This is a genomic window from Stappia sediminis, assembly GCF_009826895.1.
In the GTDB taxonomy this organism is placed as follows: Bacteria; Pseudomonadota; Alphaproteobacteria; order Rhizobiales; family Stappiaceae; genus Hongsoonwoonella; species Hongsoonwoonella sediminis.
This window is the reverse complement of record NZ_WUMV01000010.1, coordinates 170489-228159: the sequence shown is the minus strand read 5'-3', so window position 1 is coordinate 228159 and position 57671 is coordinate 170489. Positions and strand designations below refer to the sequence as shown.

Below are 57671 nucleotides of genomic sequence, written 5' to 3'. Positions count from 1 at the left end.
CGCGCCGACGATCTGCTGTCCCAGATGATCGTGAAGATCCAGCGCAATGCGCTTTCGCTCTTCGGCGACGGCAGCGTCGACCACCGCGCGCGAGACGCCCTCTACCGGCCTGCCGCGCGAACCCGGCGCCGGCACGGATTGCAGGCGAGGCCTCGTCGGCAAAATGGATTTTGCAGGCTCAATCAAAGAGAGCCGGTTCGTTTCCGCAGTTGCCTCGCCCACGCGATCGCCGGATGAGGATTTTGGAAGAAACTCGACCGCCGGAAGCGGACCCGCGACGCCATCGGATTCGCGATTGCAGTCTAGATTCAAGTATCGCCCCGTGACGTCAACAGGCGTTAACTTCCTGATCCGGGATCTGAATGTAGATCCCTCTGGGGAATTACGCATTACCAGCCCCCACTTGTTTTATGTACGCCTCTTAGATCAGCGTTATTTCAAAGACATTTTAATAAGATTCTACAAAAAGCCACACAAGAAATGACTACACGATCAAATTCATTGCCGTTAGGGTTAAATAACTTGGCATTAACAAAAAATTATTAATTAATACAACATATTACGTTGAGTAATTGAAGGAGTCAAGCAGTCGGGCATCCATTGGAAAGGCGGGAATATCCTCAACTGAAAATTGAGAATAACTCCAAGGAAAACGCAGAGTAGTATAAGAGTTGTCAGCCATATCGAGATTTAATTTGCCGGGATGCGCCAGCAATAACGAAATGAAGCGAACTATGAATTGATTGGATGAAAGAGGTCGCTTCGCATTTGCCTGCGACCTTCGGCTGAATTTCAAATGAAGTCAGGTCTTGAATCCTCTGGCGACATTCATGGCATGATTTATCCTATTTTGTCTTTTCTTGGGGCTCGCAAATTGCGCAAGGACGCCGGGCGGCGCGAAGGATGCGAAAACGGCGACCCGGCTCGAACACATCGCTCAGGAAATCCAGGCTCCAGCGTTCATTGAGGCGGAGTGGTGCATCAATCGGCACCCGGATGCCAGTTGCCCTTTTTGCGGCCTCGCGTGCGCTTTACCGTCAATCCACTCCAAGGTTGCGCCGACTTCCAAACCATCGCGAACGAGATCATCTCGCCACCGGTGAAGAGCAACCTTTGCGGCCTCGGGGTCGCCAAGCATCTTCCCCTGCCACTGTATCTCGCCGGCCTCGCCAACGATGCAAATGGCTACCGCTTCGGGAGAAATATCGAGCCCTGTATAAACGCCCATGCCGGTCTCCTCTTGCCAGGTCGGCTCAGACCATCAGCCGAACGCAAGCATCCAGGAAGAGTGCGGGCCATCAAGGAGTTGAACCGAATACCCCATATCTTCTGAAAAACCGTGACTTCCTATATCCGCCTCCTGAGTGCGACGGACTCTCCTTAATAATGAGGGAGCTTTCGGGCTCAGACCGACCAGGGCCGCAATAAATCCTTGAAGCGTTTAAACTTCGGAAGATCCTTACGTTGATGATAATCAAAAAAATTGGAGTCTAATGGCGGGCCTGAGCCAGAGATTGAATTCGTTAGTACGAGTTTGAGGCTGTTTTGGCCCGAAAATCCGAACGCGAAGTCGTTTTTCCGATATCTTTGCTGTCTGTCGGGTCAAAGCGTGAGCCCTGTCAGGTTTTAAATCTCAAATCGGCGATCAACGCTCGAATCCTCTTGTGTTATCTTATTAAAATCATGTGGTTTGGGTTGGAATCCAAAGCACTGAAATAGGCTGAATTTGGGAGGTTAGTCGCAAAGAAAAACCTCGATGCTGTACGTCTGTGGAGCGATAAGCATCGCTTTCTCTGGATATAGTTTCGCGTAACGCAGAGAACGGGATCAGCCTTAGTTATGAGTACGAAGCAAATTGCCAAACTGGCCGAGCGAGTTGGCGCATTAAGCATCTTTGCGAAGCCGGCGCATGCGCGAATGGGGCATTTGGCAAATTTCCCATCCAAGGAAAAATCAATGACGGAATGTCTTAGCTGGCGCTCTGGCACTTCGATCCGCGATTCATATCTCAAAGAAGAGACATGCGTTCAGTTGCGGCTCAGGCATCGAAGCGGCATGATGAACTTCTTCGATAATCGTAGCTTGGGTATCCTGCAGTCCCTATCTGTTTTCGAGCGATACCTCATCTTTTGCACTCAACGACTTTTCGATCCGGGTTTTCGGGAGTTCCAGGCGGCGGAGAGCGACCGCCAGAGGGCTGAGTGTTATGAGCATCGGCACCACCAAGAACCGTCCGTAGATATGTGCGTTTGCATTGATCAGAAAAAGAAACATTGCAAGCGTTGCGGTAGCGGCCTGTGTCGAGGAGCGCAACGTGTTCAATTGCCACGCGTAAACGATCAGCACCACAGCCCCGAGGATCATCGCAATAAAACCCACAAGGGCTATCAGACCGCCTTCATTCCAGATCAGCAGATAGAAATTGTGAACCGGCAGGTCGTACTGGCTGATTACGCGATATTGATCCGCTCCAAGGCCGATCCACATCGTGTCCTTTGCGAACTGGATGGCTTCACTGTTGAGAAGCATTCGGTCGGAGAACGTTCCGGCCTCGCTTATATCCCCGGCTTCGAGTCCGGTCAGAACTCGTCGCTGAAAAGCCTCTGGAAGAATTGCGTGGAGGTCGGTGAAACTGAGAGCGGCGATTGCAAGCGCGACGAAACAGCCGACCAGGACGATGCGCTGAAAGTTGGCGGAAAGAATGAGGTAGAGGCCTACGCCAAAAACCAGCCCGGAAAGGGCTGTATTGGACGCGACCAGCATCACGCCGTATGTAATCAGGACAACTATTGCATAGCCGAATATAGGGCTGAAAATTTTTGTGCGGATCATCGAAAGTACCAAGGGGATCGTCAACGCCATTACGGCCCCCCCAGCATTAATGCGTTGAACCAAGCCAAGCAATCGACCATTTCCGCTAACGAAAATAGTATTAGTTTCTCCGGTTATGTGAATAACATAAATGCCGTGAAGCACTACGGTAACAATCGAGGCGACATAAACCTTCAAAAGTATTTCTGTTTCTCTTTGGTTGCGAGTCAGAAGAATGAGAGGGACGACCAGGTAAGCGAAGAAATACTGCGCGCCAAGGATGAGGCCTCTTGCGGGAACTCCGGCAACGAGGCTGCTGAAGAAAAGTGCGCCTATCATCGTCGAGAGTCCGATAACCCAGAGGAAGGTTCCTCCGACGAACGGCCGGACATTCAAGCTGTGATGAACGATCATCGTAAGGAAACAAATGCAGGCGAAGCCGTCGCTGGCAGTAAAATACACAAAGGGAAGCTGAAGCACGTTCATCGGAGCCAGATAGACGAATATGCAAGTCAGGTAGAATTCTATCCGGTGAGGCTTCATTCGACCGGCCGGTCTGTGCGGAGATTGCAGTTGGGTGGTCACGGGTCGCAAGACTTCGTTTTCAGAGGAGGTGAGGAAAACAAGTTACGATTAAAAAGTAAGTTTAACAATAAAAATTATCGGAAAAAATTTATTTTGGAAGAAGTAAATAAATATTTGTATAATGTAACTGGCGTCGCGTAGGGTTATGGCATGCTTGAAAAAATAACAGCATCTCAAAAGGGCTATCCATCGGGCTTTGATGCGGACGAAGTCGTCAAGCATCTGCCAGCATCTAGTAGCGTGATGGGTATTCGCGAGATCCTTTCAATCATTCGACGTCGGTTCGCGTTGTTTGTCTGCATCGGCTTGGTAAGCACTATTTCGCTTATCCTGATGGTGTCGCTGATGAAGGACATCTACACCGCCTCGGCAACTTTCGTCCTGGAGCGAGACGAAGCGGGAATGCTTGAGGCAGTTACGCAAATTCAGAGCGAGACTTTGGATCTGGTCGCGATCGAAACAGAAATGGATATCGTTTCTTCACGAATATTTGCGGGTAAGGTCGTGGATGAAATGAATCTTGTAAATGACCCATGGTTCAACACGTATCTTCCAAGCGATGAAAGTGAAGAGCCATCATTTTTCGCGAAGAATATTGAATCTTTACGGGCATGGCTAGAAAAGAACTTCGGGATTTTTCCCGAGGAGGCAGTGGCGCCGCTGCCCGATATTGCCGAACAGCGTGATCGCACGATTTCGAGGCTTTTGGCCAATCTGGGAGTATCCAGAAATGGCCAGACCCTTGCCGTTACGGTGAGAACAGATGCGCCTAATGCCGTGCTTGCGGCGAACTTGGCGAATACCATAGCCCGCATTTATGTCGATCTTTCGCGTGAAAACACCCGTAAGGCAATGAGCGACGCGGTCGGCTTTTTGCGCGAACGCGCAAACAAGATCGCAAAACGTCTTGCGGAAAACGAAAGAACGATTGCGACAATTATTCAAGAACATCAGTTATCCCCGGATTCACGAGACGACGTCGTGCGCCAGCGGATCGATGGTTTGAATGCTCAATTGACGACCGCGCGCGTTGAATTGGCCGGGGTCAAGGCCAGGAAAGAGCAAGCTCAACTGATAATGGAGGGTAACAAGGACCTCGAAACGTCAGCCGTTGAATCGTCTCTGCTCGGTACGTTGAGGGCAGAACAAGCCCGCTTGCTGCGCGAAAGAGCCCAGTATTCCACGAACTTCGGCAGCAATCATCCGGAAGTCATCAAGACGAATGCCGAGCTTGAAAGCGTCGGCGAGATGATCACGGATGAAATGCGCCGGATCAACGATGAACTATCCGTTGACGAGCGGATCGTAGAGGACCGCGTGCGCCGGCTTGAAGCGCAAATAACCGGATGGCAGGAAACGGTACACAATCGCAGCTTTGCGGAAATCCGCATGCGCGAACTCGAGCGTGAAGTGAAAGCGGACCAGAAGCTCCATGACCTGGTTTTAGCGAGAATTGGAAGCCTCGATCCTTTCGCCGAACTCGCGAGAGCCAGTGCTCGGGTCGTTTCATATGCCGAGGTGCCGCGCGCGCCCTCTTATCCGCAGAAAAAACAGATCATCGCCGGCGGAGTGATCGGCGTTATGACGCTATCCATGATCCTCGCAATTCTTATGGAAGCGAGCGATACCCGCATCCGCTCGGTGCGGCAGATCGTAAGCGCAACCCAATTGCCCGTTATGGCGGTGGTGCCGAAGGCAAGCCAATCGTTTCTGCCTAGAAAGCGCGCGTTGATCACGAAATATCTCACAAACCATCGAACGCTTTTTGCGGAGGCAATGAGGTCTATCTATTTCGCATTCCGAGCGCAGGCGCCTTTGAATAGCTCGAAGGTCATGTTCACGGCCCCACTGCCCGGGTGTGGTACGACTTCTACTGCCCTGGGTTTTTCTATCTGCGCCGCAAGAGATGGGATCAGCACGATTTACGTGAACCTTGATCCACGGGTATTCGATTTGAGTAAATTTGGTCCAGCCGTAAGCAAGGACGAGGCGCAATCTCAAGAAACCAAGACCGGGCAGGGAACCCTCAAAGACTGTGTCGGTGCTATTCAGATTATGAAGAATGTGCCTGGGCTCGACCTCTTGGCTGCTTCCGGCCTCCTGAGACGCGACGGGTTCAATGGGCCATTCCAGACGAGGGAAGTCAACGATCTGCTGAACCAGTTGGCGGCGAAATACGATCTGATCGTAGTCGACTGCGCTCCGGTATTGATTGTTGAGGACTCAAGCTTGCTCGCAACCTTTGTGGATGCGGTCATCCTCGTTACCCAATTCGGGCGGACCAAGGAGCAGGATCTCAATGGGGCCGTGGACCGGCTCAGGATCAATCACGCTCCGCTGATCGGCACGGTGCTGAACCAGGTCGACCCGCGCGCTCAAACTGTGAAGGAGCCATTGGGCGCAATAAGCTACCCCCACGAGGCGAAGGGCTATTTCACAATGTAACTGAATGGATGCCTTTGGATGGTGGTTCCAATCAGATTCCATGATGAGACAACGCTTTGTGAGGGCTATCGGACGTGAAGCTAACAAGCTTGGCTAGCGGATGTATCGAGCATCCTAAGTATTGGAGGCTATGCGATGTCGACGCAACGATATAGCGGGAAGCCGTTGCATTGCGCAGTAGCAACTATCTTGTTGTTATGGTCACTTTCCAGCGCTTTGGCAGCTTCCTCCTTGGATCGAGAAGCCGAGGATCTGGAAATTCTTCTCGCGCCGGGTGATACCGTCAAATTCGATATTCTGGATGACGAGAAAGACCCGATTGACCTGATGATTTCAGATAGCGGCGAAATACAGGCGCCTTTTGTGGGTGGCGTGAAGATTTCCGGGCTTACGCTGCGTGCTGCACTCCAAAAAGTAACTCAACGGTACATAGAAAGTGAAATCTTTCGTAAGCCGAGGATTGGCCTCTCCGTAGCGGAGTACCGTCCTGTCTTCGTAATCGGAGACGTCCAAAGTCCGGGCTCTTACTCTTATCAACCGAAACTCACGATCGAAAAGGCGATTGGCCTCGCGGGCGGTCAAATAACCTCAAAACCGGCCGAAGATCCTTTCCTGCAGCGTGCGCGAGTGCGCGGTCAGCTGTCATCGCTCAAGGCCAATATAATTGCTGAGGCAATCGCGTACGCGCGTGTAACAGCTCAGTTGGAAAACCGCGTTGAGATTCTTGATTCCGACATTCCGGCAATGGCCCGACCGTATATGGACGAATCCCTTGTCAATTTGTACCGCGAAATTGAACTCAAGATACTGCGGGCAGACGTAAAGGGTTTTGTCGAGCAACGAGAAAATCTCAAAGAAGGGTTGAAGGAAGCTGAACTTAGCCTCGATCTATTCAACAAACTCTACGGCAAGCTTGAAAAGGCAATCGAATTCACAAAAGCAGACCTCGACCGTGCCAAAGGGCTTCAGGAGCGGGGTATTCAGACTTTATCGAATGTTTCCAATATCGAACGTCAGTTAACAAATGAAGAAGCACGTATGCTTCAGGTTTTGACTATGATTTCGGATGAGAGAAGAGGGGTCGGTCAGCAAAAGCGAGAGCTTTCTAGCCTCGAACAGACGAGAAAAATGCGGCTTCTGGATGAATTGCAGAAAAGAAACACTTCCTTGGCAACTATAATTTTTGAACGGCGCACGGCGGAGGAGCAACTAGTACTCCTTTCCACCATGTCTGAAGAGGAGTTGAAAGATAACAAGCAAGTTACGCTCGAGTTTATGGTCCGTCGCGATAATGGCCGTGAGACCAATATATTCCGCGGTAATACAGACACGCTTCTCGAGCCCGGGGATGTCGTGATGGTGCGAATGCTTCGCGAGGGAGAAAGCAGTGGTTTCTCCAAGCTGGGCAATACGTTGTCCCAAAGCGACAATGCCAAGGATAAGACGACTGAAGTCAATTCCAAATTGGCAATTTCATCGAGCGCAAAGTGACATTTGCATTTGGAGACCTGGTAATCGGAAACAGGGGGCAGCGTGTTAGCGGAAACGGAAAAAGACTCGAGCGTACGATTGCGTCCTGCTTCGACAATTGCCGGATTTGGCGGCCGGGCAGCAGCGCTGATTATGCTGATTGCCTTTTCTATTCCGGCAGCCCTGACCGCGCTTTCCGTTTGGGCGACGCTTGGGCGCCCGATCATGTTTCGGCAGGTGCGGAGCGGACTCCATGGGCAAAACTTTACGGTCATCAAATTTCGAACAATGAACGACCGCCGCGATTCGGCTGGATGTCTGCTTCCTGATAGTGAGCGCGAGACTCGCGTGACGCGCCTTGTGCGAAGGCTACGGCTCGACGAAATCCCGCAATTACTTTTAATACTGATCGGCCATATGAGTTTCATAGGGCCTCGCCCGCTTCTGCCTGTTACGGTATCGACCTTTGGTCATTGGGGCGTAATGCGTGGACGTACGCGGCCTGGATTAACCGGTTGGGCGCAGGTGAACGGGGGAACCAAACTCACCAACATCCAGAAGCTCGCGCTCGACCTCTGGTATATCGAAAATAGAACGCCTCTTATAGACTTTTGGCTTTTGGTTCTTACTGTAAATATGCTTTTACGTGGCGAGCGAGTGCGCGAAAAACCATTGGCGTTGGCGCAGGCATTTTTGGTTGATCGATCGCGCGAAGTGACATCAAAAGGCGGGCGCCCGTCAAAGCGCCAGCAGATGCGAATTGCGTTGGCAGGACCACCACATCTTCTGGCGAGAGCGCGTGATGCCTTGATCGAAGACGGTTATGAGGCATCGCGCGTTCTTTCTATTCCGGTAGATTCACAGGACTGGCCTGACCCTGAAACGACCATTAGCACCGGACTTGAATACTCAACCACCCTCGGAGCAGGAGCTGCGGAAATTGGTGAGGCCGAATTTGCTTCATTAGTGGTTGAATTCGATCCGGACATTCTCTTGCTGCTGGATCGGCCGCAATTGTTTTCACCTTGTGTGGGATCTATCCCGAATTTGCGAACAATCGGCTTTCATCCTTCTTCCTTGCCACTGATGAGGGGACGGTGCGCCGTTTCCCATGCCGTGCTGGAAAATCTTCCCGCCACCGGCGCAACGTTGCATTGGATCGAACGCGCGGATGACACGGGGCCGTTGCTTATGCAAACGCAGATAAGTCTGGATCGCGGGGAAACGATTGAAAGTCTCTGGCGCAAGCAGTCAGATACGCTTGCTTCGATGTTGCCGAGTGCCCTCGAATTGATCCACTCCGGCAATCCACCTCGGATCGAGCAGGACAATCAATTGGCGACCTATTGCGGTGATTTGCAGATCAAGGATCGTCGCATCGACTGGACTGCCTCTGCGGATGAAATCTTGCGCAATGTCAGTATGTATGCCGACACGCCTTCCGGTATTTATGGAGAGATCGGCGGGAACTCTCATCGAATTGCAAAAGCCCGCTTTTCGCCTGTCGAAGGCGAGGCCAGCAGCGAACCCGGGATGGTAATAAGAGAAACGCCTGACGGTTATATCGTCACTTGTGGTGATGGCAAATGTATTAGGGTTATGCCCTGGTGCCGACATGGCGAGCGGTCCTGGCGCGAGACGTCTTCATACCATTCGGCCTTGGAGGGTGGGGCATGATCGTCGCTTGCGCCGGAACCGTCAGGGCGGGGTCTCTTGCGGCTTCAAATTACGCCAAGACCGTATGGCATCAGCCGAACATCGCTCGATCGTTCTGGGAGGTTCGCCGTGCGTCGCTGGCCTGAATTCGACGATGAGCAGATCGAGGATGTCGTCAATGTACTGCGTTCAGGCAGGGTTAATGCCTGGACCGGCGAAAAGGTGGGCGAATTCGAAGCGGCCTATGCGGAGCTTCTCGGCAGGCGGCATGCGGTGGCGGTCTCCAACGGCACGGTCGCTCTCGACCTCGCGCTTTATGCGCTCGACTTGAAAGCGGGCGATGAAGTCGTCGTCACGCCCAGGAGCTTCGTCGCCTCGGCCTCCTGCGTCGCCATGGCGGGCGGCGTTCCGGTTTTCGCCGATGTCGATCAGGACAATCAGGCGATCACGGCGGATACGATCCAAAAGGTGCTCACCTCGAAAACGCGTGCCGTCATCGTCGTTCATCTTGGCGGTTGGCCGGCCGATATGGATCCGATCATGCAGCTTGCACGTGAGCATGATCTGGTCGTCATAGAAGATTGCGCCCAGGCACACGGCGGCGAATACAAGGGCCGTCCCGTCGGCAGCCTTGGCAATATCTCAACATTCTCGTTCTGCCAGGACAAGATCATCACGACCGGGGGCGAAGGGGGGCTCCTGGCGCTGGACGATGACGACTGGTGGAACAAGATCTGGAGCCGCAAGGACCACGGCAAATCGTACGACGCCGTGCATCGGCGGGACCACCCTCCCGGTTTCCGGTGGCTGCACGAGACATTCGGCTCCAATTACCGGATGATGGAAATTCAGGCTACACTCGGCCTCAGGCAGCTTGAAAGGCTGCCCGAGTGGCATGAAAGGCGACGTGAAAACGCCGCCATCCTGATGCGTGCATTCCGCCAGGTGCCAGGACTTCGAACGCCGGAGCCTCCCGCTGAAATCCGCCATGCATGGTATCGGTTCTACACCTTCGTGCGGCCCGACGTGCTGAAGCCGGGTTGGACACGGGACGCGATCATGCAAGCCGTTCTGGACCTCGGCGTCCCGTGCTTCAGCGGAAGCTGCTCCGAAATCTACCGGGAAAAGGCGTTCATCGATGCGGGTTTCGTGCCGCCTGAACCGCTTCGCATTGCAGCGGAGCTTGGCGAAACGAGCCTTGCTTTCCTCGTGGACCCCTGCCAGGGCGAAGATGACATGCAGCACGTTGCGGATTGCGTGGCGCGCGTGATGGGCGAAGCGGTCGATCATGCCGCGGTCCGTGGCGCACGGCAGCCGGAAACGCCTGCCCAAGCGCGCACTTCCGTGTAGGGGCCGGCTGATGGCTGTCACCTTGTTGCTATCATCGGCGGGACGGCGGGTGGGGCTGCTGGAGTGCTTCAGGGCAAGCGCACGCACCGCGAATATCGATATCAGGATTTTGGCGTGCGATATGGAGCCGGGCCTGAGCCCGGCCTGCCGGCTGGCGGACAAGGCTTTTGCCGTGCCCCGATGCGGCGACCCGGCGTTCGTCGAGTGCATGCTTGAAATCTGCGCTCGCCACGATGTCGATCTCATCGTCCCGACGATCGATCCCGAATTGAGTGTCTATTCGCGAAATATCGGCCGTTTTGCCGAATGCGGTACGCGCATTCATGTTTCCCCGCAATCCGTGGTCGACGTGGTGCGGGACAAGCTCCTTACCGCCGAAACGCTGGATGCGGCCGGAGTGCCGGTACCGGAGACCCATACGCTGGCGTATGGCCGGGAAAACGCCGAAAAACTCGCGTGGCCGTTGTTTCTCAAGCCATCGGGCGGCAGCGCCAGTCGCGGAATTCGCATCGTCCGCGGGCCCGGCGACCTGCCTGACGAACCCGACGAGCCCATGATCCTTCAGCAATTGCTCGAAGGGCCGGAATACACGGTCAATATCTTTATCGATGACGGCGGCAAGCTTCGCTGCGCGGTCCCGCATCGGCGCCTCAGCGTGCGCGCGGGAGAGGTTGAAAAAGGCATCACGGAGCGCGCGCCCGTTTTTCGCGATCTTGCCCTGGGCGTCTCGCGCGCTTTGCCGAATGCCCGCGGCGTGCTGTGCTTCCAGGTCATTCTGGACAAGGTGGCCGGGCCGCGCGTTTTCGAAATAAACGCCCGTTTCGGCGGGGGCTATCCGCTCGCTCATCATGCGGGGGCGCATTTCACGACCTGGTTGCTTGAGGAACTCACCGGCCGCCGATCTTCGGCCAATGACGACTGGCGGTCCGGCGCGCTCATGCTGCGCTATGACGCTGCCGTATTCGAAGGATGAAAGGGGTCTCGATGGCGGCACGCGCTCTTGTGGTATTCGATCTCGACGACACGCTCTACCTTGAACGCGATTTTGCCGTCAGCGGGTTCAAGGCGGTCGGGAAATGGCTGCTTCAAGAACGGTCGATAAACGGTTTTGCGGATGTCTGCATCGGTCTTTTCGATGAGGGCGGGCGAGGCAACATTTTCGATCGGGCTCTGGAACGTTCAGGCGTGGCGGCAGACGCCAGGCTGGTGAAAAGCCTCGTGGAGATCTACCGGGGCCATGAGCCGTCGATTTCCCTGGCGCAGGACAGCGAGCGCTACCTGGCGAACCGCTCACGGAGCGAGCCTCTTGCCTTGATTACCGACGGGCTGGCCGAAACCCAGAGCGCAAAGGTGCGTGCGCTGGGCCTTGAAGGCGTGATCGAGCGTATCGTCTACACCGGAGCCCTCGGGCCCGGATTCGGGAAACCTCATCCACGTGCCTACGAACTGGTGGAGGCCTGGGCCGCCCCCTTCGGTTTGCCCCTCGTCTATGTCGCGGACAATCCAATGAAGGATTTCGTGACGCCGCGCGCGCGCGGTTGGCTTACGGTCCAGATCAAGCGCCCGGAAAGGGTGCACAAGGTGGACGCGCCGAGCGAAGATCATTGTCCGCACGGCGTGATTTGCAATCTGGATGAGCTTGATGTCCGGCTCGAAGAACTGATGGAGATATGCTGAGCGCCCGCCCGGTGATTTGCCGGTGAACGACGAGGCGGGACGAGACCCTTTTTCCGGCGAACGAAGAGTGATGATGACAATTGCGTAACGCGGTCCGAAAAGTCACTGACAGGTTCGCGCTCCTTTCCTACGGAGGGGATGCGCTGCGCTTGCGCTTGATAAACATCGGTCATCTTCTGACTGGTGACTTTCTCGGCACGTTGATTGGCTTGCTTGTATTCATCATCTCGGGCCGAGCTCTCGGGACAGAAAATTTCGGAATCCTCGCACTGACGATAAGTTATGGCCGCGCAGTGCAGCGCCTCGTCGCATTCCAATCCTGGCAACCGCTCATCAAATACGGTGCGGAACTGAGCAAGCCGGAGCATATAGAAGACTATAAATCGCTCATGAAATTTGGCTTTCTGGTCGATGTCGCTGCGGCGGCGGTAGCCTATTTGGTGGCGATCGGTGGGGCGCTGATATTCGGTCCGCTGATCGGTGTGAGCGAAGCAGCCTTGCACCTAGTTCTCATTTATTCGACTATATTACTATTCAATATCAATGGATTTCCTACAGCGGTGATGCGTCTTGCGGGCCGTTTTCGTATTATGGCCTATTCATCATTACTAAATTTGATGCTGAGATTGGTTTTGTGCGTTTTTGGTCTTATTTTCGAGCAGGGAATTTTATATTTTATTATTATATTTGCCATGACCCAAATTCTTGGCTCATTATTTCTTTTCGTTCTGGCGATGTTTGAGTTGCGCCGGAAGGGTGCTTCGGGTTTGCTTTGGGCGCCAATAAGAGGTGTTTCCAAGAGATTTACCGGATTGTGGGCCTTCACGATCGGCTCTAACGTCGAACTGACGTTGCGGGCCACGGCGAACGAACTCGATACTTTATTTGTCGGCGCACTGGCTGGACCGTCGGCTGCGGGTCTTTATCACATCGCGAAGCGCTTTGGACGATTGATGCTGCAATTCGGAGTGCGGGTTCAGGCCGTATTGTATCCCGATGTGGCGCGGCTTTGGGCTGACAGAGCAATCGACGAATTTCGCAAGACGGTCATGCAAATGGAATTGCTTCTGGCCGGCTTGGGCGGGCTTATATTCATCGGCATTTCGTTGACGATCCATCCGATAATTCACTGGACCCTTGGAGATGAATTCATCGACGCGGCGCCATTGGTGACCGTGCAGATGATCGCCGTCGCGATGGTGCTGAGCGGCAGCGTTGCACGCTCCGCCCTCCTTGCCATGGGGCGGCAATTGGTGGTCTTGAAGATCGTTGTAATAGCCACTTTGGCCTTTCACGCGACAGCGATTGTCGCGATATACTACATCGGCGCGATGGGGGCTAATATCGCGCATGCCGTGATGGCTACGATTTTGCTGGTTGGTCTTCTGACAGCCTATACGTCTGCCTTGAAAGCTTCCTCGTCCACGATGCCGAATGTCGAGGGTATGAAGCCCGATATATCCATGAAGGCCGATTGAGCAACGGATGCGAGGGTAGGCAGGAAGGTTTCGTTGCGGAATTTCCTGACGAGGCAGGCGTGGAAAATAACGAAGCATGCTGTAGTAGAAACAAGCATTGAAATATCGCAGAGGAATGTGGATTGTAAAGGTGCGCTTAGCGTGAGCGTAGCTAAGTGGTAAAGAATTCCAGAGTGAGTCCGGTGGTAGTAATGAGTAATGGACGCATCACAATTTGCTTTCCATTTGTTGGAAACAGCTTCGGAGGGAGCCATGTTTCCGCGACCAAGCTGATATTAGCGCTTGATCGGAATATCTATCGGTCACTTGTGGTGCTGCACGTGGAAGATGGCCCGGTCGCATCTTACCTCAAAGAAAAAGGTATTCCTTTCCTTGTCGCTCCCGTCGGGGCGCCGCCGCTGGTTCGTGAGCAAGGCCGCTCGACGGTGGCACACATGATTTCGATGGCGCGTTTCGTATCCGGCGCAATTCCGTCGCTCGTAACATTCCTGAAGCGGCACAATGTCGACATTCTTCATACGAACGACGGTCAGATCCACGCTGCATGGAGCATACCGGCGCAGATCGCCGGCGCGAGGCACGTCTGGCATCATCGGGCGGATCCGGAAGCGTTTGGCGTGAATTATCTCGCCCCGGTTCTATCTCATCATATCGTTGCCGTCTCGCGCTTCGCCAAGCCGTGCAAGCCGATATGCAACGTCGACGGCAAATTCGCGGTGGTGCACAGCCCCTTCGACGTCCCGCTGAAAACGTCGGATCGCACGTCCGCCCGCTCCGGGCTTATTCAGGAACTCGGCTGCCGTGAGGATACGCTTCTTCTGGGCTACTTCGGCAGCATCGTTTCGCGAAAACGACCGGTTGCCTTCGTTGAAGCTGTTGCGGCTTTTAAGGAGCAACATCCCGATGTCCCGGTCATGGGCCTGTTGTTCGGGGCGCCTAATCTGCGGGAGCCAAAATATGATGGAAAGGTCAAGCAACGCGTGGAGGAACTGGGCATTGGCGATGCCATTCGCCTGATGGGCTTCAGACAACCCATTGAGCCTTACATTCATGCCGTGGACGCGCTTCTCGTGCCGGCCGTTCGCGAGCCATTCGGAAGGACGCTTATTGAAGCCATGTACCTCGGGACACCGGTGGTGGCGACGCGCGATGGCGGCAATCCGGAAGCGATCGAGGACGGAGTGAACGGCATCCTGGTTCCGCCGGATAGGCCGGAAAGTTTCGTGGAACCCATTTACAAGCTGCGAAACGACCCGAAGTTCCGGGAGAACATCGTCAAGGCGGCGGAAGAACGTGCTTACGCGAGTTATGGCGTCGATGTGCATGTGAACAAGATAACCGACATCTACGACAGGCTGCTTGGGGGGCGCAAAAGCGATGATCTCAACAGCCATGCGCGGCTCAGCAGAACAAGCCTGGGTCGCTGAAATGAAAATGACGGATATCGACTTTCTCATCATCGGAGCGACCAAAAGCGCAACCACGTGGCTGCAGAAGTCGCTGCAGGCGGATCCGAACGTCTTTATGCCCGGCCCCGAGCTTCATTTCTTCAGTCGCGAATACCATCGCGGCGAAGACTGGTATCTGTCCCGATTCTCGGAAGCGACGGACGGCCAGCTGATCGGCGAGAAGTCCAATTCATACCTGGAGGATGCGCAGGCAGCGGCCCGTATCTCCAGAAGTCTCCCCCATGCAAAGCTTGTCGTTCAGTTGCGCAACCCCATCGACCGGGCTTATTCCGACTACTGCATGCTTTACCGCCGAGGCGAAGTCGGCCGTGATATCGACAGGTATCTCGATCCGGAGAAACCTCAGACCGCGCGCTTCATTGGGGCGGGCGAGTATTATCATCATCTGCAGATCTATTTCGAGCTGTTTCCCGCCGAGCAGATCCTCGTTACCTTGTACGAGACCATCAAGACAGAGCCTGAACGACAGCTGGAAACTGTGCGAACCTTTATTGGCCTTGAGCCTGATAAATCTGCAAGCTTCATGCGCCCTAAGGTCAAGGACAAGACGACGCCCATGCTAAATCCCCGCATGCGGCGGGTGTTGCGCCCGGTCAAGCCGCTCGTGGCTCCAATGCGCGGTAACAACCTATTCCAAAAGGTGCACGGCGCTCTTGCGTCAGAAATGCGTTATGAACCCTTGCCCGCGCACCTTAGGGATGCGCTCATAGAATATTATAAAAGTGACGTAGAGGCGCTTAGCCGGATGCTGGGCCGCGATCTATCCGGCTGGCTGCGTAGCCCAACAATGGGATTCTCCGCCTGAGCAAAGAGGCTCCCCTTAAATCGAATTGTGCCGAAATTTAAAGATACATCATACGCATAGATGGGCGCACTCGTTGCCTGGCCGCTTCGCATAATCGGCAATCCCGACAGGGTTTAACTGACAGGCAGTGCGCTTATCGCACCTATGATTGCCCTGCCGGTTAACGCAATATTAATCTAATGCTTTGGCTTTGAAGCTTTATTTGCTGCGTAAATAGCTTCCAAGCAGGCTGTATAGTTCAACTAAAGCGCTGTTTACAGTGGCTTTAACATGAACGGTCCGGCTCAAAGCTAAATACACTCCTAACTGTGTAAAGTATTGCGTTGACGGAGTTGTAGATATGGGGCGCGAATATAACCGCAAGGGGCAAGCATCTAGGCGAGTGTCAGTTGTCGAGCACATTTCCGCTGAATTAAAAGCGTCCTTAACGGCAATTTTCTCCGGGGAAGCACTCAAGGACTGGCTGAATGCTCAGAGGAAGCGAAACGAAGGGCTTTTGCGCAGGGTGCGCGCGAAATCCTTGGGTATTGCAAAATCGGTTGTCCGAAACTACCGCCTCTACATTCTAGATCTTACCCTCTCTGCCTTTGCACTGGTGTTCGCGGCGGCATTGCGCGTCGGGCCTCAGGCATTCGCGGCGGACGGGGAGTTTGCGCGATCGATCGTCTTTGTCACGGTTGTCTTTGTCGCCATCTGTTCCGTGACTTTTCCCGTCGCCGGTCTTTACAAGCGCAACTGGCGGTACGCCTCTATCCTGGACTACATCATCCTTGTCAGGGCGGTGCTTATCGCATCGATTATTCTTACCACCTGCGTCTTCCTCTACTCGCGCCTCGCTTTCGTGCCGCGGTCCGTCATCCTGATCGAAATCATGGCGCTCGTTCCTTTGCTGGCTTCGGTGCGTCTGACCTTCAAGCATGAGGACCTGAAGAGCATTGGTCACTTCACGCGTACCGCGGAGCCGGACCTGCGCTCGGTTGTTCCGGTCCTTCTGGTCGGTGCGGGCGATGAAGCGGACCACTATTTACGGGCATTGCAGCGCGACAACTCGTCGTCCTACTGCCCCGTGGGCCTGATAGACGGATCCGAGGCCGAGATCGGAACCATTTTGCGCGGTGTCCAGATTCTTGGCACTCCGCCGGACTTCGACGGCGTCGTGGCGGATTTGGACAGCAAGGGAAAGCGGCCCCGGCATGTGATATTCACGGCGCCGGTTTCCTCGATCGACGGTGCCGATCACGTCGTCAAACGCGCGGAAGAACTCGGCATGGCAGTCTCGCGCCTCAATCCCGCGACCGCGCTTCGCAAGACGCGCAATTCCGAGGAATTCGAGCTGCGCCCCATCGAACTGACAGACCTGCTGGAGCGGCCGCAGGCTTCGCTCGACGTTGCCGCCCTGCATCGCTTTATCGGCGGTCGGCGCGTGCTCGTTACCGGTGCGGGCGGTTCGATCGGCAGCGAATTGACGAAGCAGATCGCCGCGCTTGGCCCCTCGCATCTGGTGGTCATCGACAACTGCGAATTCAATCTCTATTCGATCGACCTGGAGTTGTCTGAAAACTTCCCCGATGTCCCGAGGTCGGCTCATCTTTGCGATGTGCGCAGCGTCGACCGATTGAACGACGTGTTTTCGAAGCATCACCCGGAGTTTGTGTTCCACACGGCCGCACTCAAGCATGTGCCGATGGTGGAGCTCAATTCTTGCGAGGGTGTCTACACGAATGTCTTGGGCACGAAGAATGTCGCCGAAGCCGTGATGTGCTGGGGTGCGCTGGGCATGGTGCAGGTTTCGACCGACAAGGTCGTGAATTCGACCAGCATCATGGGTGCGACCAAGCGGCTGGCCGAGCTTTATTGCCAGGCGCTTGACCTGGAAGGCGTCAGCCGGGAGGGGTCGCCCAGGTTCATGACCGTGCGTTTCGGAAACGTGCTTGGTTCCAGCGGTTCGCTTATTCCGCTTTTCAAGCGCCAGCTTGCCCGTGGCGGGCCGCTTACCGTGACGCATCCGGACATGAAACGGTTCTTCATGACGATCCGCGAAGCCGTGGAACTGACCCTTCAGGCTTCGGCTTATGGCCTGGAAAAGGAAATCGGGCAGGGCGAGATATTCGTGCTGGATATGGGCGAACCGATAAAGATCGTCGATATCGCGCGCCGCATGATCCGCCTGGCCGGCTTGACGCCCGACGAGGATGTGAAGATCGACTTCGTCGGATGCAGGCCGGGTGAAAAGTTGTTCGAAGAACTGTTCGATTCTTCCGAAGAGCGCGTTTCTCCGCCGGTTCCCGGCGTGCTTGGCGCGGTGCCCAAGCCGGTGTCGTTGCCGGAGCTTTACGACACGTTTGCCAAGCTGGAAGCGGCGGTGGCGAATGGCGATGCGGCCGCCATCATCGATGCCATCCGTTTGGTGCTGCCGAATTTCCGCGCCGAAGGGCCGGCGCAAAAGCACAAGAAGGCGCTTGCCCACCGGAGCAATCGCAACAAACTCGCTGTCCTCGAGAAGCGACCCACGCGAAAGATCCGGCCTGTTTTCGAACCGCGCGGCACTGGTGAAGATTCCATTCGGCACACGCGCTGAAAGTTTACGTCCCGTTCTTGGCATGTGCCCGGCGGCATCTCTTATTTGGAGCTGTTTTTGAAATCGCCGGCCAAATAGCTCAGGTACTCCTCAATATTCGACCAACCATCGCCATCTCGATCTGACCAGGCATCGCCGGGGTCTTCGGGGTCAAGCCCCGGTATTGTACGCTCCCAGTCGTCGGGCATTCCGTCTTTATCTCCATCGGCAGAAGCTTCGATGGTAGGAAGTTCTGGCCATCCTCCCGCTTCCGCAGGCGAATCGACGCGAGATCCGTGGCAGTTGCGCACTTCGTCAATCAGTTTTTGGTCAAGGGCATCAAGCTTTCGCGCCGGGCCGGTGCGGGCACCGACATTGCTGAGTACATTTTCCAATGTTTCCGAAGCAGGTTCGGGTTTTACCGTAAGTGGGAAAACCGGGGCGTCGATCAGAAAAGGTTGTGTCCGATCGCCTACGACCGGCAATCTTTGATCATAGTTGCATCCTCCGCCACGCTGGCGATCAAGATTGATATTGTCTTCGGCAAAAATGCTTATTCGGTAATCGGGGTTCTTCGGATAGGCGTCAAACGCATTTGGCCTCCTTGAGGAACGCGTACTCGGCCCTGGCAATGCTATGTTGCCGACGTAGTTAACCACCGTTTCACCGTAATGGTTGTAGAACTCCCCAAATTGACTGGTGGGGTTGTAAAAGACGTTATTGACTATTTCTATCGGTCCGGACGGGGTCGAGGCGATATCCGGGTTTCGATCTCTATTGTGCGCGAACAGGTTTCCGACGAGCGAAAGACGGCCGCATTTGGCATTCTTTCCGTCCTTCGTGCACAAAAGCGCACCCTTGGAGTGCTTTCCCTTCTTGTGGTTCGCCCGGTCGAGCCCCCAGCCGACAATACTGTTAGCAATGGTAATGTCGACGGTCGGCCGATACTTGGTCGTAACGCTGACATTCTCATCGGTCGCAAATTCGACAGAGAGATGGTCGAGATAGATGTCGTTGCTGCTACCGATCATAACGCCGTCCACGCTTGTGGATGGGAGAGGGCTGGGGCCCGGCCGCAATTTAATGTACCGGACCAGAACGTCTTGCGACTTTAAGATCAATAAGGGAGTGCCTTGAGCTTTACCGATACGGATCTGAACGCCCTGTCCGGGAGCGGTTTGGCCGGCGATGTAAGTATTCGAGGCGACCAAAATCGATTTGTCGACGTTGATAGTGCCGCCGATGGTGAAGACGCAGACGCGTGGCTTGCCCTCATGCTGCGCGCATGCTCTCAGTGAGCCGGGGCCGGAGTCTCTCAAGTTGGTTACCTGAACGATCTCGCCTCCGCGCCATCCTACGGCATGACGTCCGAACCCAACTGCGCCGGGAAAGGCTGCATTCGAAGTTCCTGAGTTTGCGTTCCCCGAGGGAAATCCCAGAGCTCCTAATGCAAGAAGGGTTGTCGCAAACAATTTCAGGTTCGAGGCCATGGATACACCTCACCGGCTCGCTCTGATCTAAATTAATAGTATAATAATTGCAAACTTATTAGAATCAAAAATATAGGCCTTTTTGTGACAAATAAAATCCCCATTTTTCATGAGTCCTTGGAATTAATTAAAATAGATGTTTTCACGAAAAAAGAATTTTGAGTTATATTGAAAAGCGTGAAAATCCAATTTTTAAATATATATATAAAAAAGTTGTTTGTTGTATTTTGTAATACTATAATTTTTTATATAGCATAACCTTCGTGATGAACGTGCTACAGATGCGACAAGAAACTCGAACGAAGAACGAGGTAAGTTTGGCTCGACTATGCAACAGAAGCCAAGCTGGACCGGTCGGCACGTTGTTAAACCTGCTGGCTGGTAATCTCGGTTCGCGCCTTTAGATTAACCTCGAGCATATGTCGCGAAATCCGGATCGGATTTCGCGACATATGCTCAAGATATTGATTCTGGAGCGAATTCTTGTCGCGAAAGCGATCCTGCTTTCGTGGAAAGCGCTCCAGACATCCTATCGGATCCGCAAGGATGCACGGCGAATCCGAGCCGAGAGAGCGTGGGGGAATTAACGGTGGAGCCTGAAACAGACACTTTGCCGGGGCGGAGCGAACAAGAGGCGGAACTCCCGCCCTACGGGAAAGTAGTGTTTGTGCTGCCTGGTCTCATTGCCGGCGGAAGCGAACGTATTGTCTCAGGCCTTGCAAATCATTGGGCGTCAATCGGCGGCGATGTTTCAATCGTGACATTCGAGCCGCCCGGTACCGAGCCATACTATCCGATCGATAAAAGGGTCAAGTTGGTGCAGCTTGACGTCCGCGCTGCCCCGAAACCGCGGGTCATTTCAGCATGGCAGGTAGCTAGACGCATAAGGGCGCTAAGGAGCGCGCTCAAGCAGATCCGTCCGGATGTTGTCGTAAGCTTTCTGACCAAGATAAACGTCGTATCCATTACGGCTGCCGCGGGGCTCGGCATCCCAGTGATAGTTTCGGAACGCAACAATCCGGAGGCGCAACGTTTCAATGCGGTTTGGGACTGGGCTCGCACGAAGGCCTACCCTCATGCCTTCGGCCTCGTGACGATGACGGAAGGTGCCAGGCGTTTCTTCCCGCTCTACATGCGCAAGCGATCTTGGGTGATCCCCAATCCGGTTCGATTGCCGGGAGAGTGGTCGCCGCAGCGCGGCAACAATAATCTGATTGCTGTAGGCCGGCTGGTGGATCAGAAGGGATTTGACCTGCTGCTGGAGGCGTTTTCGAAGGTTGCGCGTTCATTTCCTGATTGGACGCTTACGATCTGGGGGGAGGGGCCTTTACGATCGGAATTGGAGGCGCGGCGCGACGAACTCGGCCTTGGAGAGCGGGTTCGGATGCCAGGCGTTACCGAGCGCCCGACCATCTGGATAGAAACCGCCGATATCTTCGTTCTTTCATCGCGCTATGAAGGCTGGGGAATCGTGTTGCTCGAGGCGATGGCCGCCGGGTTGCCGGTTGTCTCCTTCAACTGCGAATGGGGGCCGAGCGACATGGTAACGGACGGTGTCGACGGATTGCTGGTTCCGCCACTGGATGTCGATGCGCTGGCCGATGCGCTGGCGAAACTGATGGGAGACAAAACGCTTCGTGTTCGGCTTGCTCAATCGGCTGCACGGTCCGCCGCGAAATTCGCGCCCGATCGCATAAATGAGCTTTGGCGCGAGGCGGTGCAGACCGCGATTGACGGAAACTGACGGCAAAATCGAGGAGGTCCCGTCGGTCGGTTTGCGCAGACGCCGAGGGAATTTAAGCCTTTTCCCTCTTGTCAGCCCAGCATGTTCTCAACGGCCTTAAGCCCGGCTTCGTCGTCTTTGTGAATGCAAATCACGTCACGATTGGCATTGCCTTCGATCTCAACGGTTTGTGTTAGCGAAGAGCCTTGCAGGCCTCGATGCTCATGAAACTGGAAATGCTCGTATCCGGTCGCTTTCGTTATTGAAATCACGTCGTGAACATCTTCACCCAGTTCTCTTATTTGCGGGGGATGGACTTCGATGAGAAGCACCGGTTTGTTTTCAGCAAGAAGCCTGGACGCCCCGCGCAGAGCGGGCACCTCGAAACCTTCCACATCAATCTTCACGACATCGGGCGGGCGTGACATCCTGCTGACGAAGTCATCGATTGTCGTCAGCTCTACCGCCATCAATTCCGTCTCTCCTTTAAAGGCGGAATTGATGTGATGCGATGCATTATGCGGCCTATTTTGGGGTAGATTTAACGTGCCTTGAACGTCCGAAATGCCCAAGTTGACAGCGTGAAGTTGGCCCCTGACCGGTTCCGCCTGCCAATTGAAGCACCGCTCCAACTCACGAAAATTGGAAGGGTCCAGTTCGATGGCGGTTGCTTCATGATCGGGAACAGAAGCGAAGAGCACAGAAAAATAGCCGAGATGAGAGCCAATATCGAGCAATGAATGCTTGCTCTCGGAAAGCCGTTCCAGGAGGAACGTCATGGCCGGCTCATGATATCCGTGGATTGCTCTTCGAAGGCGATTTCGGAAATACCATGTTTTCGGGTATGGACGGTCAGCCAGAAAGGCGGCGACATTCCCCGCGAAGGGGACTTCATAGTGATCCGGCCGGCTATTGATATAGGCTGCCGCCACAAACTTCTTCAGGCGCTGCAGCATGTCAATTACCGTTGCCGATCACGAAGGGGGTCAGTAATTTCGTTGACTTTGAAGAATCGCCCTGATTCAGACGACCTACAATGTACGACGCTATGATCTCGTTACCGTTAGGCGAGAGATGGCACCAGTCGATATAAAATGCCTCGTCCACATCGTCGAGTGCGGTTCTCAAGTCGAGGAAATTTTCCTGAAGGTCTGGAAATTCCTCCTTCATCAGGTTGACCACCTGCGGATAGACCGCGGCATATTCCTCTCCAAGGCGGGGGTCGAGCGACAAATGGTCGATCCGCGATTTGCTTATGTAGGCATGCGGCTGGAGGATGGCGATAAATCGGCCGCCATATCCCTCGACGAGATCTTTCATAAGCCTCCAGTCGTAGAGAAGGTTGCGCGCGACCCGTTCGGCCTTTTCGGGACTTTCCTTACAGTCGTAAGGACCTTCCGCAACCCGCTTTCGAGACGCAAGTGTGCGTTTGACCCGTCCGGCGAGATCGTTCATCGGCCCTACGACGTCCAGGAGCGAAGCTTCCTTGCGGTTTGCAAGAAATGTGCGGATTTCTTGTTCGCGGGCGTGAGAATATGAACCATGCTCCCGCCTGCAGCGGTTCCATACGTCGTTGACCCCGTCGTAAAACACGACAATATCGGGGCGGAAGCCCGTAGAGTAACTTTCGAAAAAGCGGTTGAAGCTCTGGTGGGAGATGTAGCCGGTCTCGCCAAAGTTATAGGCTTTGAGGTTCGGGCTTTTCTGCGCCACGTATGAAGGGATCGTTGTTTCATCGTTCGCGCCGGTTCCCCACATTGTGGAACCGCCGTAAAGGGCAATTGTCTGGTTTGGCTCGGCATCGTCGAGGCCCACGGTGCGCCTTAAACCATTCTCGTCGATATTTATCGTTTCGCCAGAATATTCGGGCCGGCGCCAGCCGACGAAAGAGGCGAAGTAACCCTTTGTCAGATTGTCGTATTCCTCAAAATGCTTGCGCGCCCAGTCGATCCCCTCATAGTTGGGAAACAAGTGAGAATTGGCATATTGTTTTGTTTTGCTTGCATTATATTGATTTATGAAAATAACAGCGAAAATGTTTCCAAGTGTAATAAGCGCCAGAAGAATGAAAATATTGGCAAAAGTGACTTTGAAGGCCTGTGCGATTTTGTTGCTCATCTGCCCGCCCTTTATACAAACCGGCGCGCTATGACACGTGCCGTACTCAAGATGCCTGGCATTCCGAATTCGATTCAGCCGTCTGATTTTGCGTATTTATTCGCTTCGGCTTACTCGTATCCGCGAGGCAGCGACTGCCGCCTGCCGCGTCGTCGGCAGAATGCATCCGGAGATCAAGCTTTACCTTGAATGTCACTCTCCTTTTGCATTTACCTGTATATTCTAATGTATCTTAGCGTAAGGCAAGTGAGTTCAGGATTTTTCATTAATTCGCATAAAATACAGGGAAAATGGTCCTCGCTACAATTATCGCCTGCCGGCGATTTATTCGAGGACCAGCCAAATCGGCCATATCCCAAGATCAACCGAACCGAAATCGTCCCGATTTCGGTTCGACATGTCGATCGCCGATTTCTTGCGGAACAACTCGCCTGCGCCCGACCGGGCGCAGGTTGCACCGTGGACACCGAAACGGCTTCGACCTGCTTCGTCGAAAGGCTTGACCGGGCGCCCAACCCGCCCCGCGCCCCTCCCCGTGCAATTTTTTGCCGTTTCATGTGCCATTTTCATTAATCTTATGAGTCCGTTACCTAGAGCGCATTTCCACGAATGCGGAATCGCTCTCGTGACTAGAGTTCGCTTCAGAATCAATATCTTGAGCATATCCTGACCGTGAAATCCGATCCGGATTTCGCGGGATATGCTCTGGAAATTCAAGATTGAAAGCTTAGCCTAAATCGCGCGGCAGGACCCGAGGCGAATCCTTACCGATAAACCTTACGTAGAGAGTATTTTGTCAGGATTAAGTATAAGAGGAAATCCCATAGTTATTACCTAACATTATGAAAATACAAATGGTAGAGTTTTCGCAGAGCTTGTCATGCAAACGAAACGTCGCTATCATTTTTTTTGTGAAAATACAGGAGCTGGCAGGAACTGCGATTTAGGGTTCACAACCCGAGTTTGCATCTTTCGTAAGTATACATGTCACGGAGTTGGAAGAACTTTTCGGTGATATGTAACTAGTATCAAGCGGAGATGGGTATGTACTGTAGGCGTATGCGTAGTGGCCGAAATGTCGGCTGCGGATCGGTACCTGTCAGCGTTCCGGGCGCAATGTATTCTGCGCGACAAACCAAAGTGGAACATGCTCCGTATTGCAAGCGCGAAGCGGCGCTCGAATTCGCGTTCCAACTCCCTGAAAACTTAGAGATAGAGCTTCTATCAGCGAACACCTTGCCGGCGCGAATGTCGCTGGAGGTTCCTTGCAGTCATGAGCAGGGGCTGGGTGTTCATGCTCGCTTTCCCGAAGGGACGGGGCAAACAGGCAGGCTGATCGAGAGAAAGTTTCCCTCCCGGATTTTGTCTCGCAGCCGACGCTATCAACAACCAGGACCGCGATCGTGGTGTGTGCCGCCTCCAGGTCTGGAGTTCAGGCAATCTGTCCGCGCGGCATTCGAGCCTGTCGTGAGGGGGCGAATATGACACATGAAGTCATTATTGACGAAAAACCCAAAGGCCCGAACAATCGAGCCTTTGGATACACGGTTGGTGGAATTCTCGTCGCCTTGGCGCTTGTAAGATGGGCGTGGGTCGGCGAACCGGGCGCCGTGTTGACCGTGCTTGGCGCGATCGGGCTTGTACTTGTTATCGCAGCTTTTGTTTATCCAGATATTTTGGAAATACCAAACAAGCTTTGGTATAAATTGGGTCTTTTGCTTTTTATGATCGTAAATCCAATTATAATGTTCCTGATTTACATCACGACATTCCTTCCTATCGGTCTCATCATGCGTGCCAAAGGGCATGACCCGTTGGCATCGTCTATCGACAAAAAGAGCCACAGCTACTGGATTTCCCGTTCGGAAGAGCCAGAGGAATCATCTTCGATGCAAAATCAGTTCTAGAAAACATGCATCGAACGTAACACCAGGTTTGCGGCAAACCGCAACGCATTTGGCCTTGGGAGGCGGAAATGGAATTGGTGCGTGAGCTTTGGGTTTACATGAGTTCCCGGAAGAAATTCTGGCTACTGCCCATCCTGATCATGCTCGGGATCTTCGGTACCCTAATCGTTCTGACGCAAGGTACTGCTGTTGCCCCGTTCATCTACACCCTGTTTTGACGGAGGCTCTATGCTGATCCTTGGCATTTCAGCTTTCTATCACGACAGTGCCGCCGCGCTTGTGCGCGACGGCCAGATCGTCGCCGCCGCGCAAGAAGAGCGTTTTACACGCAAGAAGCACGATCCGTCGTTTCCGTCGAATGCCGTCGCTTACTGCCTCGAGGAAGCAGGGTGTCGGATGGCGGATATCGACCACGTTGTTTTTTACGACAAGCCGATTTTGAAATTCGAGCGTCTTCTGGAAACCTATCTGGCGACCGTTCCGCGAGGATTCCGTTCCTTTCGGACAGCAATCCCTGTATGGGTGAAGGAGAAGCTCTTTCAAAAAGGAATGCTCAGGAAGAAGCTTGGCGAAATTGATGGCGTGAAGTCGTGGGAAGGCTCGTTGCTTTTCACGGAACATCATCAGTCGCACGCGGCGAGCGCCTTTTTCGCCTCACCCTTCAAAAGCGCGGCTGTTCTGACCATGGATGGCGTGGGCGAATGGTGCACCACGTCGCTCGGCCACGGCCGCGAAAACCAGCTGGATATTCTTAAGGAAATACGCTTCCCGCATTCGCTTGGTCTTCTGTATTCGGCCTTCACCTACTACACCGGATTTAAGGTAAATTCCGGGGAATATAAGGTAATGGGTCTGGCGCCTTACGGAAAACCCGTCTATGCGCAGAAGATTCTCGACAATATCATGGATTTGAAGGACGACGGTTCGTTCCGTCTGGATCAGAAGTATTTTAATTACTGTACCGGATTGACGATGACATCTTCGGCCTTTCATGAGCTGTTCGATGGCGAACCGCGCAAGCCCGAAACGCCGTTGACACAGCGCGAGATGGATCTTGCGGCTTCGGTACAGCTTGTCACGGAAGAGGCCGTATCCAGGCTCGCGAGGTTCGCTCGCGAGGTGACCGGCGAACGCCAACTTTGCCTCGCCGGGGGTGTTGCGCTCAACTGCGTTGCGAACGGCAAGCTTCTGAAGGAAGGCGTCTTCGATGACATCTGGATCCAACCGGCCGCAGGCGACGCGGGCGGGGCGCTGGGTGCAGCGCTCGCCGTCTGGCATCAGTATCTGGGTGAAGAGCGCAAGACCAACGGCAAGGACTTCATGGAAGGCTCCTACCTCGGTCCCGCCTTCGAGCAGAGTGAGATCGAGAAGCGCCTATCCAATGCGGGTGCCGTATTCGATGTCCTGTCAGACGATGACATGATCTCCACCACGGCCGATGCGCTGGCGGAAGAAAAGGCCGTCGGCTGGATGCAGGGGCGGATGGAATTCGGCCCCCGCGCCCTTGGCGGGCGGTCCATCCTGGGCGATCCGCGATCGCCGACAATGCAAAAAACGCTGAACCTCAAGGTGAAATATCGCGAGAGCTTTCGCCCGTTCGCGCCGTCGGTGCGTCGCGAGGATGTCTCCGACTGGTTCGATCTCGATACTGACAGTCCGTATATGCTCCTGGTCGCGGAGGTGCTGGAGCGCCGGCGATATACCCCGAACCAGGATGAGAAGGAACTCTTCGGCATCGATCTTCTGAACGTCCCGCGTTCGGAAGTTCCGGCGATCACGCATGTCGATTATTCGGCGCGCGTTCAGACGGTCCATAAGGAAACCAATCCGCGCTACTGGAAGCTTTTGACGGAATTCAAGTCGCGCACGGACTGTCCGGTCCTGGTGAATACCAGTTTCAACGTTCGCGGCGAACCGATCGTGTGTACGCCGGAGGATGCCTTTCACTGCTTCATGGGCACGGAAATCGAACGCCTTGTGGTCGGCAATTGCGTGATGCGCAAGGAGGATCAGCCCGCGCACTTGAAGAAGGACTACAAAGAGGAGTTCGAACTCGACTGAAGCCGGGCACCGCACCGTCTTCTTGATCGGGCCGGATGCTGTTGGAATGGCTGTGATCTTACTGGGCTACTAGATTTGTCAGGGGGTGGAAGCGAGCAGGAGGTCAGGCATTGAAACGCCTAGCTGAGACATAGAGACGCTCTCCAAGATGGAGGGGGGTATGAAGATAAATGATGTCATCGAGATTGCGTCAAATGGCCAGGGCGCTCCGACCGGCTTGATAAGGGCCATTTACCAGGCCAGTCAATTCGGCCAGATTGCATTGGTCCTGCACGATATTGAACCCGAATCGGTCGATCAGATACTTGATCCCGTCGTGGAGACGCTACCGAGAACGATTCCCGGAGTTGTCTATATTGACTTCAACGATAAGGATCGGATCAGGGAAGTCGTCAGTTCGGCAAATTGCGTTTTCTTTGCAACTCGGGCCTTTCGGAGGATCGTGTCAAGCTGCGGTGTAGACAGCGACAGGCTCTATTCAGTCAAGAGTTCGGCGCTGGGAGTTACGCCGCTCGTCATGAATGGTCACCTGCCGATTTTCTGATGAAGCACTATGCTTGATCCCACAATCTAAGGCGGATTCGAGCGTAAAGGTTTTGGGGAATTGGGATTCATTCGATCCGCAAATCACTTCTTGCCCGCTTGATGATGATCTCTGACCTGCTCCCCAGATTGTCCGCGATTGCGAGTTAGCTCTTTCGAGGTGTGATCTTCATTGGAACGGGTTGCAAATTCGTTCGGGATCATCTCGTCGAGGCTGCTATGCGGCCGGTTGAGATTGTAGTCGGTCCTCCGGTTCTCGATGATTTCTCGGGCGTGGCGGTAGCTGCGGAACAGATGCTAGTCGAGGCATTCGTCCCTCGGCCGTCCATTGAAGCTTTCCACGAAGCCGTTCTGCATGGGTTTGCCGGGGCGATATAGTGCCATTTGACACCCCGTTCCTGCTGCCATCCCGAACATCTCGCGGAGCGTCGACACGTCCATCATCGACTCCGCCAGCAGCTACTTCAGCTGCGCGTTTTCGTCCTCAAGCGCGTTCAGCCGCTTGGCATCCGACAGTTCCATGCCGCTATACTTCTTGCGCCAGGTACAGAACGTGGCATCCGCGATGCCGTACTTGCGACACAGAATGGCAGACGACATCCCCGCCCGATGCTCGTTCAAAATGCCGATATCTGTACTTGCGGGAAACGTGATCGCTTCATCGCCCATCTCCTCAATTAAAGAACAGGCTAACCCAAAAACGAGGATCGTTCAGGGGAGCAGGTCAGTGAGTTGCAACAAATTCTTATTCACCAAATAATCGAATAGCAAAGATGGATTTCTATCTTCAATTTTCCGTCGTCAAAGAGCAGTGCTTGAGAAAACGGAGCCGGCTTCAGGAAAGCGCATTAGCGCTGCGATACAATCGAATGACCAGCGACACTTTTGTCGAAAAAGGCTGAAAATGCCCTGTGCCCCTTCGCGTTCCAGTGGCTATCGCTCTTCAAGAAATATTGCGGGTCTTTTTGAGGGTTGATATCGTAGAAAATACAGTCATTATTCGCGCAAATTTCTGAAAGTTCTAGGATTTTTTTCAATTTCTCAGGATAGCCTTGAAATATGAACGTAGTCTCCGCGCCGTGAGAGTGTTTAGATATAAAATCGAATTCCTTGATAACCTTCTTCGTGTCCTGATCATCGCCGTGGATGCTATCAGAGAGAGAAATAGATCTTGCAAAAAGATAGTATAGATAAGAATTATCTCTTAAATGTCCATGTAATACTTCAAGATTGTTGAGATAAATTATTTTGTCGTCATAAAGGTAAGGTTTGTAACGGTAGTGGTTCAGGTGTTTCTGACTATCGATCACGTCATTGGGCGAACTCAGTACGATCTGATGCCGTAATCCAGTGCACTTCTTATTGTTTCTAAAAGCGTCGAACTTCAAGAAAGACTGCAACGGAGAATATCCCATAACCCCAAAATTAAGCGAGTGATTCTTAAGGTTGGCGCTGATGTAGTCGAAACGCTCTTCAATATTTACGCCTTCTCCGAATGCAAATGAGTCACCCAATAAAACGATCTCCTTACCCTCACAACGAATTTGCCGATTGCTGTTCGAATCGATGCGATAACCAACTTCATTTGTGAACACGTCCCAATTGCGAGTTGGTTTTTTTCTGGAAACTGCGAGATTATTTTGTAAGTCCCAGCCAAGTTGTCTGGAGACTTCGAAAATTCTTGGTTCGCCAACGATGATATATCTGATAAATATTTCAGCGGCAGCAATGGATAGGCATAAGGATAAAACAACAAGGAGTGCATTCGCAATCGAAGGCGAGCGGACAAAGATACGCATTACTAATCCTCTCACGACTTTCTGTTATCAGTCGCTAACTGCTAGTTTATAATCAAAAATCAAATAAACAACAATTTATAGCTCTTTTGAAGTTTTCCGGAGCCTTAGTTTAACCGGAAGCGGGTTTCTGCCCTAGGGGTATGCGGCGGCCTTTGAAAGTCGTTCGAAATCCGTGTATGGCTCCCTCAAAATCGTGGAAGGTGTGCGCTCCTGTCCGAACGGATTGCCGAGCGGATGAATCAATCTGGAAGCCATGTATCGTAAGGCCCTGGAGAATAACGAGAAGATCTTCGCCGTCGCACCCATGATGGAGTGGACGGACAGGCATTGCCGTGTTTTTCATCGGCAGTTGAGCCGCCATGCGCTTCTCTACACGGAAATGGTCGCCGCGGCCGCCGTCATTCACGGCGATCGCGAGAAGCTGCTTGGGTATTCGACGGCGGAGCATCCGATCGCCTGCCAGCTCGGCGGATCGGATCCGGCGGAACTGGGGGAGGCTTCGAAGATCGTTCGTGACTTCGGCTATGACGAGGTCAATCTGAATGTCGGCTGTCCGTCGGACAGGGTTCAGTCCGGTCGCTTCGGCGCCTGCCTGATGCGCGAGCCGGAGCTGGTCGGGGAACTTATTTCGTCGATGAAAGCCGCCTCGGATATTTCGATAACCTTGAAATGCCGCATCGGCGTCGACGATCAGGATCCTGAAGAAGCGCTGGACAAGGTCGCCGACGCGGCCGTTTCCGCAGGGGCCGATGCCATCTGGGTGCACGCCCGCAAGGCCTGGCTGAAGGGGCTGTCACCCAAGGAAAACCGCGATATTCCGCCGCTCGACTATGATCGGGTCTACCGGTTGAAAGCACGGCTGCCGGGTGTTTTCATCGGCATCAACGGCGGCATTGCCGATCTTGCGTCGGCAAAGACCCACCTTGAGCATATGGACGGCGTTATGCTCGGCCGGGCCGCCTATCACGACCCGTGGGTGCTTGCCGGCGTCGACCCTCTGGTAAAGGAGCTTCCGGCCCCGGTCTTGCGCCGTCGCGAGGCGATCGAAGCTTTCCTCCCCTACATGGCCGACAAGCTTGAGGCCGGCGTCAGGCTTACCAACATGACCAAGCATATCCTCGGGCTTTTCCATGGGGTGCCGGGTGCGCGGGCATGGCGCCGCCGCCTTACCGTCGACGCGGTGAGACCCGGTGCGGGGCTCGAAGTCGTCCACGCTGCGCTGGCGGAAATCGGCGCGGACGCGCTGGACAAGTCCGCGCCACCGCTTCAGGAAGAAGAAAACGCGGCAGCCTGATGCGGTTTTTCCTGCCTAAGGTGGCTCGCTCGGGGAGCTTTCATGGATCTTTCAACCTTTAACGGCGAGGTTGCGGGCCTCGTCGCCGCCCTGATCGCGTCGGGCGCGATCGCGGGCCTGCTCGCCGGCATGTTCGGCATCGGCGGTGGTGCCGTGCTCGTGCCGGTTCTCTACCAGTTTCTCACCGTCCTCGGCATCGACGAGAGCGTGCGCATGCATATCTCGGTCGCGACTTCGCTCGGCATCATCGTGCCGACGTCGATCCGATCGTTTCTGGCCCACAGGAAACGCGGTGCGGTCGACATGGCGCTCTGGCGAAGCTGGATCGTGCCGGTGCCCCTTGGCGTGGTTCTGGCAAGTCTTGTCGCGGCTTATGTATCGGGCGATCAGCTCAAGGGCATATTCGCCGTCATCGCGATGGTCGTTGGCCTGAAAATGATATTCAACAGAAGCAGTTGGAAGATCGGCGACGATATTCCGGGCAACCCGGTCCGCGCCGTCTGCGGCATGCTTATCGGTTTCTTCTCGACCCTTATGGGGATCGGCGGCGGTGTCATGAACAATACGTTCATGACACTCTATGGCAGGCCTATTCATCAGGCGGTCGCGACCTCTTCGGGTACGGGGGTGTTGATCTCCGTTCCCGGCGTCATCGGCCTGGCCTGGGCAGGGTGGGGCGATCCGCTGCTGCCGCCGTTTTCCGCTGGCTACGTCAATCTTCTTGGCGTCGCCCTCATCATCCCGATCACGACATTCGCCGCGCCCTTCGGCGTAAAGATCGCGCACGCGCTTTCGCGGCGCACGATGGAAATCGCCTTCGGCCTGTTTCTTCTTTCCGTCGCGGCGCGGTTTGCGTGGAGCCTTTGGGGCTGATCCGAAAGCGCGCGCGGCCCTCAAGGGGTCAGGATCAGCCTGTTGCCCTCAACTCGCCAGCTCGAAAGCCGGTCGAGCGCGGAAAGGCCCAGGAGGCTTACCTCAAGCGCGCCGTCGCGGCTGACGTAAGCGCGCGTATCGTTGAGATGGATTGTGCCGATGTCGAGTTCGTCGATTTTGACGGGTGCCACGAACGTCCTGCCGTTCGCGGTTGAAACTGGAATCGTGTAGCTCAGGCGGTCGAGGTCAAAGCCTGCGGCGCGCGCATCCTCGGCCGTGAGCGTGACGGCGGAAGCGCCCGTATCGACCAGGAAAACCGCTTCGGCTCCGTTCACCCTGGCTCGAATGCGGTAATGCCTGCCTCCGTCGCGCAGCACGACGACGGAGCCGTCCGTCTGCTCGATCGCGGTGCCGGGTACAAGGGCCGCCATCAGCCGCCTGCCCAGGATCTCGAACTCGTGGCGGAAGGTATAGCCCGTCACGAGAATAAGGCCGAGGCCGCCCCAGATGATCAGCGCGCGCAAGACTTCGCGTATGCGAGGGCCGGAGTGGAACAGCGACACCAGAAGGACGGCGAGAAGCGCGCTCAGCGCCACCATGCGCGGCCCGCTGCGGTCGAAACTGAGTGTCTCCGGATCGCTCGTATCGCCAAGCAGGTAATAGGCTACGGCGCCCAGCATCACCACCAGCAGGATCGCCAGGACAAAGGATCTGAAGGCTCTCGGGTTCATTTCAGCCGGCCTCCGGCAATGAAGAACGCCGGGCGTCAAGCTCGTCCATGATCGCCCGCCTATCCTCCTTCGAAAGCGTGCTCCACACCGCAATCTCGTCGAGCGTGCGATAGCAGCCGAGGCAAAGGCCGGATTTCCGGTCGATCTGGCAAATGTTTATGCAGGGGCTTTCGGGCACGGTCATATGGTCTGCAAGGGTGATATTACCGTTGAAGTGGTGGCTATTGCGAACCAGACAAGACCTTCACCGGCGCCGTCAATATCGTCACGGGTAACGTTATGGCGATCCCCGCCGTCGTTCCCACGATCTCCCCGATGCCACGGCCAAGTCCATTGGCTTGGGTGGACAGGTCCTCGGACCTTCGGTCGAAGCCGGTGGTGACGAGGGCATCTCGCATTTGCGGAGCGATGGCGGCTACCTGCGCGAACTTGGCGTGATTGGCGGCATCCTGGCCTTCGAGCTTGGTAAGGTCGATGATGATCGCGCCGAGTTCCGCCAATTCTTCCTCGTCTTCGTAACGGCCGACCCGCTCCTTGCCGCCTGCGATTATGCTGGAGGCCTTGAGCGCCCGATCGTCTTTCGACAACAGAATTATGAACGGCCGTTCGGGCCGCCCGACGCGCTTCAACTGAGATTTGAATACGTCGATATCGAGATCGGGCGCGGCAAGTACGATCAACCCGATCTTTTCCTGCGGCACGGGCTTTCCCGATATCTTTATCTGCCGGATCGTTTCCATCAGCACCCAGTTGCCCATGGAGTGCGCCATGATGTGGACCCTCTTGGCGCCACTTGCCAGGATATCGCGAATGGTGCGTTCAAGCCCGTCGCGAGCGGCAGTCGCACTGTTCGTATCGTAAACGTAGTCACTCAGTTCGCCGCGCGAAGCCCAGGTAAAGAGTACCGGAACGCGGTCGGTCGACGAGTCGTGATAAAATTGCGCAAAGCGAAAGAGCGCCTCCGGAAACCGCGTGTTGTATCCATGTATGAAGAGGACGACTTCGCGAGCCTGAGGCTCTCGCTTGGCCAGTTCAGCGTTGAGCACCCGGCGAAAAGCCTCTTCACCGTCAAGGTAGGAGGCCGATTTGAGCACCATGTCCTTTGCGGGATCGCCAGGAGCTTGCGCGGGCCACTCGATCTGGCCCGACTGATGCGTCGGCGGCACGGAGACGACGGCTTCCGCGTAGTTCAACTGTTGGGAACGCTCGCCATTGAAGTAGGTGCCGGGGCGTTCGTCCTTTTCGCGGGTCGTGGCAACGAGAAGCAGATGCTCGCTCGCGCCTGGTGCGTTCGTCGTGGCGATCGCGAGCGAGCCCGGGCCTGGCCGGCCGCCACACGCCGCAAGCATGAGCATCGCAAGGCATATCGCCAATGCCCGGAAAAACGGGCCGCAAGGCGGCACGATGTCAGTGAAGTAACTTGCCGAGAAACGCAAACGCAGACCCAACCTGAATGACGTTACCGGCCGGGCGGTTATTTATCGTACTCACCGGCTATCCACGGATGACGTTAACACGCTTGCGGGCGGCTGAATTATCCCGCGTAGCAGGATCGGGTCGGCATGAACCGATTCTCTCTGCGCTGTTGTTCTCACGCAACGGCCGAAAGGCCGGCCAGCGCCAGCGCCATGGCGACTTGCTGCGTCGCGCCCAAGACGTCGCCCGTATGGCCGCCGATCTTGCTCAATGCCAGCCGCTCCATGCCAAGGGTCGCGACGACCAGCCCAAGGAGGGCAAGAAGAAATCCGGTAAAGGGAACCAGGAACAGAAGCGGCAGCGAGATTGCCGCCGCCATGGCCGTTGCCCATCCCGCTGAATATCTCGAAGGTGCGCCGCAAATGCGAGCGAGTCCATCCGGGCGGGCGGGCGGCAGCTTGTGCCAGACATGGACCATCGCCGTGCGGGACGCTGCGTGGGCGGCAAGAAAGGCGAATGACGCGGTAAAAGGGCCGAACCGGTCGACAAGCGTAGCGAGAAGAATGGCCGATAGCAGAAGGCTTGAAGAAAGGGCCAGCGCGCCGAAGGCACCTGTTCGGCTGTCCTTCATGATTTCAAGCCGCCGCTCCTTCGTGGCCCCGCCGAAGAACCCGTCGGCCACGTCGGCCAGTCCGTCTTCATGCAGGGCTCCGGTTATGGCGCAAGTGACGAGGATCGCAAAAAGCGCCGTGGCCATCGTCGGCAAGGCACTGAAACTCAATACGAGCAGCAATAGGGCGCCAGGCAGCGCGATCAGCGCTCCCGCTACAGGCACGACGCGCGCGGCAATGGTGAAATCCGGCAGGCGCAGCGGATCGTCCAACCGATTGATTTTCGGCACAGGAAGGCGGGAAAAAAAGCGGACTGCCGCGGCAATTTCGGCAAGAAGGTCGGACGCTGACCAACCCATGTCGCTTGCTCTCTTGTCATCGTTGTGGAGCATTTTACCGTTCGGCCGGGTTTCGGAAGGTCTCCGACCCGGTTATAGATCGGCGCCCGCCCGCTTATCAATGCTTTGGGAGCAGGGGCTGAAATCTCGCCAAGAGGAAAGAATGTCCGTTTCGTCAAGCGCTCTACCGTTCGAAGATATCCGCAATCTCGTGCGTACCATGCCGACAGCGGACACTGGCGCCGTTGAAGCGGCACGCCTGCGCGATGCGCAACTTACGAAACCGGCGGGATCGCTCGGAAAACTTGAAGAGATCGCCGAATGGCTGGCGGCGTGGAGCGGACCCGAGTGGCCGAAAGTCAAGCGGCCCCTGGTCGCGATCTTCGCGGCCAACCATGGGGTGACTGCCAAGGGCGTTTCCGCATTCCCGGCGGACGTTACCCGCCAGATGGTCGAGAATTTTTCCGCGGGCGGCGCGGCTATCAATCAGATCTGCATCGCACACGACCTTGGCCTCAAGGTTTTCGAGCTCGCACTTGACTACCCGACGCCTGATATCACGGAAATGGATGCCTTCGACGAGGCTGGATGCGCGGCAACCATGGCGTTCGGCATGGAGGCGCTGGCCGGGGGAACGGACCTTGTTTGCATCGGCGAGATGGGAATCGGCAACACCACGGTCGCCTCCGCCCTACTCAATGCCCTTTACGGAGGTACGGCCGCGGACTGGGTCGGGCCCGGTACGGGTGTCGACGATACGGGCCTCAAGCGCAAGTGTGCGGCCGTGGAAGCGGCAGTAGCGAGGCTGGGTGGCGAGAAGGACCCGCTTGAGATCCTGCGGCGCATCGGCGGGCGAGAATTTGCCGCCATGGCGGGACTTGTCCTTGCCGCGCGCCATCAGCGCATTCCGGTCATTGTCGATGGATTCGTGACCACCGCCGCGGTCGCCGTGTTGCAGGCGATGGATCCGGGTGCGCTGGACCATTGCCTTTTTGCGCATGTTTCGGCAGAGCCGGCCCATGAGCGCGCGTTGCAGGCGATGGGAAAGCAAGCGCTTTTCGATTTCGGTATGCGATTGGGGGAGGGCACGGGTGCCGCCCTTGCGGCAGGCCTCGTCAAGGCTGCGGCGCAGGTTCACACCGGCATGGCGACGTTCGAAGCGGCAGGCGTTTCCGGCAAGTCGGAAGCCTGATTTCGGGAGATGTTCGGCGTCAGGAAGCCTGGGCTCGCACGACTTTGCGTTGCGCGGGCCGGGAAGGGCGTTGAACGAGAGGGTCTGCGCCCTCCACCGCCGGCATTGCCTGCAGGACGCGGCTTGCCGGGAACGTGACAATCGCTTCGGTGCCTTCGCGAAGCTTGGAATTCAGCTCGAACTTGCCGCCGTGCATGTTCACCAGCGCCTGGACGATCGAAAGGCCGAGGCCGGTGCCTTCCTCCGCGCTCTTGATCGAAATCGATCCCTGTCCGAAGGCTTGCATGACGATCGGGATTTCATTCTCGGGTATGCCCGGCCCGTTGTCCTTCACGGAGACATACTGGCCGCCGCCGGCCGTCCAGCCGCATTTCAGCACAACCTCGCCATTCGTCGGCGTGAATTTGACGGCATTGGAAATAAGGTTGAGCACCACCTGGCGCACCGCGCGTTCGTCCACCCAGAGTTTCGGGAGGGACGATTCGAACTTGTCGATGACCGCGATGTTCTTGTTGCGGGCGCGGATCGCCATCATGCTCTGGCATTCGTCCACGACGTCCGCTAGCGCGATCGCCTCTTCGTTGAGTTCGTATTTGCCTGCCTCGATGCGCGAAAGGTCGAGGATTTCGTTGATCAGGTTGAGCAGGTGCCCGCCTGAATTGTGAATGTCGGTCGCGTATTCCTTGTAGGTGTCGTTGCCGATCGGCCCGAGCAATTCGTTCTTCATCACCTCCGAAAAGCCGAGGATGGCGTTGAGCGGTGTCCGCAGTTCGTGGCTCATGGTGGCCAGGAAACGGGATTTGGCAAGGTTCGCTTCTTCCGCGCGCCGGCGCGATTCGTCCGAAATCGCCTTGGCCTGTTCCAGTTCGGCGATCAGGTGATCCTTTTGCGCCCGATATTCCAGCATCGTCAGCGTCGAGGTGTGAAGCTGGTTGCCGAGCATCAGGAAGAAGCCTTGCGCGCCCACCGCCATTGCCATCATGGCATAGTATAGCGGAGTCTGATGACCGAGAAACGTCAGGAGGATCGCCAGTGTGATCGGCAATGTGCCGGCAAGCAGTGCCCGCGGGATGGTCGATGACAGCATCGTCCCCATCGCGACGACGATAAGCATCGTGGCGAATTGCAGGATTTCGAAGCCGTTTTGCGCCTTTTCCGCCGGCGGCAGGAGGAAGAAACCCGCCCAGCAAAGACCATAGAGCATATCGCCGATGATCATCTGGCGCCTGATCGGTTTCAATTCCGGATCGGAGGCGTCGCTGCGCTCGAACCGGCGGCACGTGGTCAGGATCAGCGCATGCGCGATGAGGATCGAAACGAGCCATGCGCCGATGGCTACGGCATCCATCCAGAGAAATGTGATCGCCCCGACGATGATTGCAAAAAGGGGCAGGGCGACCGCCGCGCTCAGGCGGTTCTTGGCATAGATCAGCATGAGTTCGTGATCGAATGCGGGAGACGTCCCGTCGATCGAACTCAGCCGCTCGCGCGCATCGCGAACGGTACGCGCCATTTCGCGGCGCTTGATGGCGCGCTCGCGGTTTAGCGAGATTTTCTCCTCGTTGGTCCTCGTTTTCTTGAGGGACATTCGCGCTGACCGTGCTGTGGTTATCGGTTGGTTTCCGATGAAAACGACTTTGTGCCCAGCATGCTCACCAACCCTTAATAAGCGCCTCAAAGACGTGGTTAACGCGAGGTTGATTGCCGGCCGTCCGATACGGCCGATGCGCGGTCCCGTCGCATCACAAGCCGTGATATGAGGAGGGAAGGTTTCCACTTCGACGAGGAAGATATGAAGCTTTACGACACCGCCGGTGCGCCCAACCCCAGGCGCGTTCGCATATTTCTTGCGGAGAAGGGCATTCAGGTCCCCACCGAACAGGTCGACATCATGTCGAAAATGGCGAAGACCGATGCTTTCACCACCCTCAACCCCTTGCAGCGCGTGCCGGTGCTGGAACTTGACGATGGCACCGCGATCTCGGAAAGCGTGGCGATCTGCCGCTATTTCGAAGAAATGCACCCCGAACCTCCGCTTATGGGACGAAATGCGGTCGAAAAGGCGCAAGTGGAGATGTGGAACCGGCGCGCGGAATTTGGCGTGTTCGCCCCGGTCGCCTTTGCCTTCCGCCATTCGCATCCGGCGATGAGCGAGCTTGAGGTGCCCCAGGTCAGGGAATGGGCGGAGGCCAATCGCCCCAAGGTGCTTGAAGCCTTTCGGTTCTTCGATCAAGTCTTGAGTGACCGTCAGTTCCTGGCGGGCGAAATGTTCTCCATCGCGGATATCACGCTTTTGTGTGCGGTGGACTTCGCCCGCGTTCCCAAGCTCGGCATTCCCGAAGATCATGCGAACCTGAAGCGCTGGCATGCGGAGGTTTCCGCCCGGCAGAGCGCGAAAGCCTGAGCCATGGGTGGTGGGGGCGTTCGGTCGGTTGGCGAGCGGCTTTCGGGCCTTGCCGGGGAAATCGCCGGCTGCAGGCTGTGCCGGGATGCGCCGGCGGGAAAACATCCGCTTCCCCATCAGCCGCGCCCGGTCTGCGTCTTGTCCGAAACCGCACGCATCGCCGTTTGCGGGCAGGCGCCGGGCACGCGGGTGCATCAAAGCGGTCAACCCTATACGGACCCTTCCGGAGACCGGCTGCGGGGCTGGATGGGAGTAGGGCCCGAGGTCTTCTACGATCCGGCGCTTATCGCCATTGTGCCCATGGGGTTCTGCTTTCCGGGGCTCGATGCCAAGGGCGGGGATATGCCGCCGCGCCGTGAATGCCGGACAAAGTGGCACGACCGGATTTTCGAGGCGATGCCGCAAATCGAACTGAAACTCGTGATCGGCCAATATGCGATCGACTATCACCTCGCCGGCCTCAAGCGCAAAAACGTAAGGCAGACAGTCGAGGCGTGGTCCGAAATGATGGATCTTTCAAGGGCGCGGGATGGGGCTGCGGTCCTGCCGCTGCCGCATCCATCCTGGCGCAACAACAGATGGCTGACGGAAAACCCCTGGTTCGAGGGGGAAGTCGTGCCTCGCTTGCAGGCTACGGTTCGCGAAATGCTTTCGCGCCTTAAATCTGCGTAGAAAAAATTTAAGGGAAAAATTTTCTCAATCGCGCACCCAATTGACAGAGTATTGGAAAACAGCGACAACTCTATCAATAATCTTGGAAGATGAATCCCTTTTGGGGTTCGGTTCCAGTCGTGGTGGCATCCGTTGAAGCCGCCATGCAAACACCATGGACGGCTTACATGATCGACCGTATCGACCGGCGTATCCTATCCATCCTCCAGGAAGACAGCACTGTTCCCGTCGCAGAAATCGGCCGCCGGGTCGGCCTGTCGACGACGCCCTGCTGGCGGCGCATACAGAAGCTTGAGGAGGAGGGCGTCATTAAACGCCGCGTGGCCATTCTCGATGCCCGCAGCGTGAATGTGAAAGTGGCAGCCTTTATCTCGATCACCACAAGCCAGCATAATGCGGATTGGCTTGCGAAGTTCGCCGATGTGATCAGGGAATTTCCGGAAGTGGTCGAGTTCTATCGCATGGCCGGCAAGGTGGACTATCTGCTGAAGGTCGTCGTGCCGGACATCGAGGCCTATGACGCCTTCTACAAGCGGCTGATTTCCAAGATCGATATTTCCGACGTGTCGACGACCTTCGCCATGGAGGAGATCAAGAATACCAGCCAGCTTCCGCTCAACTACGTCGTGACGGAAAAAACGCGAGAGCCGGCAAAGGAATGACCCTTCGCCCCATGCGGCGGATGCCCGCCGCATGGGCTTGAAAAAATCGAGCTTATTTCTCTGCGTTCTCGATCCGGGCGATCAGGCTTGAGGTGTCCCAGCGGTTGCCGCCCATTGCCTGCACTTCGGCATAAAACTGATCGACCAGCGCGGTCACCGGCAGGCGCGCGCCCGTATCGTTCGCCGTCTTCAGGCAGATGCCAAGGTCCTTACGCATCCAGTCGACGGCGAAACCGAACTCGAACTTGCCGTCGCGCATGGTCTCCCATCGGTTTTCCATCTGCCAGGATTGGGCGGCCCCTTTGGAGATCACCTCGATCACTTTCGCGACGTCCAGATCCGCCTTCTTGGCAAAATGGATCGCCTCGGAAAGCCCCTGGACAAGCCCGGCAATGCAGATCTGGTTGACCATCTTGGTCATCTGGCCCGCACCGGACGGCCCCATCAGCCCAACCATCTTCGAATAACAGTCGATCGCGGGCTTCGCCTTGTCGAAGTCGTCCTGATCGCCGCCGACCATAACGGTAAGCTGGCCGTTTTCGGCACCTGCCTGACCGCCGGAAACCGGCGCGTCGAGGAATCCGCAGCCCTTGGCCTTGGCGGCGTCATAAAGCTCGCGGGCCACTTCCGCGCTTGCGGTCGTATTGTCGATGAAGATTGCGCCTTCCTTCATTCCGTTGAAGGCGCCGTCCGGCCCGGTCGTGACGGAGCGCAGGTCCTCGTCATTGCCGACACAGGCGAAAACGAGATCGCAGCCTTCAGCCGCCTCGCGCGGGGTGGGAGCATGCGCACCGCCGAATTCGGCGACCCATTTTTCCGCCTTGGCGCTGGTGCGGTTATAGACGGTAACGTCATGACTGCCGCGCGTTTTCAGGTGTCCGGCCATGGGATACCCCATGACGCCCAGGCCGATGAAGGCTACCTTGGCCATTGTGCTCGATCTCCCCGTGAAAGCGAATATTGGTACGTGCGATTGCGCTAGCCGTTTCTAAGCGATCAGGTTTGACCTGTCACGGGTATCGGGAGTTTCAGCCGGATCGTTTGAGCGTCAGGGCGCGATCGAGGTCGGCTATCAGGTCTTCCGCGCGCTCGATGCCTATGGAGAAGCGCAGCAGGTTTTTCGGAACGCCCGTGGCGTCGCCCTCGATGGTGTATCTGTGTTCGACCAGGCTTTCGACACCGCCAAGCGATGTGGCGCGTTTTATCAGTTCAAGGTTCCCGGCGACCTTCAGCGCTTCCTCCGCGCCTCCCTTCACGAGAACGGAAACGAGATAGCCGAAGCCTCCCGTCATCTGTTTCTTCGCAAGTTCGTGGCCGGGGTGGGAGGGAAGGCCGGGGTAAAGCACTTTCTCGACGGCGGGATGCCCATCCAGGTGTTCGGCGATTGCTTCGGCATTCGCGCACATGCGCTCAAGCCGCAAGGCGAGCGTCCTCATTCCCCGCAGCAGGAGATAGGCCTCGAACGGGCCCATCACCGCGCCCGCGTCGTGACGTTCTTCGCGGATGAACGTCCATATTTCGGAATTCGCATCCCGCGTGGAGACCAATCCGCCAAGCGCGTCGGAATGGCCGTTCAGCGCCTTCGTGGCGGAATGGACGACGAGATCGGCGCCAAGGTTCAGCGGTTTCATAAGGAGCGGTGTGGCTGCCGTGGCATCCACGGCAAGGGCGGCGCCGGTTTCCTGGCAGATTTCTGCCGTTTTCGCGATGTCGGCGATCTGCAGTGCCGGATTGGCCGGGACCTCGATAAATACGAGATCCGGTCCGGCTTCGCGCACGACGTCGCAAAAACCCTCCGCCTCGCTCGCGTCGGCTTCGATAAGGGCAATGCCTGCATGCGCGCAGTGCTTTCTGAGCCAGGCGGTCGTGCCCCAGTAGATGTGCGACTGGACGACGATGGAGCGTCCCGGTTTCACCGCGCGCATGATTGCGGCAATTGCGGCCATCCCGCTTGAAAAAAGCCGCGCATCGGCAGCGTTCTCGAGTTTCGCGACGAGGCTTTCGATCTGCCGGTAGAGGTCGTTATCGTCGCGGCTGTAGAGGTGTTTTTCGCTCGTGAGCGAATAGTCCTTGTCGCGAACGAACGTGGTCGCGGGAGATATCGGCGGCACCACGGCGCCCGTTGCGGGATCGACGCCGCCTCCGGCATGAGCAAGTATCGTGTCGGCGTGAAAAGGCTTCTCGGCCATTGGAAACTCCGCGAATGCTATCGCTTGAGATGGCGCGTCAGACGGGCTTCGATCCGGTCCCAGACGCGGCGCAGCGCTTCGACCATCACGAGATAGAGGATCGCGGCCCAGATATACGCCTGGAAATCGTAAGAACGGGAGAAAGCGCGCCGTGTTTCGCCCATCAAATCGTAAATTGTGATGATGGACGCAATGGCCGAGCCCTTGATCATCAGCACGACTTCGTTGCCATAAGGCCTGAGGGCGACGATGAGCGCCTGAGGCAGAATGATCTTCCAGAAGGTGACGGGCTTGGAAAGGCCGAGCGCTGAAGCTGCCTCCCATTGGCCGCGTGCGACGTTCTGAATGGAGCCGCGCAGGATTTCTGCCTGGTAGGCGGAGGTGTTAAGGGAAAAGGCGAAAACTGCGCAATACCAGGGATCCCGGAAGAACCACCAGATCCCGATATCGGAGAAGAAATCGCGGAAAGAGCCTGCGCCGTAGTACACCAGAAAGGCTTGCGCGATCAGGGGAGTGCCGCGAAAGAAATAGACGAAACCATAGGCGATGCCACCGAGGATGCGCGAACTGGACAGGCGCATTGCGGCTATCGGGAGCGAAAGGATCGCGCCGATCGCTAGCGACAAGCCAACCAGTTCGATGGTGACAATGAAGCCCGAGACGAACTTCATGCCGTATCTGTCCATGAACTCCGGATTGAAGTCCCGGATCATGTAGGACAGAAGCCCGGCGCCCGCCAAGGCCCAGAGAACCATGAGTACGTGGCCCAATATCCTCTCGTTCGACCAGCGCCGTGGAGGAGGTGCGGGCGCAGTGAGCTGCGGTCTTGCCGTTTCGACTTGCTCTGTCATCGGCGCACCTCGCCGCGGCTGCTCCAGGCTTCGATCCGCGTGATGCCGATGGATGAGATCATGGCAAGGACGAGATAGATCAGGCAGGCGACACCGAAGAACAGGAAGGGTTCCTTCTCCACGCGCGCGGCAATGCCTGCTTGTCGGACGAGGTCGGACAGGCCGATGACGGAAACCAGTGCTGTGTCCTTCAGAAGAATGAGCCAGAGGTTGCCGAGGGCCGGCAGGGCGAGCCGTATGAGCTGCGGCAAAATTATGAGCCGCAGCGTCTGAACGCGGCGCAGGCCCAAGGCATAGCCGCCTTCATATTGTCCAAGGCTGATGCCGCGAAAAGCGGAAAGGAAAGCCTCGGAAGCATAGGAGGAAAAAACGAAAGACAGCGCGACCATTCCCGCGACGAAGGAATTCACTTCAACCTGGGCATCGGGAAAGAGAAAGCTGATCAACTGTTGCAGGACGATCTGCCCGCCGTAATAGACGAGAAAGAGCGTCAGAAGTTCGGGTAGTCCTCGAAAGATCGTCGTATAGATGTTCGCCGCCGCGCGAAGGCTGGGCTCTTCGGATTTTTTTGCGAGTGCCAGCAGGAAGCCGAGTGTCAATCCGAAGGGAAGCGTTGCGATCGCCAAAGTGATCGTGACCAGGACGCCACTGGCGATTTCATCGCCCCAGCCATTGGGGCCGAAAGATACGAGGGTGAGGATTTCATCCATCAGCAAAGCGCCCCGGCGACGGCACGGCGGGAAACCCGCCGTGCTGCATTTGTGTCAAGGATTGCAGCGAAAAATCAGCCGCCGTAGACGTCGAACTCGAAGTACTTGTCGTTGATCTGCTTGTAGGTGCCGTTCTCGCGGATCGCCTTGATCGCCGCGTTGAACATTTCCTGGAGATCGGTTTCACCCTTGCGGATCGCGATGCCGGCACCTTCGCCGTTGATGACGGGGTCCGGCGTCAGCGTGCCGAGGATGCGGCAGCAGGCACCGTCGGAGGAATCGATCCATTCCGACAGAACGACGACGTCGTCGATCGCCGCGTCGATACGGCCGGATTCAAGGTCGAGCTTGTACTCGTCCGGCGTGGGATAGAGGCGAAGGTCCGCGTCAGGGAATTTCGCTTCGGCGTAGTTCGAGTGCGTCGTGGACGACTGGGCGCCGAGCGCGATGCCGGCAAGGTCTTCCGCGGTCACGCCCTTGAGATCGGAATCCTTCGGCACGGCGATTGCCGGCGGCGTGTTGTAGTACTTGTTGGTGAAGTCCACCTTCTCCTTGCGCTCGTCGGTGATCGACATGGACGCGATGATCGCGTCGAACTTGCCGGCCTGAAGGGCTGGAATGATGCCGTCCCAATCCTGCGTGATGAACTCGCACTCGACGCCCATCTCGTCGCAAAGCGCCTTGGCGATATCGATGTCGAAACCGACGAGCTGACCATCCGACGTCAGGTTGTTGAACGGAGGATAGGCGCCTTCGGTGCCGATGCGGACTTTCGACCAGTCCTTTGCTTCGGCTCCACCGACGGCAGCGAGAATGACCGCGGCAGCCGCCGCCCAACGCATGAATTTCATGAGGATGTCCCCTGCTTATGTTGTTATCGAAAGGCCGTTGTCGTGGCCTTTTCAAGCAGTCGGCATACTCCCATCAAAAAACCGCATGTTTCAACTGCTTTGCGGCGATTTTCCCATAAAGTCGGCAAGTTCACGTTACGTAATAATCTTCAGGCTCGAAATGATTGGCGATATTTTCGGCATTAATAATACAAAAAAGCGTGTTTCAGCGCGCAAAAAGCCCCATCTCGGTGAAGGGCATGAAATTCACGAATTCGCCGTGATCGATGCTCGTCGTCTCTTCGGGAATCTCGATCAGCCCGTCCGCCTCTCGCAGGCCGGTGATAAGCCCGGAGCCGTCGCGCTCGAACTTGCGCGCAACGGTCACGCCTTTCGTGTCGGTCGCGAGAATGCCTCTGTAAAATTCACGCCGGTCCGGCTTTTTCTTCGCGATCTCGAAATCCGCCGGCATCTGATACCGGCGCGGCTCGGTGAATTCTCCGCCGCCCAGAACCGTGAGTACGGGGCGGGCATAAAGCAGGAAGCAGACCATGGCGGCGACCGGGTTTCCCGGCAGGCCGAGCATCACGCAATCGCCGATCTGGCCGAAATTCATGGGCCGGCCCGGCTTGATGGCGAGTTGCCAGACGTGGCGTTTGCCGAGCGTATCGAGCGCCGTAACGAGATGATCCTCTTCGCCGCGCGAAGCGCCGCCGGTCGTGATGATCGCGTCATGCGATTTCGCCGCGTCGGCAAGCGTTTCATGTACGATTTCGGCCTTGTCCGGCAGAACGCCGCAATCGGTGACGGTCGCACCGACCGTTTCAAGTAGCGAGCGAAGCAGGAAGTGGTTGCTGTCGTAAACGCCGCCTTCTGGCAGGGGATCTCCGGGCCTGCGGATTTCGTCGCCGGTGGAGACGAGGGCGACCTTCACCGGGCTCCAGACCTTGACCTCCGCCTTGCCGGTGGAGGCGATGGCGGCGATATCCTGCGGGCGCAACTTCGCGCCCGATGCGAGGATGAGTGCGCCTTCCTCGACATCCTCTCCGGTCTTGCGCCGGTTCGCCCCGGGCTTCAGCCCCGGCGGGATGACGATGAAGCGCAACCCGTCCTGTTCGTGCGTCTCGCAATCTTCCTGCATGGCGATCGTATCGAGACCTTCGGGCATAACCGCGCCTGTGAAGATGCGAACCGCGCCACCTGCCGGAACGGGATCGGGTGCCGGGTGACCGGCGGCGACACGCGCGACGACAGGGAAGAAGCCGCCGGTCGCCTCGAAATCGCGGCTTGCAAAGGCGTATCCGTCAACCGCGGCGTTGTCATGGGCCGGCACGTTGCGTGGCGCGTGGATATCTTCCGCCAGAAGGCGCCCGTGCGCGGCCTCCAGCGGAACGGCTTCCCCGGACACGACGCGCGAGACGCGTTCTTTCAGGATCGCCAGCGCATCGGCGTGTTTCAGCCGGTCCTTGTCGTGCAAAAAGCAATCGTCGATGAGCCGCCTATTCCGCTGCATGGCGTCGGCCCAGTCCGCATTGGTCGAGGATAAAATCGGCGATCGTCGAGACGTCGTTAAGATCGAAGGTCGGCAAGTCCGTGTCCGGAATGGGGAAATCGGCGGCAATCGCCTTTATCTGCGGATCGTCGTCGGCGAGCGCCTGGCCTTTTCGTCCGTCTTTCCGGCGCGTCTCGATCTTGGGATGGCTTTCACGCTTGTAGCCTTCGATGAGGATCAGGTCGCAAGGAGCGAGCCGGGCGAGGATATCTTCGAAGGGAGGTTCCTCCTCGTCGCGAAGTTCGTGCATGAGCGCCCACCTTCGACCGGAAACAAGGGCGACTTCCGTAGCGCCCGCCTCACGATGGCGGTAACTGTCGGTGCCTTCATGGTCGATGTCGAAGGCGTGATGCGCATGCTTGACCGTGGATACCCTGAACCCGCGCCCGGTTATTTCGCGCACCAGACGCTGGACCAGCGTCGTCTTGCCGGAGTTCTTCCATCCCGTCACGCCGAAAACCGGCGGCAGCTTCGTCATGCGGCTTTCCCTCGATAAAGTGCCTCTGCGGTTTCAAGCTCTTCCGGCGTGTTGATATTGAAGAACGGGTCGAATGTCGCGGCATCGGACCTTGCCGCTTCGAAATGGGCGCTGCGATTCGGATGACGGTCGACGAAGGCGAGAACCTTGCGGGTGTCGCCGTTTTCAAGGAAATCCCTGAGGTCACTCGCAACGGAAACCGGCCAGAGGCCGAAAACGGGGTGCGTTCCCTCATCCGAGCGTGCGAGCACGATTTCGCCCGGGGACAGGCCCGAGGATAAAAGCCTGGCGACCAGATCCTCGGGGAAAAACGGGGTGTCGCCTGCTACCGAGACGACGAACTCTGCGTCAGGTTCGTTCGCTTTCGCCCATTCGAGGCCGGCCAGAACGCCGGCGAGGGGGCCTGCGAACCCTTCGATCGGGTCTGCCGCGACCGGCAAACCGAAATCGGAAAAGCGCGCCGGATCGCCGTTGGCGTTCAGCATGACGCAGCGGACCTGAGGGCTCAGGCGCTCGATCACATGCGCAAGCATCGGCCTGCCGGAAAGCTTCTTCAGCGTTTTGTCGCCGCCCCCCATGCGGCGCGCAAGACCGCCGGCAAGCACGCAGCCGGCGACGTTTTGGGCAAGAGCGGTCATGCGTCCTGATCCTCCCGCGCGCCCTTGCGGCGGTGTTCGGGTGCTTCGTCCTCGGTCTGAGACATGTCGAGATCGAAGACGATTCGCTTATCGCCCGAAAGCGCCACGAAACGTTTTCCCCGCGCCCGGCCGATCAGCGTCATTCCGATCTGGCGGGCGAGATCCACACCCCAGGCGGTAAAGCCGGAGCGCGAGACGAGGATGGGAATGCCCATCATCGCAGTCTTGATCACCATTTCGGAGGTCAGGCGGCCGGTCGTATAGAAAATCTTGTCGTCCGGCGAAACGCCGTTCAGCCACATCCAGCCGGCGATCTTGTCCACGGCATTGTGGCGGCCGACATCTTCCATATAAACGAGCGGGCGGTCCTCCTGGCAAAGCACGCAGCCGTGGATCGCGCCGGCGGAAAGATATAGCGAAGGCGCGGTGTTGATCTTCTTCGTAAGTCCGTAAAGCCAGGATGTCTTGATTTCCGCACCGGATTCGAACCTGATTTCGTCGAACCTGTCCATGACGTCGCCGAAGACAGTGCCTTGCGCGCAGCCGGAAGTGCGCACCTTCTTCTTCATTTTTTCTTCGTAGTTCGTTTCGCGCTCGGTGCGGACGACGACGATCTCGAGATCGTCGTCGTAGTCGATTCCGGTTACGATATCGTCCGTGCGCAGCATGTTCTGGTTGACGAGATAGCCGACGGCGAGAAGGTCCGGATGGTCGCCGATGGTCATCATCGTGACGATTTCCTGCGAATTCAGGTAAAGCGTCAACGGACGCTCCGTCACCACGCGCGTATCGACGGGCCGGCCATCCTGATCGATACCCTGAACGGCTGTCGACAACCTTTCGTCATCCGGGTCCGGGCGCACGATGAATTCACCGTCAGCCGGTTCGAAAAGCTTCGCCGTCTTCTGGCGTCCGCCCACGCGAAATCCTCCGAAACGTCATTGTTTACCGGAAGGTATGGCGTTCGCGGGGGTGCAGGCAAGTGCGGGGATTACGATTTGCGTGAAGCGGACAGCCGGGGCGCAAGCCGCGACAGGCCCAAAAGGCCGAGACCGGCGAGCAATCCCCAGAACGCGCCTGAGACGCCGAAGAAACTTGTTCCCGAGGCCGTGACCAGGAAAGTGACGATGGCCGCTTCGCGCATATCCTCGTCCTTCAGTGCCGCCGAGGTAGCGGCGGCAAGGGAGCCGAGCAGGGCAAGGCCCGCCACCGCCTCGATGAGAATTGGCGGGGCCGCGGTGGCAAGGCTTGTGGCTATCCCCGCCAACAGGCCGAAAAGGCAGTAGAAAATGCCGGCGAATATCACCGCCCAGTACCGGCGCTTCGGGTCGGGGTCGGCATCGGGATTTGCGCAAAGGGCGGCGGTGATCGCGGCCAGATTGACCGCATGGCCGCCGAAAGGCGCGGATAAAAACGAGAATATCCCTGTCGACCAGAAGAGGCGCTGGGCCGCGGGGCGATATCCATTGGCGTTCAGGACGGCCATGCCGGGGATATTTTGCGAGGCCATGGTGACGACGAAGAGCGGTAAGGCGATGCCGATGGCGGCATCCAGCGAAAACACCGGCGAAATCAAAAAGGGTTCGGGCGAGAGTATCGTGCTGTCGAGCTTCGCGCCGTCGGTGGTCATGACGATCAAAACCGCGGCGATAACCACCGCGACGGGAATGGCCATCAGCCGGTTTATGCGCGAAACCACGAGCCAGACGAGGATGACGGGAAGCGCCAATTGCGGAACGTTTGCAAGGGCTTCCACCGGCGCAAGGCAGAGGCCCAGCAGCACCCCGGCGAGCATTGCGTTGGCGAGCGGGGCGGGGAGTGCCGAAACGGCCCGCCCGAACGGCCTGAAGAGCCCTGATGCGACGATGAGGACCGCGCAAAGGATGAAGGCACCGACGGCGGCGGGAAAGCCGCTCGCAGGTGCCGCGGCGGTGGCAAGCAGGGCGGCGCCGGGCGTGGACCATGCAACCGAGATCGGCATTTTGTGCCATAAACTCAAGACGATACCGCCAAGGCCCATGGAAATGGAAAGCGCCATGAGGCCGGAGGCCGCCTGTTCGGGCGAGGCGCCGACGGACGTCAGCCCCTGAAGGACGACGGCGAATGAACTGGCGAAGCCGACGACGGCGGCAAGCAGGCCGGCGGAGAAGGTGGGCCAGCTCGGATGGCGGGGATTACCCGACACGGCGGCGGGGATATCATGCTGCATCGAAAGCTCCCGAAGTGCCGTTTCGAGGATGCGTCGAGGAGAATTCCGAATGCGGCGAAAAAGGTGATTTCGGCGCGAAACAGAATTCCAAAAGGTGAATTCGGCGCTGGGGGAGCGAACCGCCTCGAGCGGGAGGTATTTTTGCGAGCAAGCCACTCGACCCGGCACCGTCATGGTGATATACAATCACATATTGGATCCAATGTACATATGGATGATGTGAATGCCTGATCAGAGAGCCGAAGGCGAGGATAAACCGGATGAGGCGGACCGGGGAAAACTGGAAAACGTGCTCCTGAAGGTGGTGCAAGGCGCCATACGCCCGCGTACGGCGACGGCCTATCTTGAGGAAAGCCTGAGATCAGCGATCGTTTCAGGAGATATCCCCGGCGGAACGGCGCTGCGCCAGGAGGCGGTGGCGGAGGTTTTCGGCGTCAGCCGGATGCCGGTGCGCGAGGCGATCCGCCAGCTTGAAGCGCAAGGGCTGGTCGAGTTTCAGCCGCACAAGGGCGCGGTCGTCGCCGCGATTTCGGCGCAGGATGCCGCCGACAACTGGGCGATCCGCAAGGCGCTGGAATGCGCGGCACTGGAATATTCAATCCCCGGCCTTCGGGAAGAGGATATTCTTCGGGCTGAGGAGGGAATTGCGGAGATGGACAGCGAGACGGATTTCTCGCGCCTCGGGCTCCTGAACCGCCGTTTTCACATGACGCTTTATTCAAGAGCGGAATTTCCGGGAATGCTTCAACTGATCGAAAAGCACCTGATCGCGTCCGACCGCTATATCCGCTTCCAGCTTGCCGCACTCGGACGGGACAAGATGGCCCAGGACGACCACCGCGCGATACTGGCCGCAGCAAGAGAAGGGGATGCGGCGGGTGCGTGCCGACTGCTGGCAAGCCACATCGAAGATGCAGGCCGGCGGCTAGTGGAGCGAATTCGACATTTGAGTTCCGTGCGCGGCCAGGCTGATGCTCAAATGTCAAATTCAAAGGCTCCACTAGAATAATAAAGTTGCTGGTGATCCCTTTGATCCCGACATTTGCTCGGGCGAATGCTGCAGGGGGGAGGCAAATGTCGGAACCGGATCACTCGTGGCGTGGCTGAGGACGCGGGAGGGACATCTCTGATTGAGGAGAGAATTCACGAATTCGCGAATGCCTGACGATGGTTTGCGTCACAATGTTGGGAAAATGGTAACCCGTTACTCTAACCGCGGTTGCAATCAGGTTCGGACGGCGATATCGACGAGAACCCTTATCTAGTGTCGTGGAATCCGAATTCAATGAACTCCCAAGAAAACGTTTCTCTGGCAAAAAAATTTCTTTTAAAGACAACTTCTGTTCGATTTCCTTATTTTCTATTTATTCCGAAGAATGGCTGCTCGTATATCAAAAACAGTTTATTGTTGGAGCGCGATAAACGAGTAGGAATAGAAAATCTCGATTTGCAGGATGTGCACAGGGAGGCGGCCCGGCACTTATCACTAAAGCATGTGGAATACCGCGACTTCCTTAGCGAGCAGCCGCCCGTTCCCGTTGTGATACGAAACCCCTATGAGCGCCTGGCCTCGGCATTCCTCCAGAAGTTTGTTACTTCCTCGAAAAACACGCCTGTAGTGCGGAAAATGGAAGCACTGATCGGGATGTCCATTCCCGATGTGACTTTTTCCGGATTTGTCGAGAAATACGCAGATATCATGATGGAAGGGCGTGCGTCGGAGATCGATCCGCATTTCCTGCCGCAAAGCTATTTTCTCGATGGTATTTCCAATCCGGTGATTTTCGATCTGGAGGAAGTGGACGAGGCGCTTCGTTTGGTGGAAAGCCAACCCGTCAAAGATCCGGTGCGAACGCATTCGGTGCGTGAGCGGCTGAATAACAACAGTGCGCAATTCGAAGGGGCATTGCAGGATATTCCACATTTGACGGTGCGAGAACTGCACAAAAACCTGCGTGAAGGCGTGCGGTTTAGTTACAATGATCTTTTCGACCGCGAGAGTTACGAACGCTTGAAAGAGGTCTTCGACGCCGACCTCATCTTGAGCACTCTCCGGCAGACGCCACATACCAAACCTCAAAGCACTGCCAATATGCAGAACTCCAGGCGGGGTGCTGTGCTTGCCAACATTATTGGCGCGCCGGGCCATGTGACCGCCAAAACGCTTCTCAAACAAATGGCGGCCCTGGAGAAGAGCGCCTACAGGCGCGAAGCGCTGGAAAAAGGTGCTGCTTTCATTAAAAGCTCCCAAAAACCTCTCGCGACCAGAAGCGAGCGGTTGATTTGGAACCGGTGTCAGCGGTTGGCCCTGTCTCTGACAGGCGATCGCGTGGATTTGGGGGTCTCAAGGGAAGGCTTTGGCGAGGGGGACGACACGCTATGGACATCCATAGAGCTCCTTGAGGCGACTATCAATCGTACCGAATATTCGATTCCCGCACAGCTTCATCAGGAATTGACGAATTATACCATCGCTCCGGTTTTCCTTGTGGCCGCCTATCTGTTGGATCCTTCGCGCTACCGAGACGCTCTTCTGGAACGGGTAATGCGAAGCATTGGATCGGGGCCACGCTTCCAGCGCATCAAAACGGCCGAGGCGCAGAGCCTGATCCAGTTGTTGAGCCTGATAGGTAATCGTACCGTGCTCAGCGAAAACACGGCTTTGCTGGGTCTGCAGTATCTGCTTGGCGCGAAACTTGATGCACGTATACGTGACTCGGGTTTTTTCGCGACGCTGGTAGATCAAGCGCTTTCAGCCGAGGGCTATCAGTCGATAAAATTGATAGAGAGGGTGGAATCTGCCGTGGCAGAATCCGGCGGGCGTGTGGTTTCGTCCTTGTTATTGGCTCGTGGCTACCATTCTTATCTCAATGGCGCCCGGAAAGACGCCGCAGGCTATTTCCAAAAGGCAAATGAACGCGCCAATGAACGTGACGAGGTTTTCTTCCATTTCAACAACGGCGTGCGCACCTTTTATCCAGCCTCACAGGAGGCAATGGAGGCGGGTTCCTTCCTTAAGCAATACACGCCCGTGGTTACCAGTGCGAAGGATCGCAATGCTGAGGATCGCACTTATGTGCTGACGGTGGGCGCGGATGACGGCTATTTCAGCAAGTTTTTCCTGCCCTATATCGACGCCATTGCCGAGCAGGCCACCGCCCTTGCCGAGAATGAAAGGCTGGTCGTGTCGTGCATTTGCGCGGACCCTTCGGCGGACTCCGTAAAGATGATGGAAGAGATCGGGGAGGTTGCGGCATCGCTTCCCGGGCGGGTGGAATTTGACCTTGGCTATCTGCCTCTTCCCGATGATTTCAAGACGAAAAGCTTCTACACGTGCCTCCGATTTATCGCGCTCCCGCGCTTGTCGCGGATATTCGGTACGGCCCGTACGACGGTTATGACAACGGATATCGATATTCGGTGTAAAGACATCGTCGACACGTTCCGCATGCTGTCGAACTATGACATCGGAGTGAGGCTTGCCGGTAATCCCGATTGGCAAGGCGCGGACATCGTCCGGGGCCGTCCATGGATGATAAATGCGCAGATGGTGTGTTTCTCCGGCGAGGCCCTGTCACTGGTCGCAGAGGATTTTGCAGGAGACATCATCTCGAAATTCCCATCCGAACGGGACCTTTGGATGGTCGATCAATCCTGCCTGCGAATGGCAGTCGACAGAGCCGTCGAGAGAATTCCGGCAACCCACGGGCATAAGCCCCGCGTTCGCAACCTGATGCGTGGCCTTAATGTGCTGGAAAGTAGTGGTTGGGACAAAGATGCCTTTGCCGAAAAATATTCGAGCATTTCACTCGATCATATTGCCAAAAAGCTCGCTGCAGCGGGATAGGTATCGGGTGGAATGGGCGCGCAGCCGTGTAAGTGCGTGAGCAATAGTATCGTCAGTCACGGGTTTCAATAATGCAGTTTTCGTGGATGTGAAGTCTCGATAACTCAATTATTTGAATTTTCGGTGATCGCCGAAACTGCAGTTTATTTCGCCAAATCGTCGTTGCGCTGACGGGCGATGCTCCGGCCGGTTGATTCCGGAGCTCTTCCTCGATTGGCGAAAGCGAATTCGCCTTCGTCGAATTTGTCCGGACTTCAGATCATCAATGCGGCGCGGGTGATGTAAGCGCCGTCGAGACCGGATGCCACCCGTCGCATCGCCTCGAAGATCACCGAAAACTCCGGTCGTTCGCCGGCATCGGCCTCGCGGCGGAGGAAATCCGGCATGTCGGCCCACCCTTGCGTCCGGCAGTCGGAGTAGAACATCCAGCTTGCCTGGAAGAGGCGATGGGAAATCGCGCCGTCGCCAATCACTTCTATTTCCGTCACGCGTTCGTCGCGGCTTGCGCATTCGAAGGTGTCGGCGACGCCGGCAGGCTCCCCTTCGATCCACTGCACGATATGGCCGGGAAAAAGAAGGATGGCGCCGGTGACGTTGTTCAGCCGGTTGAGGCGTCTTGCGCGCGAGAGCGTGCGCTCGATCTCCTCTTCGACCGGGCGGCGCAATGCGCTCCAGTTGATGGTGGCTTTGAATGCTCGGGCTGCAAGGTCCATGATCGTCTAGCCCCGTTCAGGTTTTGCCCTGAAGGAAGCTTGCCTGACGATCGTTCTCAAATCGTAAAAATTTAGGAAAATGCCCCGAAATACTTATTCAATGGTTAACAAGAGTGAAGACCTGAAAGCGCATTTCATTTTGTCTTTTCCTTCGTAAGGTAGGGGCTTCCCGAAACGGTATACGCGGACCTTGAGTGTGCACGCCCGCGACCGTAAGCGGACGGGACATCGACTGCCAACGGCGCACCGCTCGGCAAGCGCCAGTTTCCGCCAATTCGCCGGACTGGATTTCATCCTCCCTGATGATAAACTTTTTTCGGGAGGACGTTCGATGGAACGCCGGATTAGTGCCATCCTCGCTGCTGATATGGTCGGCTATTCGCGGCTGATGGAGGCTGATGAGATTGGCACTCTCGAGCGCCAGAAAGCGCATCGCCGAGACCTGATCAATCCCGCTTTCGAAGAGTACCACGGCCGGATCGTCAAGGAGATGGGCGACGGGATCCTGGTGGAATTCCCTTCCGTCGTCGAAGCGGTTCAATGCGCGGCCACCATTCAAAAGGCTATGCCGGGCCGGGAAGCGGAAGTCGTCCATGACCGAAGGATAGCCTACCGCATCGGCATCAACCTTGGAGACATCGTCGTTGAAGGCGACGACATTTACGGCGACGGTGTCAATGTAGCCGCAAGGCTTGAACAAATGGCCGAGCCTGGCGGGATCTGCATTTCCGGAACGGCCTATGACCAGATGCGCTCGACGGTCGAAGTCGGCTATGAGGCGCTCGGCGAGGTCAACGTAAAGAATATCGAACGCCCGATCCGAGCCTACAAGGTGCTGATCGATCCTGCGCGTATTGGCGAACTCATCGAGCCGGCAGGCGTTACCTCCGCCAATGACAGGGGGCGGCGGGTGAACGGGATCATCGCGGCAGTTGTCTTGCTTGCCCTGTTTGCCGGCGGCGGTTGGTGGTGGTCCCGACAGCCCGACTTCGAACCGGCGAATCCGGACAAATTTGCGTTGCAAATGCCCGACAAGCCCTCGATTGCCGTGCTTCCATTCGACAACTTCAGCGGCGAGCGGGAACAAGGCTATTTCGCCGATGGCATGACGGAAGACCTGATCACGGATCTTTCGAAGCTATCGGGCGTATTCGTGATCTCCAGGAACTCCAGCTGGAGCTACAAGGGCAAACCGGTAAAACCGCAGCAGGTCGCGGAGGAATTGGGGGTTCGATACGTTCTCGAGGGCAGCGTTCGTCGGCAGGGCGATCAGGTTCGAATAAACGCGCAGCTCATCGACGCGGTCGGCGGCCAGCATTTGTGGGCGGAGCGATATGACGGTGCGCTGGGCGATGTTTTCAAGCTGCAGGACGAGGTGATTGAAAAGATCGTGGCGGCACTCGCCGTCAATCTGACGAAAGCCGAGCAGGCAGAAGTTGGGCGGGCGGAAACCGGCAGCCCGCAGGCCTATGACGCGCTTCTTCAGGGGCTGGACCGGCTGCGTCAGGATACGGAGGAAGGCACCCTTGCGGCGATTACCTTTTTCGAGAAGGCGATCGACCTCGACGCCGATTATGGCCGGGCCTACGCCGCGCTTGCGGCCGCGCATTGGCGCATCGCAAGCTCCAGCTGGTTTGCAGCGGCCGAAGGCGGGTTTTCACGGTCATGGGAAAAGCTGAACGAATATCTTGAAAAGGCGATGGCGGCCGACACGGCGCTCGGACATGCCACCATGGCCGAAGTCTTCGCTCAGGAGGGGCGTTTCGACGAAGCCTTTGTCCAGATCAACCGGGCAATGGCCATAGCGCCGAACGAGTCCGACAATTTCATCAGCAAGGCCAAGATACTCAATGCCAAGGGGAGGGCTGCGGAAGCGGAAGTGGCGGCGCGCTGGGCAATGCGCCTGGATCCGCGATACTCGCCCGAATATCTGCGCGTGCTGGCCCGGTCCCTGTTTCACCAGAAACGTTATGAAGAGGCCATACAAACGCTGCAACGCGTCGTCAGCCAGCAATCGGACGTTATCGAGGACTACGCAACCCTTGCGTCGAGCTTCGGTCATCTGGGGCGAATGGAGGAAGTCCCGGCGATGGCCGAAAAATACAATGAAATCGCCGTTCCGGCAGGATACGACCCACTTACGGTCCAGGAATTGGGATGGTGGTGGTATGGCGACATTTTCGACTATGACAATGGCTACCGCGAGCATCTGCAGGAAGGACTGCGCAAGGCGGGAATTCCGGAAGGGGCCGGAACCGATCTCTCGCGCCAGGATTACGTAAGGTTTATCTCGAAGGTCGACGGCGAGTACGAGGTTCGAGGCGCCCGTAAAGTCGACGCGGCGGCGGCCAAGGACCTCTTCGACGAAGGCTCAGCCAAATTCATCGATGTGCGGTCGACAACGGACCATGGATGGGGCTACATCCCAGGCGCGATCAACCTTTCGCTGGTAACCGACTTGTCCAAACCCAGCCTTCTTGCTGTCGCCGACATTGACGACCCGGTGATTTTTTATTGCCACGGCGAACATTGCCCCTACTCGGCGTATGCATCCGCCAAGGCGCTGGCCTGGGGATTTACAGATGTCTACTACTTTGCCGGGGGCTTCCCTGCCTGGCAGGGTGCAGGCTACCCGACCAAATCCGTTGCGACGGATTAGGGGCTGGGCCCATAAAACCCTTGGCGATGGCATCTTGATCGCATGCAGCGGCCGTGAGCGAACCTTATATTAGAGGCAGGGAGCGATCCCGAGACGCAACGGGCAAGGGCACCGACCGCGTGCTCCCGCGCCCGCTCAAAAGGTGCCGCACTCATCCCGCCGGGTTTGCCGAACCCGGAGCGAGACACCCCTCAAACAGGAGGATGTCCAATGATCGAGCAATTACAAGGATTTCCCGAAAGCGTGGCCGCTTTTGCCTGCCACGGGCACGTTACCCGAGACGACTACCTGAAGACCCTGGTTCCAGCCGTCGAACAGGCTTTCTCGAAACATGAGAAAGTGCGCCTTTATTACGAGATCGGTCCGGATTTCAAGAATGTCGATGCGGGAGCCGTCTGGACCGATTTCGCGACCGGTGTGAAACACTGGATGCGGTGGGAACGGATCGCCGTCGTGACGGATGTGGAGTGGATCAGAAATACCATGTGGGCGTTCGGATTCCTGATGCCTGGCGAGATTCGGCTTTTCCCGATTGCGGAACGAGATGCCGCGAGAGAGTGGATAGCGGCCGAATAGCCCTTGCATCACCTTCGCATGCCGAACGGCGTCCGGTACGGCATGAATGCAGCGGCGACGCGACAGGCGGCGTCTCTTGACGTTCCCCGATTGATTTGTGCGCGCGGCACGGTAGGTTACCGGCCAAACACGAATATGGAAGTGCCGCATGTTTTGGAAGAAGGGGTCTGGTGTGCTGTCGAAGGATGCCGTGCTGAAGGAGCTTTCCAAGGTCAAGGGACCGGATCTGAAAGACGATATCGTCTCGCTGGGGTTGGTATCTGACGTCTTCATCTCCGACGG

48 protein-coding genes and 3 pseudogenes (2 of these 51 running past the window's edge) are annotated in these 57671 nt (G+C 56.6%); 26 read left to right on the top strand and 25 right to left on the bottom strand.

Features of this window, described 5'->3' with window-relative positions; translation table 11 throughout:
- The 3 genes and pseudogenes from GR183_RS21205 to GR183_RS22310 all read right to left on the bottom strand — a co-directional run.
- On the bottom strand, nt 1-162 hold the beginning of the coding sequence (locus GR183_RS21205; protein ID WP_160777674.1) for a sensor histidine kinase. It extends 594 nt beyond the left edge of the window; the window shows 162 of its 756 coding nt (coding positions 1-162); the start codon lies at nt 160-162; its stop codon lies beyond the left edge, outside the window.
- 737 nt (nt 163-899) lie between these two features.
- Nucleotides 900-1044 (bottom strand): annotated as a pseudogene (locus GR183_RS21200) (IS3 family transposase); the annotation flags it as partial.
- 1056 nt (nt 1045-2100) lie between these two features.
- Complete coding sequence (locus tag GR183_RS22310; protein ID WP_160777673.1) at nt 2101-3396, bottom strand: O-antigen ligase family protein; 1296 nt, start codon at nt 3394-3396, stop codon at nt 2101-2103.
- Between the two features lie 150 nt (nt 3397-3546).
- Here GR183_RS22310 and GR183_RS21190 point away from each other — a divergent pair, with 150 nt between their 5' ends.
- The 10 genes from GR183_RS21190 (at nt 3547) to GR183_RS21145 (ending at nt 18324) form a co-directional block, all read left to right on the top strand.
- Nucleotides 3547-5841, top strand: coding sequence for a GumC family protein (locus GR183_RS21190; RefSeq protein ID WP_160777672.1), 2295 nt, complete (start codon nt 3547-3549; stop codon nt 5839-5841).
- 135 nt (nt 5842-5976) lie between these two features.
- Nucleotides 5977-7332, top strand: a complete 1356-nt coding sequence (locus GR183_RS21185) for a polysaccharide biosynthesis/export family protein (protein WP_160777671.1) — start codon at nt 5977-5979, stop codon at nt 7330-7332.
- A gap of 42 nt (nt 7333-7374) precedes the next feature.
- Nucleotides 7375-8988 (top strand): sugar transferase, encoded by a 1614-nt coding sequence (locus GR183_RS21180; protein WP_160777670.1) that lies wholly within the window; start codon nt 7375-7377, stop codon nt 8986-8988.
- Nucleotides 8989-9096: 108 nt separating this feature from the next.
- On the top strand, nt 9097-10317 hold the full coding sequence (locus tag GR183_RS21175; RefSeq protein WP_160777669.1) for a DegT/DnrJ/EryC1/StrS family aminotransferase: 1221 nt from the start codon (nt 9097-9099) through the stop codon (nt 10315-10317).
- 10 nt (nt 10318-10327) lie between these two features.
- Nucleotides 10328-11290: an ATP-grasp domain-containing protein gene (locus GR183_RS21170; protein WP_160777668.1), complete on the top strand. Its 963-nt coding sequence runs from the start codon at nt 10328-10330 to the stop codon at nt 11288-11290.
- A gap of 11 nt (nt 11291-11301) precedes the next feature.
- The gene (locus tag GR183_RS21165) at nt 11302-11994 is read left to right on the top strand and encodes an HAD family hydrolase (protein WP_160777667.1); all 693 of its coding nucleotides are present in this window, start codon (nt 11302-11304) and stop codon (nt 11992-11994) included.
- A gap of 80 nt (nt 11995-12074) precedes the next feature.
- On the top strand, nt 12075-13472 hold the full coding sequence (locus GR183_RS21160) for a lipopolysaccharide biosynthesis protein (protein ID WP_202396227.1): 1398 nt from the start codon (nt 12075-12077) through the stop codon (nt 13470-13472).
- A 155-nt stretch (nt 13473-13627) separates the two neighbouring features.
- Nucleotides 13628-14899, top strand: coding sequence for a glycosyltransferase family 4 protein (locus GR183_RS21155; RefSeq protein ID WP_208999947.1), 1272 nt, complete (start codon nt 13628-13630; stop codon nt 14897-14899).
- The gene (locus GR183_RS21150) at nt 14850-15746 is read left to right on the top strand and encodes a sulfotransferase family protein (RefSeq protein WP_202396226.1); all 897 of its coding nucleotides are present in this window, start codon (nt 14850-14852) and stop codon (nt 15744-15746) included. The genes GR183_RS21155 and GR183_RS21150 overlap by 50 nt, the downstream gene beginning before the upstream one ends.
- A gap of 520 nt (nt 15747-16266) precedes the next feature.
- Nucleotides 16267-18324, top strand: a complete 2058-nt coding sequence (locus tag GR183_RS21145; protein ID WP_202396225.1) for a polysaccharide biosynthesis protein — start codon at nt 16267-16269, stop codon at nt 18322-18324.
- A 41-nt stretch (nt 18325-18365) separates the two neighbouring features.
- Here the strand turns inward: GR183_RS21145 and GR183_RS21140 are convergent, their stop codons facing one another.
- On the bottom strand, nt 18366-19793 hold the full coding sequence (locus GR183_RS21140) for a pectate lyase family protein (protein WP_160777664.1): 1428 nt from the start codon (nt 19791-19793) through the stop codon (nt 18366-18368).
- Nucleotides 19794-20301: 508 nt separating this feature from the next.
- Here GR183_RS21140 and GR183_RS21135 point away from each other — a divergent pair.
- Nucleotides 20302-21537, top strand: a complete 1236-nt coding sequence (locus GR183_RS21135; RefSeq protein ID WP_312846873.1) for a glycosyltransferase family 4 protein — start codon at nt 20302-20304, stop codon at nt 21535-21537.
- Between the two features lie 71 nt (nt 21538-21608).
- Here the strand turns inward: GR183_RS21135 and GR183_RS21130 are convergent, their stop codons facing one another.
- Together GR183_RS21130 and GR183_RS21125 are read right to left on the bottom strand one after the other, a co-directional pair.
- Nucleotides 21609-22472: an FkbM family methyltransferase gene (locus GR183_RS21130; protein WP_160777662.1), complete on the bottom strand. Its 864-nt coding sequence runs from the start codon at nt 22470-22472 to the stop codon at nt 21609-21611.
- 1 nt (nt 22473) lies between these two features.
- Complete coding sequence (locus GR183_RS21125; protein ID WP_160777661.1) at nt 22474-23634, bottom strand: SGNH/GDSL hydrolase family protein; 1161 nt, start codon at nt 23632-23634, stop codon at nt 22474-22476.
- A 1481-nt stretch (nt 23635-25115) separates the two neighbouring features.
- Between GR183_RS21125 and GR183_RS21120 the strand changes: the two genes are divergently transcribed.
- The 4 genes from GR183_RS21120 to GR183_RS21110 all read left to right on the top strand — a co-directional run bounded on the left by GR183_RS21120 (nt 25116) and on the right by GR183_RS21110 (nt 28146).
- Complete coding sequence (locus GR183_RS21120) at nt 25116-25541, top strand: SxtJ family membrane protein (RefSeq protein WP_160777660.1); 426 nt, start codon at nt 25116-25118, stop codon at nt 25539-25541.
- Between the two features lie 68 nt (nt 25542-25609).
- Entirely contained in the window at nt 25610-25759 is a 150-nt protein-coding gene (locus GR183_RS21725) for a DUF5989 family protein (RefSeq protein WP_202396224.1), read from the top strand.
- A 10-nt stretch (nt 25760-25769) separates the two neighbouring features.
- Nucleotides 25770-27602 (top strand): carbamoyltransferase family protein, encoded by a 1833-nt coding sequence (locus tag GR183_RS21115; protein WP_160777659.1) that lies wholly within the window; start codon nt 25770-25772, stop codon nt 27600-27602.
- 160 nt (nt 27603-27762) lie between these two features.
- On the top strand, nt 27763-28146 hold the full coding sequence (locus tag GR183_RS21110) for a hypothetical protein (protein ID WP_160777658.1): 384 nt from the start codon (nt 27763-27765) through the stop codon (nt 28144-28146).
- Nucleotides 28147-28229: 83 nt separating this feature from the next.
- Here the strand turns inward: GR183_RS21110 and GR183_RS22385 are convergent.
- From GR183_RS22385 to GR183_RS21100, 3 genes and pseudogenes are all read right to left on the bottom strand, one after another.
- A pseudogene (locus GR183_RS22385) lies at nt 28230-28552 on the bottom strand (integrase core domain-containing protein); the annotation flags it as partial.
- Between the two features lie 55 nt (nt 28553-28607).
- Nucleotides 28608-28807 (bottom strand): annotated as a pseudogene (locus GR183_RS22380) (transposase); the annotation flags it as partial.
- 186 nt (nt 28808-28993) lie between these two features.
- Complete coding sequence (locus tag GR183_RS21100; RefSeq protein ID WP_160777657.1) at nt 28994-29944, bottom strand: hypothetical protein; 951 nt, start codon at nt 29942-29944, stop codon at nt 28994-28996.
- A 253-nt stretch (nt 29945-30197) separates the two neighbouring features.
- Here GR183_RS21100 and dusA point away from each other — a divergent pair, with 253 nt between their 5' ends.
- Nucleotides 30198-31238: a tRNA dihydrouridine(20/20a) synthase DusA gene (gene dusA / locus GR183_RS21095; protein ID WP_160777656.1), complete on the top strand. Its 1041-nt coding sequence runs from the start codon at nt 30198-30200 to the stop codon at nt 31236-31238.
- A gap of 42 nt (nt 31239-31280) precedes the next feature.
- Nucleotides 31281-32111 carry a sulfite exporter TauE/SafE family protein gene (locus tag GR183_RS21090; RefSeq protein ID WP_160777655.1) on the top strand — a complete coding sequence of 277 codons (831 nt, stop codon included), beginning with the start codon at nt 31281-31283 and terminating at the stop codon, nt 32109-32111.
- Between the two features lie 20 nt (nt 32112-32131).
- On the opposite strand, the gene GR183_RS21085 is transcribed toward GR183_RS21090, so the two are convergent.
- From GR183_RS21085 to cobS, 4 genes are all read right to left on the bottom strand, one after another.
- Complete coding sequence (locus tag GR183_RS21085; protein ID WP_160777654.1) at nt 32132-32842, bottom strand: retropepsin-like aspartic protease family protein; 711 nt, start codon at nt 32840-32842, stop codon at nt 32132-32134.
- Nucleotide 32843: 1 nt separating this feature from the next.
- Nucleotides 32844-33026 carry a DUF1289 domain-containing protein gene (locus GR183_RS21080; RefSeq protein ID WP_160777653.1) on the bottom strand — a complete coding sequence of 61 codons (183 nt, stop codon included), beginning with the start codon at nt 33024-33026 and terminating at the stop codon, nt 32844-32846.
- Between the two features lie 37 nt (nt 33027-33063).
- On the bottom strand, nt 33064-34197 hold the full coding sequence (locus GR183_RS21075; RefSeq protein ID WP_160777652.1) for an alpha/beta hydrolase: 1134 nt from the start codon (nt 34195-34197) through the stop codon (nt 33064-33066).
- Nucleotides 34198-34433: 236 nt separating this feature from the next.
- Nucleotides 34434-35228: an adenosylcobinamide-GDP ribazoletransferase gene (cobS, locus tag GR183_RS21070; protein WP_160777651.1), complete on the bottom strand. Its 795-nt coding sequence runs from the start codon at nt 35226-35228 to the stop codon at nt 34434-34436.
- A 142-nt stretch (nt 35229-35370) separates the two neighbouring features.
- Here cobS and cobT point away from each other — a divergent pair, with 142 nt between their 5' ends.
- Nucleotides 35371-36399, top strand: a complete 1029-nt coding sequence (gene cobT, locus GR183_RS21065; protein ID WP_160777650.1) for a nicotinate-nucleotide--dimethylbenzimidazole phosphoribosyltransferase — start codon at nt 35371-35373, stop codon at nt 36397-36399.
- A gap of 19 nt (nt 36400-36418) precedes the next feature.
- On the opposite strand, the gene GR183_RS21060 is transcribed toward cobT, so the two are convergent.
- The gene (locus GR183_RS21060) at nt 36419-37987 is read right to left on the bottom strand and encodes a sensor histidine kinase (protein WP_160777649.1); all 1569 of its coding nucleotides are present in this window, start codon (nt 37985-37987) and stop codon (nt 36419-36421) included.
- A gap of 168 nt (nt 37988-38155) precedes the next feature.
- Between GR183_RS21060 and GR183_RS21055 the strand changes: the two genes are divergently transcribed.
- The 3 genes from GR183_RS21055 (at nt 38156) to GR183_RS21045 (ending at nt 40137) form a co-directional block, all read left to right on the top strand.
- Nucleotides 38156-38803 carry a glutathione S-transferase family protein gene (locus GR183_RS21055; protein ID WP_312846872.1) on the top strand — a complete coding sequence of 216 codons (648 nt, stop codon included), beginning with the start codon at nt 38156-38158 and terminating at the stop codon, nt 38801-38803.
- Nucleotides 38804-38806: 3 nt separating this feature from the next.
- Nucleotides 38807-39475 (top strand): uracil-DNA glycosylase family protein, encoded by a 669-nt coding sequence (locus GR183_RS21050; protein ID WP_160777648.1) that lies wholly within the window; start codon nt 38807-38809, stop codon nt 39473-39475.
- 170 nt (nt 39476-39645) lie between these two features.
- Nucleotides 39646-40137 carry an Lrp/AsnC family transcriptional regulator gene (locus GR183_RS21045; protein WP_512700734.1) on the top strand — a complete coding sequence of 164 codons (492 nt, stop codon included), beginning with the start codon at nt 39646-39648 and terminating at the stop codon, nt 40135-40137.
- A 52-nt stretch (nt 40138-40189) separates the two neighbouring features.
- On the opposite strand, the gene GR183_RS21040 is transcribed toward GR183_RS21045, so the two are convergent.
- From GR183_RS21040 to GR183_RS20995, 10 genes are all read right to left on the bottom strand, one after another.
- Nucleotides 40190-41068, bottom strand: coding sequence for an NAD(P)-dependent oxidoreductase (locus GR183_RS21040; RefSeq protein ID WP_160777646.1), 879 nt, complete (start codon nt 41066-41068; stop codon nt 40190-40192).
- 97 nt (nt 41069-41165) lie between these two features.
- A complete protein-coding gene (locus GR183_RS21035; protein ID WP_160777645.1) occupies nt 41166-42326 on the bottom strand; it encodes a trans-sulfuration enzyme family protein in 1161 nt (386 codons plus the stop codon).
- 17 nt (nt 42327-42343) lie between these two features.
- On the bottom strand, nt 42344-43177 hold the full coding sequence (locus tag GR183_RS21030) for an ABC transporter permease (RefSeq protein WP_160777644.1): 834 nt from the start codon (nt 43175-43177) through the stop codon (nt 42344-42346).
- Nucleotides 43174-43887, bottom strand: coding sequence for an ABC transporter permease (locus GR183_RS21025; RefSeq protein WP_160777643.1), 714 nt, complete (start codon nt 43885-43887; stop codon nt 43174-43176). Before GR183_RS21025 ends, GR183_RS21030 begins: the two co-directional genes overlap by 4 nt.
- A 74-nt stretch (nt 43888-43961) precedes the next feature.
- Nucleotides 43962-44738, bottom strand: a complete 777-nt coding sequence (locus GR183_RS21020; protein WP_160777642.1) for an ABC transporter substrate-binding protein — start codon at nt 44736-44738, stop codon at nt 43962-43964.
- A gap of 205 nt (nt 44739-44943) precedes the next feature.
- Nucleotides 44944-46230: a molybdopterin molybdotransferase MoeA gene (locus GR183_RS21015; protein ID WP_160777641.1), complete on the bottom strand. Its 1287-nt coding sequence runs from the start codon at nt 46228-46230 to the stop codon at nt 44944-44946.
- Nucleotides 46217-46747, bottom strand: a complete 531-nt coding sequence (gene mobB, locus GR183_RS21010; RefSeq protein ID WP_160777640.1) for a molybdopterin-guanine dinucleotide biosynthesis protein B — start codon at nt 46745-46747, stop codon at nt 46217-46219. Before mobB ends, GR183_RS21015 begins: the two co-directional genes overlap by 14 nt.
- A complete protein-coding gene (mobA, locus tag GR183_RS21005) occupies nt 46744-47385 on the bottom strand; it encodes a molybdenum cofactor guanylyltransferase MobA (protein ID WP_160777639.1) in 642 nt (213 codons plus the stop codon). The genes mobB and mobA overlap by 4 nt, the downstream gene beginning before the upstream one ends.
- Nucleotides 47382-48305 (bottom strand): formate dehydrogenase accessory sulfurtransferase FdhD, encoded by a 924-nt coding sequence (gene fdhD, locus GR183_RS21000; RefSeq protein WP_312846871.1) that lies wholly within the window; start codon nt 48303-48305, stop codon nt 47382-47384. The genes mobA and fdhD overlap by 4 nt, the downstream gene beginning before the upstream one ends.
- 71 nt (nt 48306-48376) lie before the next feature.
- Nucleotides 48377-49594 (bottom strand): benzoate/H(+) symporter BenE family transporter, encoded by a 1218-nt coding sequence (locus tag GR183_RS20995; protein WP_160777638.1) that lies wholly within the window; start codon nt 49592-49594, stop codon nt 48377-48379.
- Nucleotides 49595-49817: 223 nt separating this feature from the next.
- On the opposite strand from GR183_RS20995, the gene GR183_RS20990 reads away from it, so the two are divergent.
- Together GR183_RS20990 and GR183_RS20985 are read left to right on the top strand one after the other, a co-directional pair.
- Nucleotides 49818-50603: a GntR family transcriptional regulator gene (locus GR183_RS20990; protein ID WP_160777637.1), complete on the top strand. Its 786-nt coding sequence runs from the start codon at nt 49818-49820 to the stop codon at nt 50601-50603.
- 276 nt (nt 50604-50879) lie between these two features.
- Nucleotides 50880-53441, top strand: coding sequence for a sulfotransferase family 2 domain-containing protein (locus GR183_RS20985; RefSeq protein ID WP_160777636.1), 2562 nt, complete (start codon nt 50880-50882; stop codon nt 53439-53441).
- Nucleotides 53442-53695: 254 nt separating this feature from the next.
- Here GR183_RS20985 and GR183_RS20980 read toward each other — a convergent pair whose 3' ends face one another.
- Nucleotides 53696-54154 carry a BLUF domain-containing protein gene (locus tag GR183_RS20980; RefSeq protein WP_160777635.1) on the bottom strand — a complete coding sequence of 153 codons (459 nt, stop codon included), beginning with the start codon at nt 54152-54154 and terminating at the stop codon, nt 53696-53698.
- A gap of 331 nt (nt 54155-54485) precedes the next feature.
- Here GR183_RS20980 and GR183_RS20975 point away from each other — a divergent pair, with 331 nt between their 5' ends.
- From GR183_RS20975 to GR183_RS20965, 3 genes are all read left to right on the top strand, one after another.
- On the top strand, nt 54486-56813 hold the full coding sequence (locus tag GR183_RS20975) for a rhodanese-like domain-containing protein (RefSeq protein ID WP_160777634.1): 2328 nt from the start codon (nt 54486-54488) through the stop codon (nt 56811-56813).
- Nucleotides 56814-57023: 210 nt separating this feature from the next.
- The gene (locus GR183_RS20970) at nt 57024-57389 is read left to right on the top strand and encodes a SpoIIAA family protein (protein WP_160777633.1); all 366 of its coding nucleotides are present in this window, start codon (nt 57024-57026) and stop codon (nt 57387-57389) included.
- 148 nt (nt 57390-57537) lie between these two features.
- Nucleotides 57538-57671, top strand: partial view of an Mrp/NBP35 family ATP-binding protein gene (locus GR183_RS20965; RefSeq protein WP_160777632.1) — the 5' portion only. The gene runs 1090 nt beyond the window's last position; the window shows 134 of its 1224 coding nt (coding positions 1-134); its start codon is at nt 57538-57540; its stop codon lies off the right edge, out of view.

Bases quoted from the DNA above. Each gene is read 5' to 3' on its own strand.
- GR183_RS21190 (WP_160777672.1), top strand. From the start codon at position 3,547: ATGCTTGAAAAAATAACAGCATCTCAAAAGGGCTATCCATCGGGCTTT.
- GR183_RS21185 (WP_160777671.1), top strand. From the start codon at position 5,977: ATGTCGACGCAACGATATAGCGGGAAGCCGTTGCATTGCGCAGTAGCA.
- GR183_RS21170 (WP_160777668.1), top strand. From the start codon at position 10,328: ATGGCTGTCACCTTGTTGCTATCATCGGCGGGACGGCGGGTGGGGCTG.
- GR183_RS21165 (WP_160777667.1), top strand. From the start codon at position 11,302: ATGGCGGCACGCGCTCTTGTGGTATTCGATCTCGACGACACGCTCTAC.
- GR183_RS21150 (WP_202396226.1), top strand. From the start codon at position 14,850: ATGATCTCAACAGCCATGCGCGGCTCAGCAGAACAAGCCTGGGTCGCT.
- GR183_RS21140 (WP_160777664.1), bottom strand. From the start codon at position 19,793: ATGGCCTCGAACCTGAAATTGTTTGCGACAACCCTTCTTGCATTAGGA.
- GR183_RS21130 (WP_160777662.1), bottom strand. From the start codon at position 22,472: ATGCTGCAGCGCCTGAAGAAGTTTGTGGCGGCAGCCTATATCAATAGC.
- GR183_RS21125 (WP_160777661.1), bottom strand. From the start codon at position 23,634: ATGAGCAACAAAATCGCACAGGCCTTCAAAGTCACTTTTGCCAATATT.
- GR183_RS21120 (WP_160777660.1), top strand. From the start codon at position 25,116: ATGACACATGAAGTCATTATTGACGAAAAACCCAAAGGCCCGAACAAT.
- GR183_RS21725 (WP_202396224.1), top strand. From the start codon at position 25,610: ATGGAATTGGTGCGTGAGCTTTGGGTTTACATGAGTTCCCGGAAGAAA.
- GR183_RS21115 (WP_160777659.1), top strand. From the start codon at position 25,770: ATGCTGATCCTTGGCATTTCAGCTTTCTATCACGACAGTGCCGCCGCG.
- GR183_RS21110 (WP_160777658.1), top strand. From the start codon at position 27,763: ATGAAGATAAATGATGTCATCGAGATTGCGTCAAATGGCCAGGGCGCT.
- GR183_RS21100 (WP_160777657.1), bottom strand. From the start codon at position 29,944: ATGCGTATCTTTGTCCGCTCGCCTTCGATTGCGAATGCACTCCTTGTT.
- dusA (WP_160777656.1), top strand. From the start codon at position 30,198: ATGTATCGTAAGGCCCTGGAGAATAACGAGAAGATCTTCGCCGTCGCA.
- GR183_RS21090 (WP_160777655.1), top strand. From the start codon at position 31,281: ATGGATCTTTCAACCTTTAACGGCGAGGTTGCGGGCCTCGTCGCCGCC.
- GR183_RS21085 (WP_160777654.1), bottom strand. From the start codon at position 32,842: ATGAACCCGAGAGCCTTCAGATCCTTTGTCCTGGCGATCCTGCTGGTG.
- GR183_RS21080 (WP_160777653.1), bottom strand. From the start codon at position 33,026: ATGACCGTGCCCGAAAGCCCCTGCATAAACATTTGCCAGATCGACCGG.
- GR183_RS21075 (WP_160777652.1), bottom strand. From the start codon at position 34,197: ATGCTCATGCTTGCGGCGTGTGGCGGCCGGCCAGGCCCGGGCTCGCTC.
- cobS (WP_160777651.1), bottom strand. From the start codon at position 35,228: ATGGGTTGGTCAGCGTCCGACCTTCTTGCCGAAATTGCCGCGGCAGTC.
- cobT (WP_160777650.1), top strand. From the start codon at position 35,371: ATGTCCGTTTCGTCAAGCGCTCTACCGTTCGAAGATATCCGCAATCTC.
- GR183_RS21060 (WP_160777649.1), bottom strand. From the start codon at position 37,987: ATGTCCCTCAAGAAAACGAGGACCAACGAGGAGAAAATCTCGCTAAAC.
- GR183_RS21055 (WP_312846872.1), top strand. From the start codon at position 38,156: ATGAGGAGGGAAGGTTTCCACTTCGACGAGGAAGATATGAAGCTTTAC.
- GR183_RS21050 (WP_160777648.1), top strand. From the start codon at position 38,807: ATGGGTGGTGGGGGCGTTCGGTCGGTTGGCGAGCGGCTTTCGGGCCTT.
- GR183_RS21040 (WP_160777646.1), bottom strand. From the start codon at position 41,068: ATGGCCAAGGTAGCCTTCATCGGCCTGGGCGTCATGGGGTATCCCATG.
- GR183_RS21035 (WP_160777645.1), bottom strand. From the start codon at position 42,326: ATGGCCGAGAAGCCTTTTCACGCCGACACGATACTTGCTCATGCCGGA.
- GR183_RS21030 (WP_160777644.1), bottom strand. From the start codon at position 43,177: ATGACAGAGCAAGTCGAAACGGCAAGACCGCAGCTCACTGCGCCCGCA.
- GR183_RS21025 (WP_160777643.1), bottom strand. From the start codon at position 43,887: ATGGATGAAATCCTCACCCTCGTATCTTTCGGCCCCAATGGCTGGGGC.
- GR183_RS21020 (WP_160777642.1), bottom strand. From the start codon at position 44,738: ATGAAATTCATGCGTTGGGCGGCGGCTGCCGCGGTCATTCTCGCTGCC.
- GR183_RS21015 (WP_160777641.1), bottom strand. From the start codon at position 46,230: ATGCAGCGGAATAGGCGGCTCATCGACGATTGCTTTTTGCACGACAAG.
- mobB (WP_160777640.1), bottom strand. From the start codon at position 46,747: ATGACGAAGCTGCCGCCGGTTTTCGGCGTGACGGGATGGAAGAACTCC.
- mobA (WP_160777639.1), bottom strand. From the start codon at position 47,385: ATGACCGCTCTTGCCCAAAACGTCGCCGGCTGCGTGCTTGCCGGCGGT.
- GR183_RS20995 (WP_160777638.1), bottom strand. From the start codon at position 49,594: ATGCAGCATGATATCCCCGCCGCCGTGTCGGGTAATCCCCGCCATCCG.
- GR183_RS20990 (WP_160777637.1), top strand. From the start codon at position 49,818: ATGCCTGATCAGAGAGCCGAAGGCGAGGATAAACCGGATGAGGCGGAC.
- GR183_RS20985 (WP_160777636.1), top strand. From the start codon at position 50,880: ATGAACTCCCAAGAAAACGTTTCTCTGGCAAAAAAATTTCTTTTAAAG.
- GR183_RS20980 (WP_160777635.1), bottom strand. From the start codon at position 54,154: ATGGACCTTGCAGCCCGAGCATTCAAAGCCACCATCAACTGGAGCGCA.
- GR183_RS20975 (WP_160777634.1), top strand. From the start codon at position 54,486: ATGGAACGCCGGATTAGTGCCATCCTCGCTGCTGATATGGTCGGCTAT.
- GR183_RS20970 (WP_160777633.1), top strand. From the start codon at position 57,024: ATGATCGAGCAATTACAAGGATTTCCCGAAAGCGTGGCCGCTTTTGCC.